General features: G+C 44.9%; 54 protein-coding genes, 1 other RNA gene and 1 pseudogene (1 of these 56 running past the window's edge). 46 read left to right on the top strand and 10 right to left on the bottom strand.

Annotation, left to right across the window (positions count from 1 at the left end):
• The first annotated feature begins 104 nt into the window (after positions 1-104).
• From DW096_RS13750 to DW096_RS13850, 20 genes are all read left to right on the top strand, one after another.
• Complete coding sequence (locus DW096_RS13750) at positions 105-1631, top strand: oligosaccharide flippase family protein (protein WP_009038229.1); 1527 nt, start codon at positions 105-107, stop codon at positions 1629-1631.
• A 4-nt stretch (positions 1632-1635) separates the two neighbouring features.
• Positions 1636-2601 (top strand): glycosyltransferase family 2 protein, encoded by a 966-nt coding sequence (locus DW096_RS13755; protein ID WP_009038230.1) that lies wholly within the window; start codon positions 1636-1638, stop codon positions 2599-2601.
• Between the two features lie 11 nt (positions 2602-2612).
• Positions 2613-3842, top strand: coding sequence for an EpsG family protein (locus DW096_RS13760; protein ID WP_233555721.1), 1230 nt, complete (start codon positions 2613-2615; stop codon positions 3840-3842).
• An 8-nt stretch (positions 3843-3850) separates the two neighbouring features.
• Complete coding sequence (locus DW096_RS13765) at positions 3851-4933, top strand: glycosyltransferase (protein ID WP_009038232.1); 1083 nt, start codon at positions 3851-3853, stop codon at positions 4931-4933.
• A gap of 12 nt (positions 4934-4945) precedes the next feature.
• Positions 4946-6121 carry a glycosyltransferase gene (locus DW096_RS13770; protein WP_117652570.1) on the top strand — a complete coding sequence of 392 codons (1176 nt, stop codon included), beginning with the start codon at positions 4946-4948 and terminating at the stop codon, positions 6119-6121.
• Between the two features lie 372 nt (positions 6122-6493).
• Positions 6494-6610 carry a hypothetical protein gene (locus DW096_RS19685; RefSeq protein WP_270309537.1) on the top strand — a complete coding sequence of 39 codons (117 nt, stop codon included), beginning with the start codon at positions 6494-6496 and terminating at the stop codon, positions 6608-6610.
• A 29-nt stretch (positions 6611-6639) separates the two neighbouring features.
• Entirely contained in the window at positions 6640-7797 is a 1158-nt protein-coding gene (locus DW096_RS13780) for a glycosyltransferase family 4 protein (RefSeq protein WP_120028786.1), read from the top strand.
• Between the two features lie 176 nt (positions 7798-7973).
• The gene (locus DW096_RS19585) at positions 7974-8123 is read left to right on the top strand and encodes a putative toxin-antitoxin system toxin component, PIN family (RefSeq protein ID WP_233555722.1); all 150 of its coding nucleotides are present in this window, start codon (positions 7974-7976) and stop codon (positions 8121-8123) included.
• Positions 8124-8256: 133 nt separating this feature from the next.
• Entirely contained in the window at positions 8257-8865 is a 609-nt protein-coding gene (locus tag DW096_RS13795) for a sugar transferase (RefSeq protein WP_120028785.1), read from the top strand.
• A 6-nt stretch (positions 8866-8871) separates the two neighbouring features.
• A complete protein-coding gene (locus DW096_RS13800; RefSeq protein WP_009038238.1) occupies positions 8872-9834 on the top strand; it encodes an acyltransferase in 963 nt (320 codons plus the stop codon).
• A 21-nt stretch (positions 9835-9855) separates the two neighbouring features.
• On the top strand, positions 9856-10500 hold the full coding sequence (locus DW096_RS13805) for a serine acetyltransferase (protein WP_120028784.1): 645 nt from the start codon (positions 9856-9858) through the stop codon (positions 10498-10500).
• Position 10501: 1 nt separating this feature from the next.
• The gene (locus tag DW096_RS13810; RefSeq protein WP_120028783.1) at positions 10502-11251 is read left to right on the top strand and encodes an SDR family NAD(P)-dependent oxidoreductase; all 750 of its coding nucleotides are present in this window, start codon (positions 10502-10504) and stop codon (positions 11249-11251) included.
• Positions 11248-12072, top strand: a complete 825-nt coding sequence (locus DW096_RS13815; RefSeq protein ID WP_009038241.1) for a 1-deoxy-D-xylulose-5-phosphate synthase N-terminal domain-containing protein — start codon at positions 11248-11250, stop codon at positions 12070-12072. Before DW096_RS13810 ends, DW096_RS13815 begins: the two co-directional genes overlap by 4 nt.
• Positions 12059-13024 carry a transketolase family protein gene (locus DW096_RS13820; RefSeq protein WP_233555723.1) on the top strand — a complete coding sequence of 322 codons (966 nt, stop codon included), beginning with the start codon at positions 12059-12061 and terminating at the stop codon, positions 13022-13024. Before DW096_RS13815 ends, DW096_RS13820 begins: the two co-directional genes overlap by 14 nt.
• A 3-nt stretch (positions 13025-13027) precedes the next feature.
• Entirely contained in the window at positions 13028-13258 is a 231-nt protein-coding gene (locus tag DW096_RS13825; RefSeq protein WP_005832318.1) for an acyl carrier protein, read from the top strand.
• A gap of 5 nt (positions 13259-13263) precedes the next feature.
• Positions 13264-14697 (top strand): class I adenylate-forming enzyme family protein, encoded by a 1434-nt coding sequence (locus DW096_RS13830; RefSeq protein WP_120028781.1) that lies wholly within the window; start codon positions 13264-13266, stop codon positions 14695-14697.
• A 2-nt stretch (positions 14698-14699) separates the two neighbouring features.
• Entirely contained in the window at positions 14700-17168 is a 2469-nt protein-coding gene (locus DW096_RS13835) for an acyl-CoA reductase (protein ID WP_229075316.1), read from the top strand.
• On the top strand, positions 17138-17800 hold the full coding sequence (locus DW096_RS13840; protein ID WP_117958908.1) for an MBL fold metallo-hydrolase: 663 nt from the start codon (positions 17138-17140) through the stop codon (positions 17798-17800). Before DW096_RS13835 ends, DW096_RS13840 begins: the two co-directional genes overlap by 31 nt.
• An 86-nt stretch (positions 17801-17886) precedes the next feature.
• Positions 17887-19128: a DegT/DnrJ/EryC1/StrS aminotransferase family protein gene (locus DW096_RS13845; protein ID WP_120028779.1), complete on the top strand. Its 1242-nt coding sequence runs from the start codon at positions 17887-17889 to the stop codon at positions 19126-19128.
• Positions 19129-19356: 228 nt separating this feature from the next.
• Complete coding sequence (locus tag DW096_RS13850; protein ID WP_005831322.1) at positions 19357-19950, top strand: master DNA invertase Mpi family serine-type recombinase; 594 nt, start codon at positions 19357-19359, stop codon at positions 19948-19950.
• Positions 19951-20013: 63 nt separating this feature from the next.
• On the opposite strand, the gene DW096_RS13855 is transcribed toward DW096_RS13850, so the two are convergent.
• Positions 20014-20619: an HdeD family acid-resistance protein gene (locus tag DW096_RS13855; protein WP_055288591.1), complete on the bottom strand. Its 606-nt coding sequence runs from the start codon at positions 20617-20619 to the stop codon at positions 20014-20016.
• 126 nt (positions 20620-20745) lie between these two features.
• Here DW096_RS13855 and tpx point away from each other — a divergent pair, with 126 nt between their 5' ends.
• Complete coding sequence (gene tpx, locus DW096_RS13860) at positions 20746-21246, top strand: thiol peroxidase (protein ID WP_005831317.1); 501 nt, start codon at positions 20746-20748, stop codon at positions 21244-21246.
• A gap of 90 nt (positions 21247-21336) precedes the next feature.
• On the opposite strand, the gene DW096_RS13865 is transcribed toward tpx, so the two are convergent.
• From DW096_RS13865 to DW096_RS13880, 4 genes are all read right to left on the bottom strand, one after another.
• Positions 21337-21975, bottom strand: coding sequence for a DedA family protein (locus tag DW096_RS13865; RefSeq protein WP_005831315.1), 639 nt, complete (start codon positions 21973-21975; stop codon positions 21337-21339).
• A 28-nt stretch (positions 21976-22003) separates the two neighbouring features.
• On the bottom strand, positions 22004-23416 hold the full coding sequence (locus tag DW096_RS13870; protein ID WP_055288592.1) for a tetratricopeptide repeat protein: 1413 nt from the start codon (positions 23414-23416) through the stop codon (positions 22004-22006).
• A gap of 4 nt (positions 23417-23420) precedes the next feature.
• Positions 23421-25160 (bottom strand): glutamine--tRNA ligase/YqeY domain fusion protein, encoded by a 1740-nt coding sequence (locus tag DW096_RS13875; RefSeq protein WP_005832304.1) that lies wholly within the window; start codon positions 25158-25160, stop codon positions 23421-23423.
• 74 nt (positions 25161-25234) lie between these two features.
• Positions 25235-26053 carry a PstS family phosphate ABC transporter substrate-binding protein gene (locus DW096_RS13880; RefSeq protein ID WP_055288614.1) on the bottom strand — a complete coding sequence of 273 codons (819 nt, stop codon included), beginning with the start codon at positions 26051-26053 and terminating at the stop codon, positions 25235-25237.
• Positions 26054-26310: 257 nt separating this feature from the next.
• Here DW096_RS13880 and pstC point away from each other — a divergent pair, with 257 nt between their 5' ends.
• The 6 genes and pseudogenes from pstC to DW096_RS13910 form a co-directional block, all read left to right on the top strand.
• On the top strand, positions 26311-27495 hold the full coding sequence (gene pstC / locus DW096_RS13885; RefSeq protein ID WP_035448808.1) for a phosphate ABC transporter permease subunit PstC: 1185 nt from the start codon (positions 26311-26313) through the stop codon (positions 27493-27495).
• Between the two features lie 12 nt (positions 27496-27507).
• Complete coding sequence (pstA, locus tag DW096_RS13890; RefSeq protein WP_005831306.1) at positions 27508-28368, top strand: phosphate ABC transporter permease PstA; 861 nt, start codon at positions 27508-27510, stop codon at positions 28366-28368.
• Between the two features lie 17 nt (positions 28369-28385).
• Positions 28386-29141 (top strand): phosphate ABC transporter ATP-binding protein PstB, encoded by a 756-nt coding sequence (gene pstB / locus DW096_RS13895; RefSeq protein ID WP_005831304.1) that lies wholly within the window; start codon positions 28386-28388, stop codon positions 29139-29141.
• Positions 29142-29201: 60 nt separating this feature from the next.
• Positions 29202-29897, top strand: a complete 696-nt coding sequence (gene phoU / locus DW096_RS13900; protein WP_005831301.1) for a phosphate signaling complex protein PhoU — start codon at positions 29202-29204, stop codon at positions 29895-29897.
• 353 nt (positions 29898-30250) lie between these two features.
• Positions 30251-30853, top strand: coding sequence for a riboflavin synthase (locus tag DW096_RS13905; RefSeq protein WP_005832292.1), 603 nt, complete (start codon positions 30251-30253; stop codon positions 30851-30853).
• A 12-nt stretch (positions 30854-30865) separates the two neighbouring features.
• Positions 30866-30946, top strand: a pseudogene (locus DW096_RS13910) (NAD(P)H nitroreductase); the annotation flags it as partial.
• 136 nt (positions 30947-31082) lie between these two features.
• On the opposite strand, the gene DW096_RS13915 reads toward DW096_RS13910, so the two are convergent.
• Together DW096_RS13915 and rnpB are read right to left on the bottom strand one after the other, a co-directional pair.
• On the bottom strand, positions 31083-32402 hold the full coding sequence (locus tag DW096_RS13915) for a YihY/virulence factor BrkB family protein (protein WP_118931207.1): 1320 nt from the start codon (positions 32400-32402) through the stop codon (positions 31083-31085).
• A 30-nt stretch (positions 32403-32432) separates the two neighbouring features.
• Positions 32433-32846, bottom strand: an RNA gene (rnpB, locus tag DW096_RS13920) — RNase P RNA component class A.
• 200 nt (positions 32847-33046) lie between these two features.
• Between rnpB and DW096_RS13925 the strand changes: the two genes are divergently transcribed.
• From DW096_RS13925 to DW096_RS13970, 10 genes are all read left to right on the top strand, one after another.
• The gene (locus tag DW096_RS13925) at positions 33047-34252 is read left to right on the top strand and encodes an NlpC/P60 family protein (RefSeq protein WP_009038252.1); all 1206 of its coding nucleotides are present in this window, start codon (positions 33047-33049) and stop codon (positions 34250-34252) included.
• A gap of 131 nt (positions 34253-34383) precedes the next feature.
• Positions 34384-35556 carry a dipeptide epimerase gene (locus DW096_RS13930; RefSeq protein WP_005831287.1) on the top strand — a complete coding sequence of 391 codons (1173 nt, stop codon included), beginning with the start codon at positions 34384-34386 and terminating at the stop codon, positions 35554-35556.
• Positions 35553-36887, top strand: coding sequence for a transglutaminase family protein (locus tag DW096_RS13935; RefSeq protein ID WP_016274366.1), 1335 nt, complete (start codon positions 35553-35555; stop codon positions 36885-36887). Before DW096_RS13930 ends, DW096_RS13935 begins: the two co-directional genes overlap by 4 nt.
• Before the next feature lie 347 nt (positions 36888-37234).
• Positions 37235-38764, top strand: coding sequence for a Do family serine endopeptidase (locus tag DW096_RS13940; protein ID WP_035458138.1), 1530 nt, complete (start codon positions 37235-37237; stop codon positions 38762-38764).
• 192 nt (positions 38765-38956) lie between these two features.
• Positions 38957-39817, top strand: a complete 861-nt coding sequence (locus DW096_RS13945) for an RNA polymerase sigma factor RpoD/SigA (RefSeq protein ID WP_002561589.1) — start codon at positions 38957-38959, stop codon at positions 39815-39817.
• A 121-nt stretch (positions 39818-39938) separates the two neighbouring features.
• Positions 39939-40337: a hypothetical protein gene (locus DW096_RS13950; RefSeq protein ID WP_009038255.1), complete on the top strand. Its 399-nt coding sequence runs from the start codon at positions 39939-39941 to the stop codon at positions 40335-40337.
• A gap of 10 nt (positions 40338-40347) precedes the next feature.
• Positions 40348-41562 (top strand): clostripain-related cysteine peptidase, encoded by a 1215-nt coding sequence (locus DW096_RS13955; RefSeq protein WP_016274368.1) that lies wholly within the window; start codon positions 40348-40350, stop codon positions 41560-41562.
• 178 nt (positions 41563-41740) lie between these two features.
• On the top strand, positions 41741-44212 hold the full coding sequence (locus tag DW096_RS13960; RefSeq protein ID WP_117866342.1) for an FAD-dependent oxidoreductase: 2472 nt from the start codon (positions 41741-41743) through the stop codon (positions 44210-44212).
• 11 nt (positions 44213-44223) lie between these two features.
• On the top strand, positions 44224-44580 hold the full coding sequence (locus tag DW096_RS13965) for a MarR family transcriptional regulator (protein ID WP_005831273.1): 357 nt from the start codon (positions 44224-44226) through the stop codon (positions 44578-44580).
• 282 nt (positions 44581-44862) lie between these two features.
• Positions 44863-47760 carry a bifunctional fucokinase/fucose-1-phosphate guanylyltransferase gene (locus DW096_RS13970; RefSeq protein ID WP_305000177.1) on the top strand — a complete coding sequence of 966 codons (2898 nt, stop codon included), beginning with the start codon at positions 44863-44865 and terminating at the stop codon, positions 47758-47760.
• 6 nt (positions 47761-47766) lie between these two features.
• On the opposite strand, the gene rlmH is transcribed toward DW096_RS13970, so the two are convergent.
• Positions 47767-48240, bottom strand: coding sequence for a 23S rRNA (pseudouridine(1915)-N(3))-methyltransferase RlmH (gene rlmH / locus DW096_RS13975; RefSeq protein WP_005831223.1), 474 nt, complete (start codon positions 48238-48240; stop codon positions 47767-47769).
• A 94-nt stretch (positions 48241-48334) separates the two neighbouring features.
• Between rlmH and DW096_RS13980 the strand changes: the two genes are divergently transcribed.
• The 9 genes from DW096_RS13980 (at position 48335) to DW096_RS14020 (ending at position 55270) form a co-directional block, all read left to right on the top strand.
• The gene (locus DW096_RS13980) at positions 48335-48727 is read left to right on the top strand and encodes a DUF4783 domain-containing protein (RefSeq protein ID WP_005832276.1); all 393 of its coding nucleotides are present in this window, start codon (positions 48335-48337) and stop codon (positions 48725-48727) included.
• Positions 48720-49568: a carboxylating nicotinate-nucleotide diphosphorylase gene (gene nadC / locus DW096_RS13985; protein WP_117866338.1), complete on the top strand. Its 849-nt coding sequence runs from the start codon at positions 48720-48722 to the stop codon at positions 49566-49568. The genes DW096_RS13980 and nadC overlap by 8 nt, the downstream gene beginning before the upstream one ends.
• A gap of 230 nt (positions 49569-49798) precedes the next feature.
• Positions 49799-50509: a hypothetical protein gene (locus DW096_RS13990; protein ID WP_005832272.1), complete on the top strand. Its 711-nt coding sequence runs from the start codon at positions 49799-49801 to the stop codon at positions 50507-50509.
• A gap of 6 nt (positions 50510-50515) precedes the next feature.
• Entirely contained in the window at positions 50516-51220 is a 705-nt protein-coding gene (locus tag DW096_RS13995; protein WP_016274373.1) for a hypothetical protein, read from the top strand.
• Positions 51221-51270: 50 nt separating this feature from the next.
• The gene (locus DW096_RS14000) at positions 51271-51879 is read left to right on the top strand and encodes an RNA polymerase sigma factor (RefSeq protein WP_005831214.1); all 609 of its coding nucleotides are present in this window, start codon (positions 51271-51273) and stop codon (positions 51877-51879) included.
• Complete coding sequence (locus DW096_RS14005) at positions 51866-52966, top strand: outer membrane beta-barrel protein (RefSeq protein ID WP_120028778.1); 1101 nt, start codon at positions 51866-51868, stop codon at positions 52964-52966. The genes DW096_RS14000 and DW096_RS14005 overlap by 14 nt, the downstream gene beginning before the upstream one ends.
• 19 nt (positions 52967-52985) lie before the next feature.
• Complete coding sequence (locus DW096_RS14010) at positions 52986-53543, top strand: DUF4943 family protein (RefSeq protein ID WP_009038260.1); 558 nt, start codon at positions 52986-52988, stop codon at positions 53541-53543.
• Between the two features lie 35 nt (positions 53544-53578).
• Positions 53579-54241: a DUF4858 domain-containing protein gene (locus DW096_RS14015; RefSeq protein WP_016274375.1), complete on the top strand. Its 663-nt coding sequence runs from the start codon at positions 53579-53581 to the stop codon at positions 54239-54241.
• Between the two features lie 78 nt (positions 54242-54319).
• Positions 54320-55270 carry a nitronate monooxygenase family protein gene (locus tag DW096_RS14020; RefSeq protein ID WP_005831206.1) on the top strand — a complete coding sequence of 317 codons (951 nt, stop codon included), beginning with the start codon at positions 54320-54322 and terminating at the stop codon, positions 55268-55270.
• 92 nt (positions 55271-55362) lie between these two features.
• Here DW096_RS14020 and gadC read toward each other — a convergent pair whose 3' ends face one another.
• Positions 55363-56949: a putative glutamine/gamma-aminobutyrate antiporter GadC gene (gadC, locus tag DW096_RS14025; RefSeq protein ID WP_005832260.1), complete on the bottom strand. Its 1587-nt coding sequence runs from the start codon at positions 56947-56949 to the stop codon at positions 55363-55365.
• 103 nt (positions 56950-57052) lie between these two features.
• On the bottom strand, positions 57053-57671 hold the 3' portion of the coding sequence (locus DW096_RS14030) for a potassium channel family protein (protein WP_005832258.1). Its footprint extends 125 nt past the window's final position; the window shows 619 of its 744 coding nt (coding positions 126-744); its start codon lies beyond the right edge, outside the window — the gene reads right to left on this strand; it ends in the stop codon at positions 57053-57055.

Raw genomic sequence — 57671 nt, forward strand, 5'->3', positions numbered from 1 at the left:
TTCAAATATTTCAAAGAACTCTTTTAGATTTTAATGGGACAGTAATGATATTCAGTATAGATTAATGTTCTATCTTTGGTAGGTGTCTGAATACAAAAAATTTTATGAAAGTAACCCAGTTGCATAAGAATTTTATATCCAACATTCTTGCACTGATTGCTAATGTGGTTGTAGGAATATTGTATACACCATATCTGATTCGTTCATTAGGTGTAGCAGCTTATGGAATACTGCCATTAACATTGGTTATTAATCAATATATCAGTGTATTAACTGGCTCATTGAGTGGTGCTCTGACACGATTTTATTCCATTGCATTGCAGCGGAATGACACTGAAAGAGCTTCTAAATGTTTAAGTACGATAATGGGGGTTTTTATTATATCCATTATCATATTGTTTCCCGTACTATTTGTATTTATAGATCATTTGGAGGACTTATTTAATCTTCCAATTGATCAGTTTAGGAGTGCGAAATTTTTGTTTTTGTTTACTATTTGCAGTCTTTTTACTTCTTTGTTTTCTTCATCGCTGAATGTAACGCTGTATGCGGAAAATAAACTAGATTTGATGAATTGGCTGAAGATAGGACGGACTTGTCTAAAGTTTGTTTTAGCTATTCTCTTTTTCAGTTTTTTAGATAAGAATGTGGTATATATAGGCGTGGCTAATTTAATAACTGAAATACTGGTTCTCTTGTTCAGTTATATCTTGTTCAGGCAATCAAGAAATAATCATATCACTATAAAAATTAGTTTATTTGATAAGACATTATTGGTATCCATTTGGGGAATGGCTTTGTGGACTATAATACATCAAATGGGAGATGTAGGGATATATCGGATTGATAATATTATAGTAAATAATAGTTTTGGTATAAGTGATTCTGGAACTTTGGGTGCTGTTTCTGAATTTGGAGTTTATGTAGGTTTAGTGGTCTCTGTGATAGGCTCATTGTATGGTCCTATTATTTTAAAAGCTTATGCTAAGGGAGAACATGATAAAGTGCAGAATATAGTACTCAATAATTCGCTTATTGTAGGGTCGCTGTCTGCAATTATGTGTGGCATCATGATGGGAATGGCGTCGAATGTGCTGACCTGTTGGCTTGGTTCTTCCTTTTCTGAATATGATAGGTGGCTTACATTGAAATTATTACCGTTACCTTTTTTTGCTGCTGCGGGTATTTATGCATTTTCAAATAGAGCGTGTAATATCGTTCGATATCCAGCTATTATAACCGTAATGATGGGAATATTGAATGTGGGGATTCTATGGTTTATTTCTCATTTTGTGTCAAAAAAAGAAATGAATACTATTGATATAATTTCATTAATGTTATGTTTCTCTTCATTTATTGTAATAATTCAAAGTTTTACACTTAATTCTATCTTTTTTTTAAAAACATATCCGGATAGTAAGCATCAAGTGGTAATCATATTTTTGAAAATTTGCTTAGTGCTGATTATGGCTTATACTTTTTCTAAATCTATAGCTTATTTTTGTATAACCTCTAATATGCTTGAATTAGTTGGATTATTTTTGATTTCGGGAATTTTATTATTGTCTTTAGTTTATCTTTTTTTCTTTAATAAAGTGCAAAAAAAAGCTCTTGCTGAATTGATTAAATAATATCATGAAAATATCTGTAATTATACCAGTCTATAATGTAGAGCGATATATTGCTCGTTGTCTTGACTCGATTTTAGCTCAAAGTTTTCAGGACTTTGAAGTTGTGATAGTGGATGATTGTGGTACTGATAACTCTATGATGATTGTTGAGCAATATGCATCAAAAGATGATCGTTTTGTTGTACGTCACAATAAGCAAAATATGGGATTAATGTGGACACGTCGGGAAGGTTATTTAAACGCGCGGGGAGAATATTTTGTTTTTTGTGACAGTGATGATTATCTGTTACCTGATTCTTTGGGATTGTTATATGAAGCGATCTGTTCTACTCAGGCAGATATTGTAGTATCATCATACGTTAGACATACCTTTAGAGGGAAAAATGTAGTTCAGTACAATAAGCTATCGTACGGTGAGGATCGCACTTCTGTTTATAAATCATTGTTATCCGGAGAAATGTCTCATTCTTTATGGGCAAAAATATTTTCGGCAAAACTATTCCGAGATTATTTATATGAGACGAAAGTTCATCAAACGAATAGTGAAGATGCGCTTCTTTTTTATCAAGTAGTGGAGCATGTAAAAAAAGTAGTTGTCATTCAGGAGCCTACTTATTGTTATGTATTCAACTCCACATCATCTATTATGAGAGATACTCGAAGTAAACTTCCACAAATTTTGTTTTTTCAACATTGGCAATTTAATTTTTTGAAGTCGAAAAATGATTTATCGGAATATCTTATTAAATCAACTATTTTGAAAAGAGTCGATTTAATGAAGTATAACGTAAGTAGTCATATACTCTTTCCGGAAGAAGATTTACGAAAGTATATTTCCTTACATAATTTATTGAATATATTCCCTCTTTTTCAGGCTTTCATTTTATATTTAAAAATTAATTGTTTCTTTTTTCCGTATTTGGCTAATTTGAAATATGAACTACGAATGTGGATTTTACGAAATTTCTGACTATGTAATTCATGGTAAATAAAGATGTGTTTGGAAAAAGAATGTTTTTGGCATTTCTTTTTTTGATAAATCCATTTCTTGCATTTTGTTTAGCTGTTTATCTGCTATCCAAACAAAAAGAAGCATTGTTTACAACCGTTGTCATTGTTCTGTTCTTTGGACTTTTGGGTTATACCTGCTTACCTTTTTCAACAATGGACATCACTCGTCATTATGTGATGTTTGATAAAATGAAACAAGCTGTTTCTTTTTCGGATTTTGTCTTTTATGAGTCCCTATCGGAGAAACCTGATTTTTTTTTAGATTTGTTATATTGGACATTAGGAAAATATGTTAATACGCATCAAATTGTAGGATTTCTGGGAGCATCTATTTATTATGGTTTTATGGTAGGGATTATACGAAATTGGTGTAGTGTTTTGTCCATACAATCATCGAAGATATTTCTGCTTTTACTGATTATGTTTTTGGCTTTAATTCCTATATATGAGTTTTCGGGTATGAGACAAGGGAATGCGATTATGATATTCTTATATATCATAACAAAATCTGAAATGTCTATGCTAAAACGTGGATTATTGTTGATAATACCTTGCTTGTTGCATTTTTCATTATATCCCATCGTTGCATTATACATTTGTGCTTGTATGGTGAAGAAGAAGATACTTTGGATTATAGCATTATGTATGATGTCTGCTTTCTTTTATTTTACTCCATTGATGGCTTGGTTGATGAATATCTGTTCTTCTATGGGAGGAATGGGTGCCGGGATTGCCGAAAAAATAGATGCTTATCTATTTCAGGGTGAAGTGGATTCAGCATTGTATTCTGGTTCTGTTCTTCGTTTTTTTATTATTTTAGGATTGCTTTTCTTCTATCCGATAATTGCTTATTCTGTGAATAGAAAGATTGAAAAAGGGAGTTTTTTTGAAAGATTTCATAATTTTTTCATCTTGTTTTTCTCTTATCTTTTTTTTTCATCATCTTCATATATTCTCTCTCGCAATTTGATGATGTTCAAACTATTAATCGTACTGTATGTTGTTTATGCGCTTTATACATTTGCCTTCAAGTGGTATTTAAAAAGGTTGTTGATTTGTTTGTGTCTTATAGTCTGCATATCAGGACCTTTCTCTTTCATTCTTGGGAGGGAGTATAGAACATTGAATTTTTCTTTGTTTACATCAAATATAATAGAATTGCTAAGTATAAAAACTAATCCTGAAGGATATTCCATTTAATAATTAAGATGAAAACTCTCTTTCTTATAACCTCTTTAGAGCAAGGTGGTATTGAAACATATCTACTTAGATATTTGGAATATTTTCAAGAACATGAAGCTATTGTGATTTGCAAATCGGGTGGTTTGGGAGAACTTTATCCCCAATATACTCAGATGGTAAGAGTTATCCCTATGTATTTTTCATATTTTGGTGGTGTTCGGTATTATAGATATTATAAATTGCTGAAAAGGGAGCAGGTCGATACGGTTTGCGATTTTACCGGGAATTTTGCAGGACTACCTCTTTTTGTAGCTTGGTTCGCGAGGGTAAAAAAGAGAATCGCATTTTATCGTGGTTCTACAAATCATTTTAGGGAGACACGTATTCGGTTACTCTATAATGCTTGTATGAGAAAACTGGTATCAGTCTTTGCTACCAAGATACTTTCAAATTCAGTAGCAGCACTTGATTTTTTCTTTCCTAAACGTGACAGGACGTCAGATAGATTTGATGTTATCTATAATGGAATGGACATGAAAAAGTTGTCAAAACTGGAAAAGAAACGGTTACGCCAAGAATTTGGTTTGCCTTCTGATGCTTTTGTTGTAGGGCATACAGGACGCTGTAATGAGGCAAAAAATCATGATACCATTTTGAAGGTTGCTTCTGAACTTTGCCATAAGTATAAAGATATTCATTTTGTATTGGTGGGTAAAGGAGTGAAAGAGAAATACGAAATGATGGTTCAGCAGATGGGGTTGAATAAACAAATTCATCTGCTTGGTTATAGGGATGATGTTCTTCGGATTCTTCCATTATTTGATTTATATTATTTCCCGTCGCTGACAGAAGGGCAGCCCAATGCTCTGATTGAAGCTATGGCTACAGGGTTGCCTTTTGTTGCTTCTGATATAGCTCCGATAAAAGAATCGGTTCCTCCTGCAATTCGTTCATTGCTTCTTCCTCCTTGTGACAGTGAAAGGGCTGTGAAAGTGATAGAACGAATCTATAAAGGGGAGAGTGACGGAGCGGAGTATATGTGTAAAGAGTGGGCGCAACAGCATTTTGATGCGGATGAATTGTTCGCTAAATTTAGAAGAGAGTTATAATCTTAATTATCTATGGACTTGGTTTTTTGTACAGAAGCACGTTTTGTGCGTAGGTCTTCAGGGGTAGTGTACAGTATTGATGGGGGGCTTACTAATAGTTTATGGGAACGTTATTTGCGTAAGTTCGGCCATGTGTACGTAATGGCGCGTGTGCTTCTTGATGATGATTATCCGATAAACGATAAGTATTTGGCATCGAATGAACGAGTTTCGTTTATAGATTTGCCGTATTATGTCGGACCTATACAATATTTGAAAGTACGTAGAAAGCTAAATAAGATAGTTGCAGCGAATTTAATGTCTGGATGTGTTTATATTTGTCGGGTTCCAGGGGAAATAGGGACACTTATGGCAAGGCATTTGAAAAAAAATGGGATGCCTTATGGGGTGGAAGTGGTAGGAGACCCATGGGACGTATTTGCTCCTGGGGCTGTTAGACATCCACTTCGTGTGTATTTTCGTTATAGGGGGACGCATGATTTGAAACAGACTGTTGCTCAAGCAAATGCTGCTCTTTATGTTACAGAATATCAGTTGCAAAAGCGTTATCCGATAAGTAATTCAGTCTTTAGCATTTCAGCATCAAATGTACAGATTTGCTCTTGTAATTTACCGTCTTCAGGAAAAAAATTGTATAAAAAGAAGGAGTACAATCTGTTGTCGGTAGGTTCTTTGGAACAAATGTATAAGGCGCCTGATGTGGTTTTGCAGGCGTTGGCATTGTTAAAGACCAGAGGGGTGAATTGTAAGTTGACATGGTTGGGGGAAGGTAAGCATAAAGAGGCAATGCGGAAATTGGCATCAACATTACATATTTCCAATGATGTGATTTTTAAGGGAAATGTAAGCCGGGATGAGGTGGATGAAACATTGAGGAATACTGATCTTTTTCTGTTAGTTTCACGTACTGAGGGATTGCCACGTGCCTTAATTGAAGCAATGGCTATGGGATTGCCTTGTATTGGTACCCAAGTGGGGGGGATTCCTGAATTGTTGGATGAACAAGTGTTGATTCCGGTTGATGATTCGCAGGCTTTAACCGATAAAATTGAGTTCTTGTTGAACCATATAGAGGCGATAGACAAGCAAGCAAGTAGAAACTATGAATTTGCCAAAAAATATTATGATTCTATTCTTCAACAAAAGAGAGAATCGTTTTATCAATACCTTATTTCTATCGTAAAATGAAGCCTTTTTCTTTTCAACATAAACTTGGACGTGTGCTTTTGTCATGGATTCAACACTATAATCACGAAAAATATTGGAAACGGCGAGATATCGTAATTAATCCCAATGATAAAACTTACCTTTTACTAAAACTATATTATTTATATTACATCAAACGTACAGATGCTTATCACAATTGTTCTTTTGGAACTAACTTAAATTCCGGAGCTTATTTTGCAACTCCTCCCCACCTTCCTCATGGACCAAAGGGGATTATAGTGGGACACGATGTTCGCATAGGAGCAAATAGTATTATATATCAACAAGTTACAATTGCACAGGGGGGGGGTAAAAATACTAAACAATGTATTGATAGGAGCTGGTGCGAAGATATTGCCCGGTGTTTCAATAGGTAATAATGTTAAAGTGGGTGCGAATGCGGTAGTGGTGGAAGATGTACCCGATAATGCAACTGTGGTATTGCCGAAACCGAGAATCATTTTGAAATAATGGAGCATTGGAATGGAAAGATAGTTCAGATGAAAAAGAATAATAGAAAGAAGTTTTATATAGTGACTACTGTACCTGCATCATTAAACTTCTTTAAAGGGCAATTGGCATATTTGAGCAATGATTTTGAGGTAGTTGCTATCTCGTCTGATAAAAAAAATCTTGAGCACTTTGGTGAGGGAGAGGGAATTGATACTTATCATATCCCAATGGAGAGGCCGATTTCACTTTTGAATGACTTTAAAAGTCTCATAAGGTTCTTGTTTTTCTTCAGCAAAAAGAAGCCTGATATTGTACATGGAAATACCCCTAAAGGAAGTTTTTTGTCGATGATAGCAGCTAAACTGACAAGTGTGCCTGTAAGAATTTATATGTGTCATGGACTCAGGTATCAGGGATATGGCGGTTTGATGAGAACTTTGTTGAAAACAATGGAGCGTGTCTCATGCTATTGTGCCACAGAGGTTCTTTGTGTGAGTAATGGGGTAAAAGCAACATTAATGGAAGACGGCATTTCTAAAGCATCAAAATTGAAAGTTATTTGGAATGGGAGTGCCAATGGTATTGATACTAATAGGTTTGACAGGAAGATGGTTTCTTTGGAGGCACTTTCTTCTATTGCAAATTCTGTTGATAGATTTGTTTTCTGTTTTGTTGGGCGCATTGTGAAAGATAAAGGGATAAACGAACTGGTATTAGCTTTTAATAGATTGTCTGCTATATACAATGATATAAATTTGATGTTGATTGGCCAGTTTGAGGATAATGATAACCCGGTAGATAAAACTACTAAGGAAGACATACATTCGAATTCTAAAATTCATTTTTGGGGAATTCAAAAGGATGTCAGACCATTTATGTGTGCTTCTGATGTGTTTGTTTTGCCATCGTATAGGGAAGGATTTGGAATGGTGCTCATGGAGGCCGGTGCATTAGGTGTTCCATGTATAACCACGGATATAAATGGTTGCAACGAAATAATCCAAGACGGTGTGAATGGAAGGATAATTCCGCCACGTGATGAAGAAGCCTTGTATGAGGCTATGAAATGGATGTATGAGCATCGGAATGCAGAAGTAAAAGAAATGGCAAAACGCGCCCGTCCGATGATTATAGAGCGTTATGAGCAGCATAAAGTTTGGGAAGCACTATTGGAAGAGTACTGCTCTTTGGACAATAATGTCTGATTTTGTTTTAATATTCCAATAACTAATATCTGATGAAGATAAATTGGAATTGAATCGTGCACTTGCTGCTGAGGTGAGAGGCAGCAAATTGAAGCGGTTGTTGGATGTCTTGAAAACAAATGAGATTTTGCAAGAAGATATTGATTCTGAAGTAGAAACGGTAAGACAAGAAAATTATGAAAAGCGACTGCAAAACGAGAATTATTATTGATACAAATCTTTGGATTAGTTTTTTGATTGGCAAAAAATTGGCTGGTCTTTTGGATTTTTTGTCTGATGAAAAGGTTGAACTTGTTGTTTCAAATAATAACCGTAATGGAATTTGATGTATTGGCTTCTTCATCGGGCTATTCCTTTTTTGTACATGAAGATTTTGAAGATTATTATCATCTTGTTGTCAGAGAATAATTCTTTAAAATATATAGATACGATTTCTTCTTAGTGTATAACCATTAAATCATGTATTCTCATTTTTTTAAGAGGGTGATTGACTTCATCCTTGTGTTTTGTGTGTTGGCTTTGATTTGGCCGATATTGTTTCTTGTTGCCCTTTGGTTGCATTTTGCCAATAAAGGTGCTGGAGTCTTTTTTACTCAGGAACGCCCAGGAAAACATGGCAAAATATTCCGTATTATAAAGTTTAAGACCATGACGGATGAGTGGGATGCGGAAGGGAATCTGTTACCGGACGTACAGCGTTTGACTAAAGTGGGTAGGTTCATTCGTTCTACAAGTATTGATGAGTTACCACAGTTGATTAATGTCTTGAAAGGGGATATGGCTTTGATAGGTCCTCGTCCCTTACTCCCCCAATATCTTCCTTTATATAGTAAGGAACAAGCCCGACGACATGAGGTACGTCCTGGTATTACGGGGTGGGCGCAGGTGAATGGGCGTAATGCCATCAGCTGGACACGGAAGTTTGAATTGGATGTGTGGTATGTGGAGCATTGTTCATTTTTACTTGATTTGAAGATAATGCTTCTGACAGTAAAAAAAGTGTTTGCAAAAGAAGGTATAAACCGGGGAATGGAAGTTACAATGCCCTCTTTTACCGGTGACAATTAAGTGTATATGAAGGAAAGAAATATTAGTATAGATATACTAAAATGCTTTGCTGCGATATTGATTACAAATTCTCATATGGGAATCTTGTATGGTAATTATAGTGTATTGGCTACGGGGGGAGCTATAGGTGATTCTTTATTCTTTTTCTGTAGTGGTTTTACTCTTTTCCTTGGAAGGATGGGCAGATTTGATAATTGGTATAAACGTAGAATCAATCGGATATATCCTACTATTTTTGCTTGGGCTATTTTGACCTCTTTTTTCTTTCATAATCATAATGACATGAAAGATGTGCTTTTAAGGGGGGGGGGATGGTTCATTAGTTGCATAATGATATATTATGTTTTCCTTTACTTTATTCAACGATATTTTCTTCATAAATTGATAGATGTCTTTTTGATATTTGTATTAGTTTGTGTGTGCTGGTTTTTCACATTTGACAGAGGTTTGGGATTTAATATGTATGGTGGTTCTGTTTTGAGATATGGTTTTTCGTTTTTGCCCATGTTGTTGGGGGCAATAATTGGCATTTCTAAAAAAGACTTTCATTTTTGTTTTAAATTTGATTTTATAAAACTGATGTTGAATGTGGCGCTGTATTATGGCATTATGTTTTTGACTACAAAAATGACTTTGGTGCGGGAATGGCAAATAATATCTCTGATTCCTTTATTGTTTATTACATATTATTTTTATAAAGTATGTAATAGTCTAATTTTAAAATCTTGTTTTGAACATAGAATTTGGGGATGGGGTATCAAGTTTATAGGTGGGCTCTGTTTAGAAATCTATTTAGTACAGTCTCCACTTTTTACGGATAAGATGAACGCTGTCTTTCCGTTGAATATTCTCATAATGTTCTTTATCGTATTTGGGGTAGCGTATATATTAAGATGCGCTTCTCGAGTGTTTGCACAAACTTTTAAAGAACAAGAGTACGATTGGAAAGAGGTGATTAAAATGATATAGTTTAATAGATAATGTAGAATAATGAAGGATATTGCTATTTATGGTGCGGGTGGTCTTGGAAGAGAGATTGCTTGTGTATTGAAAAAGATTAATATGGTTACGCCAACTTGGAACTTACTTGGTTTTTTTGATGATGGTTTAGAAGTTGGAACAAAGAATGAATACGGTGAAGTGCTAGGTGGAATGAATGTGCTGAATTCGTATATAGGTTCGTTAGCCCTAGTGATAGGGATTGCTAATCCTGTTGCTATCCAGAAGATTGTGAGTAATATCATGCTGGAACGGATAGAATATCCCAATATAATTTCCCCTGATGTAAAATATATGGATGAGAATAACTATTCTATTGGAAAAGGCAATTTTATTAATGTTGGGTGTCTGTTGAGTTGTCATGTGTGGATAGGGGATTTTAATAATTTTGGTGCTTTTTCTACAATAGGTCATGATACTCAAATAGGTAGTTATAATGTGATAATGCCTTCAACTCAAATTTGTGGCTGCGTTTCAGCTGGTGATATTAATTTCTTCGGTATAAGTTCTATTGTGTTACAAGGATTAAACGTAGGTCATAAAGTAACAATAGGTTGTCATAGTGTACTGATGACCGATGCTAAAAGTGAATATACTTATTTTGGGAATCCAGCAAAACCGATAATAAAAAAGTAGAATGGGAGAATTAAAAGGAAAGACTGCCCTCATTACGGGTTGTAATCGAGGAATAGGCAAGGCAATAATGCAAGAACTGGTTGCCGGTGGAGCCAATATTATAGCTTGCACTCGTAAACAGACAGCTGAGCAGGATGCTTTTTATAGGCAATGCCAATCAGAATATGGAATACAGATATATCCTATCTATTTTGACCTGTCTGATGAGGATGCCATACGGATTGCTTTAAAAGAAATATACTCTTTAAAAATTGTCATAGATATACTTGTGAATAATGCCGGTATATTGAATACGGATGGGTTACTCCGATTGAAGATGGAAGATGCTCATAGGGTGATGCAAGTGAATTATTTTGCTCCCCTGCAGATTACACAAGGAATTGTGAAATTGATGTTGCGCTCAAAATCGGCATCTATAATCAATGTGGCATCTATTGCAGCCTTGAAACCGACTGTGGGTAACACTGTATATGGAGCCAGTAAAGCAGCCCTTATAAGTATGACTACTTGTTGGGCAAAAGAACTTGCTTCAGCCAAGATTCGAGTGAATGCTGTAGCACCGGGGTATCTTGATACGGATATGAGCACCTCTGTTGATAGCAAGGTGATGGGGCGACTGGTTGATGATACATCATTGAAAAGATTGGGTACTGTGGAGGAAGTGGCTAAAGTCGTTTCATTTCTTGCCAGTGATGATTCGTCATATATTGACGGTGAAGTTATAGAAATTACGGGGGGATATAGAATATGATTGAAAATAAAATAATTAGCCTGGAAAAAGATTGTTATGATATGAAACTTAAGGCTCTTGAAATGGCTTTAAGTACGGGCAGTAACGGTTCTCATATAGGTGGAGCTTTCTCTGCTATGGAGATATTTGCAACGCTCTATTCGGTAGCCCATGTAGATGATACATTTGACGAGAAAAGGGACCGGATAATCGTCAGTAAGGCACATTGCGTTTTAGCCTACTATACGGCTTTGTGGAAGAAAGGCCTGCTGTGTGAGAAAGATTTATCCACATTTGATAAGAATGGTACCTCTTTTCATGGACACCCACATCGGAATTTAACTTATGGAATAGAATTTTCGGGAGGTAGTCTTGGCTTGGGGCTATCTTATGCTGTAGGAGTAGCTTTGGCTATGCAGAAAAAGCACCAGAGTAATAAAGTCTATGTGCTATTGGGTGATGGAGAGTGTGACGAGGGAATCGTATGGGAGTCATTGATGTCTATTGCAAATTTCAAACTGAATAATCTTATAATCATTGTAGATAGAAATGGCTATCAACTAGATGGTCCTACCAAAGAAATCATGAACCAATACTCTTTGGAGGAAAAGTTCAAGTCGTTTGGTTTGGAAGTGGAGGTCGTAAATGGGCATTCTATAGAGGAGTTGCTATGCGTTTTGAATAAGCCATCTGATGTATCAAGGGTGATTATCGCAGATACAGTAAAAGCGAATGGCATTTCATTTCTGATGAATAATAAGATGGCGCATCATTGCGTGTTGTCATTGAAGAAATATGAAAAAGCTGTAGAAGATATAAAAGCAATGTATGATGGGAAATAGTAAGATTAATCCTAAGATTTATTCAGCTTTAGGACAAGGTGGAAGTATGTTTGGTATTACATTGCCCGATGTGGCTCGGAAAAAGGATAATGTGATTGTTCTCTCGGCTGATATGTCAACACCTGCCGGACTTGATAAATTCAAATCCTTGTATCCAGACAAGTTTTTCAACTTAGGAATTGCTGAGCAAAACATGATTGGAGTGGCAGCTGGATTGACGGATGAAGGATATAAAACAATATCCGTAGCCCAGGCTTGTTTTGTTTCAATGCGTTGCTTTGAACAAGTCCGCCAATTCTTGGGGTATATGCATTCGGCACAAGTTCTTGTGGGGATTGGTTCCGGATTTTCGTTGACACTAATGGGAAATACCCACTATGCGTTGGAGGATATTTCATTGATGAAAACAATTCCCGGTATGACGGTGATAGCTCCTTGTGATGCATTGGAGGCAATGAAGGCTCTTGAAGCTGCAGTACAGTTGGAAAGCCCCGTATATATTCGCTTGTATGGGGGAACTGCAACTCCTATTGTCTATCACGAGGATTTTGATTTCAAAGTGGGCAAGTCTGTCACTCTGCGAAAGGGGAAGGATTTGCAGATCATAGCTACCGGAAGTATGGTGTATATGGCTATGCAGGCAGCTGAAATTTTAGCAGGGAAAGGAGTTTCTGCTTCTGTTGTCGATATGCATACTGTCAAACCTCTGGATATTGAAGTTATAGATTTTAATGCGCCTTTCATTGTTTCTCTTGAAGAACACCGTATGGTTGGAGGTATGGGCGACTCCTTGGCAGATTACTTATCACAATATAACTCACATCCTAAATTGCTGAAAATAGGAGCTTGGGATAGTTTTTCCATAGTGGGTGACTATCCTTATATGATGGAACAGAACGGATTATCAACTGATAAAGTCGTAGAACGGATTATGTCATTTATAAATAGATAGATTATGAACGTAAAAGAAAAAGTATTTGAGATTGTAGCTTCTGTCTGTGAAACGGAAGTATCCAATGTTAATGAGAATAGTACAATCGGTGATTTTCCCCAATGGGATTCTATGGGACATTTGACAATCCTTTCTAATGTAGAAGAGGCCTTTGATATCAATTTTGAGCCGGAAGAGATGATGGATCTGGAAGATGTCCATGATATCATAGCAGCTGTGGAGGAAAAGTTGTAATAATTATGGTGATAGAGGAAATCATATATCGGCATTCAATTACTTCTCCCGAAAAGACGGCCGTCATTTCGGGGGAAGTGACTGTCTCTTATCGTGTCTTGTGGAACAATATCAAGCATACGGCTGCCTATTTCATTTCTAAGGGAGTGGGAAAGGGCGACCGGATCATTGTCTCTGCAAGTAAAAATATAGATTTCATTTATGCCTATTTTGGAGCGCATCTGGCAGGGTGTATTTGTGTCCCGATTGATCCGGAGACCAATGTAACCCGTCTGGAAAGGATCATTGATTGTGCAGCACCTTCCATGATTATCGGCGAGCTACGCAATAAAGGGGGACATGAGGTGCTTCCGTTCACAGAGATAGGATTCGATAAGGATTTTGATGTGGTTTTTCCTCAAGAGAGGGATATTGCCGACCTTCTGTTTACTACCGGTACCACCGGTATGCCCAAAGGGGTGGTTTTGTCCTACTCCAACCAATTGTCCGCTGCAAATAATATAAATACTTTCATAGGGAATACTTCCGAGGATATTGAATTGCTGGCTTTGCCTATCAGTCATTCTTTCGGCTTGGGCCGGCTGAGATGTGTACTGGCTAAAGGCGCCACTCTAATCCTCTTGGGCAGCTTTGCCAGCATGAAGAGATTCTTCGGTGAGATAGAAAGATGCAGGGTCACTGGTTTTGGTATGGTGCCTGCCAGCTGGGCCTATATTGCCAAGATGAGTGCGGATAGGATTGCCCGATATGCCTCCCAATTGAGGTATATAGAGATAGGCAGTGCATTTATGCCGAAAACTGAGAAAGAGAGATTGATGCGTCTGTTGCCTGATACCAAGATATGTATGCACTATGGGTTGACCGAAGCTTCGAGAAGCGCTTTTATCGATTTCCATACCGATATGGAACATTTGGATTCAGTGGGCAAGTCTTCTCCCGGTACGGAAATTGTCGTTTGTGATGAACAAGGAAATTTACTTGCGGCAGGGCAGGAGGGCGAGTTGTGCGTAAAGGGCGGACATGTGTGTGCTGGCTATTGGGGAGTATCAGAAGATATCTTCAGGAATGATTTTTATAACGGCTATTTCAAAACCGGAGATTGGGGCTACATTGATCACTCCGGCTATATATACCTGAAAAGCCGTAAAAAGGAGATTATCAATGTCGGCGGGAAAAAAGTCAGTCCGATTGAGGTCGAAGAGGCCTTGAACTCCATTCCGGGTATTGAGGAGTCTGCATGCATCGGTGTGCATGATGATGTGATGGGAGAAGTCGTGAAGGCTTTCATCGTTGGCTGCCTGACGGAAGAGGATGATGAAAGGGTCCGGAAAGAGATGGCGGCTCTGGTGGAGAATTATAAGATACCGGTCTATCTGGAACATATTGATAGTATTCCCCGAACAACATCGGGCAAGATACAACGGTTATTATTGAAATGATTATGAATGAACGAAGCATGGTTGAAGAACTGTTGAACAGACCTCCTTATGATGGGAGTGAAGAATGTGATAATTTGTTTATGGAAGCTCTGCGTGATGAGCTTGTTTTCCACTATGAGCACAATGAGATGTATCGGCATTTTTGTGAGAGGAAGAACTTTAATCCTCATGAGCCGATTCATTCGGTGGATGAACTTCCGCCAGTGGCCGTCAGTGTGTTCAAGGAATTGGGATTCAACCTGAATTCAGTTCCCCGGGAAGAACTGACTTTGGCATTACAGTCCTCTGCCACTTCTGGAATACCGAGTACCGTAGTCATTGATAAGATAACAGCAAAAAGACAAGGTAAAGCAATGGTAAAGGTGGTCAGTGAATTCATTGGCAAAGAGAGGAAACCTTTTCTGATTATGGATATTGATCCCCGTTCTGCCTCCAGAAAATTGCTTGGAGCAAGATTTGCCGCGGTGACCGGGTATCTTAAGTTTGCGAGTAAAGTCGGTTATTTTCTGAAAGCGGATGAGAATGGTCTCTCATATTTTGATGTGGAAGGCATTCAGGCATTTATAAAAGAATTGCCATCCGGACAGCCTGTTGTGGTTTTTGGATTCACTTATATATTGTATCAACATGTATTGAAGTCAATACTGGAATCAGATGTGAGACTGCATTTGCCTAAAGGTTCCAAGATAATCCATATTGGCGGTTGGAAAAAATTGGAAAGTGAGAAAATAAGCAAAGAACTTTTTAATGAGCAATTAGCGCGGTGCTTTGGCATTTGTCCGGAAGATGTCATCGACATTTATGGATTTACAGAGCAGATGGGGTTGAATTATCCGGATTGTGCCTGTGGCTGTAAGCATGCCTCTTCTTATGTGAAAGTCCTGGCCCGCGATACCGTTACAAGAAGTGTCCTTCCGGCGGGAAAGGAAGGGATGCTTGAATTTATAACTCCTATTCCTCATTCTTATCCGGGCAATGTAGTATTGACAGATGATATCGGCATTCTGGAAGATTCGCCTTGTCCTTATGGACGTCCGGGACAGAGGTTCCGTATTGTCGGACGGTTGAAGAAAGCGGAGGTCAGAGGATGTGGGGATATTCTTTCCTCCAAGTTGGTGTTTCAACAGAAAGAAGGGACGGAAATAAAGTCGGACTCTCATCTGGACATTCAATATTTTAGGGGAACTTTGAAAGGAAATACGGGAGAGGAGCAGCTGCAGGGTATTATTTCTTGTCTGAATGATAAACTGGACTGGCTTCGGCAGCAACCGGTCGAGGCACTGATTGGCATCATTGGTGAAGTCGCAAAGAAATGGCTGTCCGATGAACGTTTTTCCTTTTTGAAGGACAAAGGCTTGCTGTTCTTGTCGAATTGGTGTGAAGCGTCTCATTTAAGGCAGATAGCCGAAGAGGGTCTGAGGGGGAATATAAGGTATTGCGATACCTTCTTGCATTTTCCAAATTCTTCAAAACATTTCTTGAAGGCAAATTCGCGAGGACTGGCTTGTCATTGGATGGCAGGCAATGTACAAATATTAGGTGTGTTTGCCTTGGTCCAATGTATCATAACTAAAAATGTGAACTTATTAAAGGTCTCTGCCAAGGATGACGGTGTGTTCCGTGCGCTTTTGAATGCGTTTGAAGGAGTTACTTATACAACTGAGGATGGCTATACACTTGAAGGTTCGGCTCTGATGGATACTGTGGCTGTTGTATATTTCTCGAGAGATGCCAAAAAATTGGGAGAGTTGATGTCTGGGTCTGCCCAGGTCAGAATTGCATGGGGAGGGAAAGAGGCGGTTGAGACGGTGGCAAAGTATCCTTCGATGATTGACTGTGAGACAGTTGTTTTCGGCCCCAAATTGTCTTATGCGGTAATTGCTAGGGAGGAACTGTCATCGGAGCATGCTGCGAAGAAATTGGCAAGACGGGTGTCGGTAGATGTATCTGTTTTTGACCAGTCCGGTTGTGCATCACCTCATAATCTTTATATTGAGAAAGGAGGAATAGTTACTCCTGAACGTTTCTGTGAAATTTTAGCGGAGGCATTTCCCAAAACGGAAGCCCAAATTCCTAAACCATTCATATCTCCGGAACAGATATCTGCTGTTCACTCGTCCAGGGGAGTGTATGATTTTAAAGGTAGAGTTTGGGGAAGTGATACGATGTCATGGACAGTACTCTATTCAGAGGACAATGAACTTTGTAAGCCAGTGTATTCACGTGTGCTTATGGTACATCCGGTGGATCACATAAATGATGCATTGGTACATGTTCAAGATTATATCCAGACGATTGGCATTGCCGCTCCTGAAGATAAGGCCATTGATTTTGCAAATAAGGCTACAATGGCAGGTGTTGCCCGATGCCCTTTGATAGGCAGGATGTTGAACTTTGAAATGCCGTGGGATGGACTGTTTCTGATTGACAGATTGGTCAGATGGAATACCTTGGGCGGCCCTCTTTGTTGACGGGCAAAGTGGAAATGATTGAGATTGTTCGGATTGTCAATTCTGTATTTGAATCAAATACCTATTTGGCAATAAGCAGGAATTGTGACCTGTGTTTTTTGATTGATTGTGGAGATCCTGCCCCTATAATTGAGAACATAAACAATCGGGGATTACATTTGAAAGGTATTTTCATTACCCATTCCCATTTTGATCATATATATGGCTTGGATTCCATCATTGATGAATATCCGGAAACTCCCATCTATATCTCTGCTTTGGGAAAGGAAGGCTTGTACTCCGATAAATTGAATTTATCGCGCTATAGTTTGTGCCCTTATGTATTTCAACATTATAGTGTCATGAAAGAACTGAAAGAAGGGGATACTGTATATTTATATGGAAGTGCTGGAGTGGAAGTTTATGAGACTCCCGGTCATGATAGAAGTTGCCTGACTTACAAGTTTGGCAATTGTTTGTTTACAGGTGATGCGTTTATACCAGGGCTAAAGGTGCCCGCTTCATTTCCTAACAGCAATAAAGTATCCGCAGAACTATCCCGACAACGTATTCTTTCTTTATCGAAGGGGTGTCGTTTATATCCCGGTCATGGTGAGAATTATGAGAACTTTCAGCCGGAAGTATATTTATAGGCTGTTTTATTGGCTATTTATCCCCTATTATGTGAGGCGGAAGAGTTCTTCTTCTGTCGAATGAACCTGATTTATTTTACAAAGAAATGGATAAGAGAATATATCTTTGCCTCGCCCACATGAGCGGCAAGGAGATGGGCTTCATACAAGAAGCCTTTGATACCAACTGGGTTGTTCCTCTCGGACCGAACGTGAATGCCTTCGAGCAGGATTTGGAACGCTTCATTGGGCGGAATAAAAAGGTGGTGGCTTTAAGTGCCGGTACTGCTGCTGTGCATCTGGCCCTGCTTGCTTGCGGAGTTGCTCAGGGTGACGAAGTGATAGTACAGAGCTTCACTTTTTGTGCCTCTTCCCATCCGGTGACCTACCTTGGTGCCACTCCGGTATTCGTGGATTCTGAGGCTGATACATGGAACATGGACCCGGTTCTTCTGGAGCAGGCTATCAGGGACCGTATCGACAAGACCGGCCGAAAGCCCAAAGCGATTGTTCCGGTGGCTTTGTATGGGATGCCCTACAAGATAGACCAAATCATGTCGGTGGCAGATAAATATGATATTCCGGTCATAGAGGATGCCGCCGAAGGCTTTGGAAGCAAGTTTGACGGGCAAGTTCTTGGAACTTTTGGCAAATATGGTGTGCTTTCTTTCAATGGCAACAAGATGATAACCACCAGTGGTGGCGGTGCTTTGATTTGCCCTGATGAAGAGTCCAAACGTGAGATAATGTTCTATGCTACCCAGGCCCGTGAGTCCTATCCCTACTACCAGCATGAGCGTATAGGCTATAATTATAGGATGAGTAACATTTGTGCGGGAATCGGCCGCGGTCAGATGACGGTGGTGGATGAGCATATAGCGCACCATAAGCATCTGTGCGGTCTGTATCGTAAGTTGTTGGCCGATGTGGAGGGAATCACGCTTCATGAGAATCCTTCCGGACATTATGACAGCAATTATTGGCTGAACACGGTACTGCTTGACGGGAATCTGCATGTGAGAGGTGAGGAGGATGCCTACCGTGAGACAGTAAAAGGCGCCGTAGGTGGTGCCGCCGGTGTTACGCATGAGTCAGTGAATGCCCATACTTCTTGTGAGCCTAACCGTAATGTAGAGGCTATGCGTGTTTGTTTGGATAAAGCCGGTATCGAGAGCCGTCCCTTATGGAAGCCCATGCATCTCCAGCCGGTTTATGCAGCTAATCCTGTCTATGTGAATGGTGTCAGTGAGGGCTTGTTCAAACGTGGTCTTTGCTTGCCGAGTGGTCCTTACGTGACGGATGAGGATGTGAGATACATAGTGAATGAAATGAAGAAGAGTATACTATGAAACTACATAGTATCAATTTTTTATGAACTAATTTCAGAAAACAGCTTCAGTGGGGCTGTTTTCTTTGTTTATAGGCATATTTGAGATGGTTACCGAGAGTCTTCCTTGACTTCGGGGGATATCCATAATGTGATCCTCTTTGATAGAGAGTCATAGTTGTGTGTTGCCACTCTTACTTGAATAACCGTTCTTTGGTGGTGAATAATAACCAATAAACGTTTATCAATTATGGCAGTAGTAGCTTATTTAAGAGTAAGTACAGAAAAACAGTTTTTAGAGAATCAGCGCGAGGAAATTATACGCTTCGCGGAGAAGAATGGGTTGAGTATCGACAGATGGTACATGGAGACGGTCAGCGGAAAAGTGAGTAGCAAAGAGCGTAAACTGGCGGGCTTGTTGGATCGGATGAAACCGGGAGACTCCTTGATTATAACGGAGATTTCGCGGCTTAGCCGGACACTGCTGGAGATAATGACCATTCTTAACTCCTGCATCAAAAGGGGAGTGGTGCTGTACAGTACCAAAGAGGGGTATGTGTTCCAGAATGACATCAATAGCAAAGTGCTGGGATTTGCTTTTGGACTGATGGCCGAGATAGAGCGTAATCTGATTTCCATGCGCACCAAAGAAGCCTTGGAACGACGGAGGAAAGAAGGAAAACATCTGGGCAGGAAGAAAGGGGACACACCCAAAATGAAGATACTCTATGCGAACAAGAGGAAACTTGTGAGGGAGCACCAAAGAGGAGAGTCGTGTGCCGAGCTTGCCCGGCAGATGGGAGTGTCACGGACTACGATGTTCCGTTTTCTGAGACGTTATTGAGCAATTCGGCTAAACGAAGGTGTCAAAGGTGGGATTCCTTTTGACACGCTTCGTGTGGGCTACTTATTCGGCCGATACTTCTTTCTCTTTCTTTTCCTTCCACTCTTTCCCGCGCTTGTGCAGGTTTTTCAGCTCGAATGACAGCATGATACGGAAGAAACCTATAATCAGGAATGCAAACGAAATCATGTACACGGCGTAAAGGGCGCCTACTGCCGGTTGCCACAAGATGATGAGCGAGCAGATGACGGCAAGAATACCGAAAGCAACGTACCATCCCCAGTCTCTTGTCCCATATCTTTTGAGGTCCATGGCATAGCCTACGGATGAGAAGCCGCGGAACATCAGCCAGAAGGCGATGAGGAACGGAATGACTTCCATGCTGAGCATCGGGTAGGCTATCAGGTAGAATCCCAGAATCATGTCGATGATGCCTCCAGCCAGATACCATCCCCAACTGGATACCCTTCTACGGTTACTTACTGCAAAGGATATTTCCAGCAGACCGCTGAACAACATGGAGACGCTGAACAGAATGCTCAATACCGCATACCCGCTGAGAGGGGAGAACATCAGGCTTATAGCCACTATTACATAAAGAATACCAAGAATGAGTGAAATCCACCAATTCTTTACTTCCTGCTGAAGTTCGTCAAAAATAGTTTTCATGTGAATTTAATTTTTTAAGTGATTATCATTAATTCGTCTGTAGAATAACAGTTTATCCGGAAAAAAGTTTCGGGTGAACTTTTTCTGTATGTAATTTGTTATGTATACATATAATTTGATAAAACTATGGCTACAACAAAATTTAAAGGACAACCGGTAAAGGTTATCGGTGAATTTATAAAGGTGGGCTCTGTTGCCCCCGATTTCGAATTGGTAAAAACAGATTTGTCTTCATTCTCTTTGAAGGAACTGAACGGGAAGAATGTTATTTTGAATATTTTCCCCAGCCTTGACACTGGTGTGTGCGCTACTTCTGTACGTAAGTTCAACAAACTGGCTGCCGGCCTGCCCGATACGGTAGTGTTGGCAATCTCCAAGGATTTGCCTTTTGCACATGCACGTTTCTGTACAACGGAGGGTATTGAGAATGTGATTCCTTTGTCTGATTTCCGTTTTTCCGATTTTGATGAAAACTACGGGGTACGCATGGCCGACGGACCGCTTGCAGGTCTACTGGCGCGTTCGGTAGTGGTTATCGGTAAGGATGGTAAGATTGCCTATACGGAATTGGTACCTGAAATTACGCAAGAACCAGATTATGATAAAGCTATTGCAGCTGTAAAGTAGAAAGTTTGGATTTGGGATAAACAATAAAAAGCGGTGGACAGAATTTATCATGCTGTCCACCGCTTTTTTATTATCATGCCGTTTTCTTTTTTATTTCTTCTTCATTCCTTTATAGATGAAGAATGCCACGATGAGTACACCGATGCCGATAAATACATAACCTATCTCATGGCTGTATTCCGTTACTTTGGCAAGCAGCTGTTCCTCGTTCTCGATGCCGGGTACTGTGGACAAGTAATATCCGATGAAAGCCAGGATGGAATTCCAAAGGCCCGCACCCAGGGTAGTGTACAGCAAGAAAGTTCCCAGTTTCATGCGTGCCAGACCGGCAGGGATGGATATCAACTGGCGTACGGCAGGTATCAGGCGGCCGACAAAGGTTGATACGGCTCCATGCTTGTCAAAATATTCTTCCGCATGCTGCACTTTGGCTTCGTCGATGAGGCACATGTGCCCGAAACGGCTGTTGGCAAACTTGTAAATGATGGGGCGTCCCAGCCATTTTGCCAGATAGTAGTTTATCAAGGCTCCGATATTTGCCCCTATGGTTGCAAACAATACCACCAGATATATATTCATGTTGTCATTGTTGGCGGCTTTCCAAGCGGCAGGAGGGACTACAACTTCCGAAGGGAAGGGGATAAACGAACTTTCAATGGCCATCAATAAAGTGATGGTCCAGTAATTGAGGTGGTCGAGACACCATTGGATAAAGGCTACTGATTCCATTTGCTAGATTAGTGGTATATAATTACTGTTATTGTAATGCATTGAAAATATTCTTCATCACTAGGGCCAGCTCTTCCTGGTTATCTTCTTGTAGTATCTGTTGCAATTTGTCCAACTCTTCCAGCCTGAACGGATGTTCGCACAGCTGGTTGTACTTCATGAAGTTCTCCTTGTCTTTGAGCAGCATATACAGAGAGGTCAGCCTTTCGTTGATACCTTCAAAGTCCGGCTCCATCTCTTTGACATGTTCAAAGGCCAGCTTGGCATAGCTCAGTTGTCCTATTTCCATGCTACACATGCCTATTTCGTGCCAGGTATCCGCATAGGGGGCATACTCTAAGGCTTTGGCCCATCTCTTCACACCTTTCTCATACTCACCTTCTTCCATGTAGATGCGTCCCTCAATCAGGTACGGGTCTATCTCTTCGGGTGCCAGGTCGTATGCTTTTTTACAATACTGGTGTGCTTTGCGTTTCTTTCCCATCTTGTGCAGGCATAGGGCTGCATTGGCATAAAGAGAAGGCAAGGCGAAGTCATGGCTGTCTTCGGCTGTTATGGCTTTTTCCAGATAGTCGTATCCTTCTTTCCACTCTCCTTTGGAGGCTTTGTTCAGGCCGATGAAGGTGTTGATGAAACCGTGGGAGACAAGATGGAATTTTTCGGCCTGCAGGTAGTTCTCCATGGCACTTTCCTCATTTCCCAATTGGAAGAAGGAATGTCCTTTCATCAGGTAGGCATCGGCAAACTCGTCATCGGCCACCGTGGCATAGTCGCATGCTTCGATTGCTTTGTCGAACATCTGCTGGTCAAAGTAGCAACGGGCCAGTCCAAACCAGTAAGGAGCTGAATACGGATTCTTGTCAATCAGCTTATTGAAGAAGAAGGTGGCTTTTTCAAACAGTCCCTGGGCGTAGTAACAATCGCCGGTGACGGCAAGGTAGGCTTCTTCTTCGGCATATTTTTCGAGTCCGCGCGTCAGCCATGTCAATGCTTTTTCCGGGAATCCCATGTCTATGTACATATAGGATACATCGACGATGTTGGCTAGGTCGTCCTTATCGTCTATACTATCGAGTATCGCTTCCGCTTCTTCTTCTTTGCCTTCGCCCAACAGTAGGTTGGCTTTCAGCACTTTCACTTCGGAAGATTCTTCGGCAATCCGTTCCAATATATCCTTGGCTTGCTCTTTATGCTGGGTGTCGAGGAACAAGTATGCCTGTTCCACCAGCAGGGCTGTATTATTCGGATGTATTCCCAAGCCATACTCTACGACCTCGGTAGCCATGGCATATTTATGATGCACGGCATACCAGTCTGCGAGGTCGGCTAAGTCGTCTGCGTCCAGATAGATGGTTCTGTTCTCTGCTTTGGCAGCTTCATATTGTTCTGCCATTTCTTGCAGTTCTTTGTCTCTTCCGGACAGCAGGTTTTTTTTACTCATATTCTTATTTATTGATTTTACCCCAAACGTCTTTCAGACCTACAGTACGGTTGAATACCATTTTTTCTGGCGTAGAATCTTTGTCAACATTAAAATAACCGATACGTTGGAACTGCAGGTAGGAGAGGGGCTGCATGCCGGCAGCGTACTTCTCGATGTAGCAGCAGGGCAGCACATTCAGGGAGTCGGGGTTGATCATTTCTTTCATGGCTGTCAGTGCGTCGCAGTTCTTCGCTTCGCGGATGGCGGCAAGCTCGTCGCGCGGGTTCTCCACTTTCCACAGACGGTCGTAGAGGCGCACTTCTGCTTCGAGGCAGTGGGCACAACTTACCCAATGGATGGTGCCTTTCACCTTACGGTTGGCTCCGGGCAGACCGCTCTTGGTATCAGGGTCATATTCGCAATATACTTCGGTGATTTCACCGGCGTCGTTCTTCTTGCAGCCGGTACACTTCACGATGTACGCGTTCTTCAGACGTACCTCTTGTCCCGGTGTCATGCGGAAGTATTTCTTTGGGGCATCTTCCATGAAATCGTCGCGCTCCATCCAGAGTTCGCGGCTGAATTCGATGACGTGGTTGCCTTCTTCGGGATGCTCGGGGTTGTTGACGGCTTCCATCTCTTCCACTTGCCCTTCGGGATAGTTGGTGATGATAAGCTTCACCGGATTCAGTACGGCAGATACGCGGGTGGCGCGGTCGTTCAAGTCCTCGCGCACGGCGCTTTCCAGCAGGGCGAATTCATTGAGCGCATCGTAGGTTGTATATCCTATTTTGTCGATGAACTTATGAATGGACTCCGGAGAGTATCCCCTACGGCGGAAACCGCAGATAGTCGGCATACGGGGGTCGTCCCAACCGTTTACCAAGCCTTCCTTGACTAGAGTCAGCAGGTTGCGCTTGCTCATCAGCGTATAGCTGAGGTTCAGTTTGTTGAACTCATACTGATGGGGGCGGTTATCGTCGAGGTCTTTGCCTTCCTTCACCCAGTCCACGAAGAGATCGTAGAGTGGACGGTGGGGCACAAACTCCAGTGTGCAGAGCGAGTGTGTCACGCCTTCGAAGAAGTCGCTTTGCCCGTGGGCAAAGTCGTACATCGGATAAGCCTTCCAAGTGGTGCCCGTGCGATGGTGCGGATGCTTCACTACACGGTAGATGATAGGGTCGCGGAAGTGCATGTTGGGGCTTGCCATGTCTATCTTGGCGCGGAGCACCATGGCACCTTCCTCAATCTCGCCGCTGTTCATCTTCTGGAACAAATCCAGTGTTTCTTCGATAGGACGGTTGCGGTAGGGACTTTCCACACCGGGCTGGGTGGGAGTTCCTTTCTGGGCGGCAATCTGCTCGGAAGTCTGTTCGTCGATGTATGCCTTGCCCTCCTTGATGAGGCGGATAGCGAAGTCCCACAATTGCTGGAAATAGTCGGAAGCGTAATATTCGTTACCCCATTTGTAGCCCAGCCACTGGATGTCTTCCTTGATGGCTTCTACATATTCCACATCTTCCTTGGTGGGGTTGGTGTCATCGAAACGCAGGTTGCAGACACCGCCGTGTGCGGCGGCAATACCGAAATCAAGGCAGATGGCCTTGGCGTGTCCGATGTGGAGGTAACCGTTCGGTTCGGGCGGGAAGCGTGTTTGTACTTTTCCCCCGTTTTTACCTTCTTTCAAATCGTTTTCTACTATTTGCTCAATGAAGTTCAAGCTCTTTTTTTCGCTTGTTTCTTCGCTCTTTATTTCTGCCATAATGTTACTATTTTCGTATCGTGGGGACAAAGATAGGGTAAAAAAATGAAGAATGAAGAATGAAGAATGAAGATTTATTCGTTATGTACCGGGATATATCCGCTCTCTTTGATGATTTTCTGTCCTGCGGCAGACAAAATGAAATCGAGCAGAGGGGCTATGACCGAAGCGTTTTTCCGGTTATAATAATAGTATAGCGGGCGTACTATCGGATAAGTCTTATTGATGGCATTCTCCAGCGTGGGAGCGGCATAATGCTGCCCGTCGTATGAAACGGCGAGTGTCTTGATACGCGGTGATACATAGGCTAGACCCACATATCCGATGGCTCCGCGAGTTTGGCTGACGGATTGGATAATGGCTCCCGTGGCAGGCATGGAGAGACTGCTGCTCATGTAGTTCTTGTTTTTCAGTACGCTTTCCTTGAAGAACTCGTAGGTACCGGAGGAAGTCTCGCGGGAGTAGACTACGATTTTGCGGTCGTCTCCGCCCACTTGCTGCCAGTTGGTGACTTTGCCCCGGAAGATATCTTCCAGTTGTTGGCGGGTCAGTTGTTTCACTGGGTTGGAGGGGTGGACCACTACGGCAAGGGCATCGTAGGCGATGGGAACTTCTGCCAAGTCTTCTCCGGCGGCTTTGGCCTTCATCTTTTCGCTGAACTTGATGGCGCGGGAAGCCATGGCGATGTCCGTGGTCTGGTCCAGCAGGGCTGAAATACCGACACCGGTTCCGCCGCCGGTCACGGTGACACGGGCAGAGGGGTTTAGGGTCATAAAGCGTTCGGCGGTCTGCTGCGCTATGGGGAGCACGGTGTCGCTGCCTTTGATGCGTTGCGCCTGCATGCCAGTGGTGGCTGTCAGTGCGAGGAGTAGAAGTAATTCTCTTGTCTTCATAAAACACATGATGCAAATAGGGTAAACAGATAATGCAATTGGGGCAAACACATGATGTAAACCGATGGTATGCATCATGTAATCTGGCTCAACGCATGATGCAAATTAAGGCAATGGATATTACAAATGTGTTACATGGGGTGTACTTTAAGTCGTTGTAACAGTTTTGTAACACCTTTGAAACATTTCTTTCAAACGTTAGTCACACTGCCTTAACATCCGGCCCGTTCCTTTGCATACAGAAATCAATAGGCAACATGAAAAAGATTTTTGAGAAGATTGTAGAAGGTATACTGGCTTGTAGCGGCTTTGTGACGAGTCTTACCATCGTACTTATCGTCGTGTTCCTCTTTTCCGAAGCGCTGGGCTTGTTCAGCAGCAAGGTGATAGAAGAAGGGTATGTATTGGCCTTGAATAAGGAGAACCGGGTGAGCGAACTGACTCCGGCACAGATAAAGGATGTCTTTGATGAAGAGCTGACAAACTGGAACGAAGTGGGGGGGGAGGACCTTCCTATCCGCCTTTTCCGTTTGGAGGACATCACACAGTATTATACGGAAGAGCAGTTGGGCGCTTCCTATGAAAATGCAGGTGCTTGCATTACGGAGCTGGTGGAGCGTACGCCTGGCATTATAGCCTTCGTACCGCAGCAGTTCGTCGTTCGTCCGGACTCGGTGCATCTGCTGAAAGACAACACCATCTCGGTGAAGGACGTCTTTGCCGGTGCTGAATGGTTTCCCACGGCAACACCTGCTGCGCAGTTCGGCTTTTTGCCGCTCATTACGGGGACGTTGTGGGTCAGTCTGTTTGCCATCCTTTTTGCACTGCCGTTTGGTCTGTCGGTGGCAATCTATATGTCGGAGGTAGCCAATTCCCGGGTAAGGAATCTGCTGAAACCTATCATTGAGTTGCTGAGTGGCATACCGTCGGTGGTTTACGGCTTTTTCGGTTTGATTGTCATTGTACCTTTTTTGCAGCAGGTCTTCGACTTGCCGGTCGGTGAGAGCGGGCTGGCGGGCAGTATTGTGCTTGCCATTATGGCGCTGCCCACCATCATTACGGTGACGGAAGATGCGATGAGAAACTGCCCTCGTGCTATGCGTGAAGCCAGTCTGGCACTGGGAGCGTCGCAATGGCAGACTATATATAAGGTAGTGATTCCTTACTCCATTTCGGGCATCACCTCCGGAGTGGTGTTGGGCATCGGCCGTGCGGTGGGCGAGACGATGGCTGTGCTGATGGTGACGGGCAACGCCGCCGTCATTCCCCATACCATCCTGGAACCGCTGCGCACCATTCCGGCAACGATTGCCGCGGAGCTGGGCGAGGCACCTGCCGGCGGACCTCACTACGAAGCATTGTTCCTACTGGGTGTCGTGCTGTTCTTCATCAGTTTATTGATAAATTTCACGGTGGAAGCAGTTTCGCCAAGACGAAAATAAAAGAAGGTAGATATGGTCAATAGAAAGCATCTTTCGCAAAACATGGCATTCGGCTTGTTCCGTCTGTTGAGCCTGAGTGTGGTGGGGATTCTTTTTGCTATCCTCGGTTTCATTATATATAAAGGTATAGGAGTTATCAATTGGGAGTTCCTCACTACGGCTCCTACCAACGGTATGACTGCCGGTGGAATCCTTCCTGCCATTGTAGGTACGTTCTGCTTGATGGCGGGCAGTGCTTTATTTGCCTTTCCGGTGGGAGTGATGAGCGGTATTTATATGAATGAGTATGTGCCGAAAGGCTGGGTGGTACGCTTCATACGGATGATGACGAATAATCTGAGCGGCATCCCTTCTATCGTGTTCGGTCTGTTTGGCATGGCGCTGTTTGTCAACTATATGGATTTTGGAGACAGCATCCTGGCAGGTTCGTTGACGCTGGGTCTGCTAAGTCTGCCTTTGGTTATCCGCACCACGGAAGAAGCGCTGAAAGCCATCCCCGACAGCATGCGTGAGGGAAGCCGCGCGTTGGGAGCTACCAAGCTTCAGACCATCTGGCATGTCATCCTGCCGATGGGGATACCCAATATCATCACCGGACTGATTCTGGCGCTGGGGCGTGTTTCGGGCGAGACGGCACCCATCCTTTTCACCTGTGCCGCCTACTTCCTGCCACAGCTGCCTACAAGTATCTTCGACCAGTGCATGGCGCTTCCTTATCACCTCTACGTCATCTCTACCAGCGGCACCGATATGGAAGCGCAGCTTCCCATTGCCTACGGCACGGCACTGGTGCTGATACTCATTATCCTCCTGGTGAACCTGCTGGCGAACGCCCTGCGGAAATACTTTGAGAAGAAGATTAAGACGAATTGAAAACATATACAATAGGTATGAAGAACAAGATAGAAACCCTTGACGTGAACTTCTGGTATGGCGATTTCCATGCCCTGAAAGGCATCAGCATGGACATTGAGGAGAAGTCTGTGATAGCCTTCATCGGTCCCTCGGGCTGTGGAAAGTCTACCTTCCTGCGCCTGCTGAACCGCATGAACGATTTGATTCCCGACACCCGTCTGACTGGCGAGATACGCATTGACGGACAAGACATCTATGGAAAAGGAGTGCAAGTGGATGAACTCCGCAAGAACGTGGGCATGGTGTTCCAGCGCCCCAATCCTTTCCCAAAAAGCATCTTCGAGAACGTTGCCTACGGACTCCGTGTGAATGGCATCACCGATAACGCCTTCATCCGTCAGCGGGTGGAAGAAACCCTGAAAGGCGCCGCTCTTTGGGACGAGGTGAAGGACAAGCTGAAAGTCTCTGCCTACGCCCTCTCCGGCGGTCAGCAGCAACGTCTCTGCATAGCCCGTGCCATGGCGGTGTCTCCTTCAGTCCTGCTGATGGATGAGCCGGCATCCGCCCTCGACCCCATCTCCACTGCCAAGGTGGAAGAGCTTATCCACGAGTTGAAGAAGCAGTACACTATCGTCATCGTCACCCACAACATGCAACAGGCAGCGCGTGTCAGTGATAATACGGCTTTCTTCTATATGGGGCAGATGGTGGAGTTTGGAGATACCCGGAAGATATTTACGAATCCCGATAAGGTGGAGACGCAGAACTACATCACGGGACGCTTCGGGTAGCGGATTGTTCCATACAAGCAAAAATAAGTTGTACAAAAGTAATCTTAAAATAGAAACATTATGGTGAAGTTTATCGAATCTGAACTCGTCTTGCTGAAAAAGGAAATAGACGAAATGTGGACCCTGGTATATAATCAGCTCGACCGTGCAGGTGATGCCGTGCTTACGCTGGACCGGGAACTGGCCCAGCAGGTATTGGTGCGCGAACGTCGCGTCAATGCTTTCGAACTGAAAATAGACAGCGACGTGGAAGACATCATTGCCCTTTACAACCCCGTTGCCATCGACCTGCGCTTTGTGCTTGCCATGCTCAAAATCAATACGAACCTGGAGCGTCTGGGCGACTTTGCAGAAGGCATCGCCCGCTTTGCCCTCAACTGCCATGAACCGGCATTGGATACTGAGCTGGTCAAGCAACTCCGTCTCGAAGAGATGATAGCCCAGGTGCTCTCCATGCTCGAGCTTGCCAAGCAGGCACTTCAGGAGGAGAGCCAAGAATTGGCTACCGCTGTGTTTGCAAAGGACAATATGCTGGACGAAATCAATGCGGAGGCCACTGCCATTCTTGCCGACTACATCAGCCGGCATCCGGAGAGTGCACTCTCTTGTCTGAATCTGGTGAGCGTGTTCCGCAAATTGGAGCGCTCCGGCGACCACATCACGAATATTGCCGAAGAAATAGTGTTCTTTATCGACGCAAAAGTGTTAAAACATAGCGGGCAGACAGACGAACACTACTTAAATGATAAGAAATAAACAAAATTTTAGGATAATTTCAGTGTTTCATGGAAAATAGCCTTATATTTGTCCATTGAAAACGATTGCAGGTGTAGAAAAATGCTTTGAAATGATAATAAACTTAAATGATTTTTCAAAAAGATGTTATAAGACATGTTTTTTAATTTGGTTAGTATCACGAAAAGCGCCTATATTTGCATCGTTATCCTGAAAACAATCTTTTTACCTTAAAAAAAAAACTAATACCTATTGAAAACTGAAAAAGGAGGCTTTGTGAAAAGCTTCCTTTTTTTTGTACCTATACGAAGGGCTTTTTGTATCTTTGCGCATATTAATAATAAATCGCGTATAACCTAAAAGTATATAGAACCATGTTTTCCGGAATAGTAGAAGAATGTGCCACATTGGTGGCGATGGTCAAAGACCAGGAGAATGTACATTTTACTTTCAAGTGTTCATTCGTCAGTGAATTAAAAATAGACCAGAGTGTGTCTCACAACGGTGTTTGCCTGACGGTAGTCAGTCTGACAGATGATACCTATACCGTGACGGCCATGAAGGAAACGCTGGACCGTTCCAATCTTGGCTTGTTGCAGGTGGGAGATGAAGTGAATGTGGAGCGTAGTATGATGATGAACGGCCGGCTGGATGGCCATATCGTTCAAGGACATGTGGACCAGACTGCCACTTGCATCGATATAAAGGATGCGGAAGGAAGCTATTACTTTACTTTCCGGTATGCTTTTGACAAGGAGATGGCAAAGCGCGGCTACATCACGGTAGACAAAGGCTCGGTAACGGTCAATGGTGTCAGCCTGACCGTGTGCAATCCCACCGACGATACTTTCCAGGTGGCCATTATTCCTTACACCTTTGAGCATACCAATTTCCATGCTTTCAAAGTGGGCAGTGTGGTGAATCTGGAGTTCGATATCATTGGTAAGTACATCAGCCGCATGATACAATATAAATAAGGTAACGGCACTATGGACGATTTCCTGCAATTAGTGGCATCCCGTCAGAGTGACCGTGCCTATGATATGACTCGTGCCGTGGAGCCTGAGAAATATCGGTGATTTACTTTTTAGACACAGATGACGCAGATGACGCGGATTTTTTTAATATTCCAATCCGCGTCATCCGCGTCTAAAAAATAATCAAAAAGAAAGCAGATACGGAGTTTCCGGAAAGACTTCCGCGTGCTTACAAATCCTTCAGCAGCACCTTGCTTGCATTCTTGTAGTATTCCTCCCGTGCCTTCAGCAATGCTCCCCATTGGTTGTTGAATTCATTTTCTTTATCAATTTTGAAATCTTCTGAGCCGTGCGTGTCCAGTTTGTCCAGTAGGAGGGCCACATTCATTTTGTTGATATCCATGGAAGGCTGGTAAGCGATGTCTTCACTCTTTTCATCGGTCACCACTTCATGTAGGAGGTTGATTTCCTGCAATTCATAAAGGGTTTCGTGTGTCAGCCGGATGGGAATCTGGCACTCTTCGGATATCTCTTCGGCTGTATAGGGCTGGGCGTCTTGTTCAAAGCGCTTGGCTATGAGAGACATTATCAGGATGGAGATAAAATCGTGGTAGCGCCGGCTGATATTGCGCGCATCCTTGTCGAAGCTGAAGTTCCGGATATTCTGTCCGGCGTAGGTCAGTTCGGCACCGAATAGGCAGATGGTCCAGGATACCTGCAACCATAGCAGAAACATCGGAAGGGCGGCAAAACTACCATAGATGGCATTGTAACGGGAAACCCACAACTGGCTGCTGATGTAAAGGAATTGGAATGCCTGGTGTGCCGTACCTGCCAGAATACCGGATATGAGTGCGTGTTTCAGCTTGACCTTTGTATTCGGCATAAAGACGTACAGTGCTGTAAACATGAACCAGGTCAGCACGAAGGGGATGAGGCGCACCATAAACTTGCCGACGGGAGCCAGCAGGGTAAAGTCTTCGAGGTTCTTCACCATCGTACTCATGAAGATGGAAAGACCACCGGACACCACCAGCAGAATGGGCATCAGCAGAAGCATAGAGAAGTAATCCGTTATTTTGCGGTACATGCTGCGCGCCTTTTTCACCTGCCAGATGCGGTTGAAGGTGATTTCCATATTGTTGATTAGATTCAGGACTGTCCACAGCAACATAATCAGACCCACTCCGATGAATATTCCACTCTTGGTTTGAGACAAATACGAATTCACGAATTGCAGGATGACTTCCGTGGTTTCCGTAGGACCGCCGAAACCGTTGACAATCTGGCTTTCCATCAGATTATCGAATCCGAAACCGCGGGCTATGGCAAACAAAATGGCAAGAATAGGCACGATGGCAAGCAGCGTACTGTAAGTCAGCGCCGAGGCTTTGTTTACTATCCGGTCTTTGGTGAAGCGGTTGATGCAAAGATAAATCGTCTTGATGATATTGTATACGGAAAAGGTCGTTCGCGTGACTTCATCTTCCGTAATACGCCAGATGTCGTAGGTGAGGAATTTCCAAAGGGCAGCAATACGCTTGTTCATGCTATTATCTCGATTATCCATTGTCAATAAAAAAGCAGTCAGTCTGTAAGCCGGGTTCTGTTCTTCTGTTTCTGAAAAAGCCTAATTAGGAATTATCCATTCTTCATTATCCATTCTCCATTAAAGAAGTGTCTGTCATTTATCTGAGCCGCATGTCACCATACAAGCTTTAGCGGTCTACCCTCCGACATGGAGCGAGCAACTCTCATAACGTCGGTTTACATGACCTTACAACTCCCAAGACGCACAGCCCTTGTGTCGCCACAAGACTGGTAGGCTCTTACCCCACCTTCTCACCCTTACCGTAGCCCAAGGGCGACGGCGGTTATTTTCTTCTACGTTACTCTACCCTCACGGACAGCTTTCTGTTAGGAAGTGGGACGCTCTGTGTTGCCCGGACTTTCCTCATACGCACGAGGCGCAAGCGACAGACCGACCAACTGCTTTATAGGGTACAAAGATACGGAATATTAATGAAGAATGAAGAATGAAGGATGAAGAATTTGTTGTGCAGTGTGCGGATGCAGTACGGATGAATCCTTCATTCTTCATTCTTTACCCTTAATTATCTTAAAAACATGTATCTATTTCGGAATAAATTCGTAGCTTTGCTATTAGTAATAACCCCCAAATCCTTTTGGCCAATGAAAAAGTTATCCTCTCTTTTTTCTTTATTTCTGTTAATCCCGCTTTTTGCTGTCGCTTCGGAAGTGGGTGACCGTACAATACCTGCAGAAGTGGCGCAACTCGCTGACAGTTTGAAACAAAAGTTTGCACCGGACAAGCGCGTGGCTTTGTTCGATGTGGATTACTCTTTCTCCGGAAAGAATGTGATGTTGCGTGGTGTCACCACTTCGGCAGAGGCAAAGACGGCTTTGCTGGATGGTTTGGCAAAGAAAGGATATGCGGTGATGGATTGTCTGCAAGTGCTTCCGGATGAGGCCGGACTTGAAGGCAAGACGTATGGCATTGTCAATGTGTCTGTGTGCAATCTTCGGGTAGCCCCGGATTTCTCTTCAGAAATGATGACGCAAGGCTTGATGGGTATGCCGGTGCGGGTGTTGCAGCGCGACGGCTGGTACCGTATCCAGACACCGGACAACTACATTGCATGGGTACACCGAGTAGGCATACATCCCGTCACGCGGGAAGAGCTGACCGCTTGGAACAATGCAGAGAAAATAGTGGTGACTTCGCATTATGGCTTTGTCTACTCACAGCCCAGCCAGGCATCGCAGACCGTCTCTGATGTTGCTGCAGGAAACCGCCTGAAGTGGGAGGGGACAAAAGGTGCCTTTTATAAGGTGGCTTATCCCGACGGTCGTCAGGGATATATCTCCAAATCCATCTCCATGCCTGAGAAGAAATGGCGTGCCACCTTGAAGCAGGATGCCGCCAGCATTATAGCCACGGCGCATAGCATGATGGGCATCCCTTATCTTTGGGCTGGCACTTCCTCCAAAGGGGTGGATTGTAGCGGCTTCATGCGCACCGTTCTTTTCATGCACGACATCATCATTCCGCGGGATGCTTCCCAGCAGGCATACGTGGGTGAGCATATCGATATCGCTCCTGATTTCAGTAACCTCCAGCCGGGCGATTTGATTTTCTTCGGGCGCAAGGCGACGCCGGAACGCAAGGAACGTGTGGTACATGTCGGCATGTATATCGGTAACAAGCGTTTCATCCATTCGCAAGGCGATGTGCGCGTCAATAGCTTCAGCCCCGACGACGAGCTGTTCGATGAATACAACCTCGGTAGACTGTTGTTCGCTACGCGCGTGTTACCTTATATAAATAAGGAGGCGTCGCTCAATACAACGGAAACGAATCCATTTTATTCAATGTAATAATGTGCTAATGTGCCAATATGCCAATGACCTGCGGCGTGACGGTACAAACATAACGTAGCATATACATAGCGCAGCCCATTGGCACATTAGCCCATTAGCATATTGGCACATTTAATACACACACAATTATGTCAAACAGAAGAGATTTCCTGAAAACCGCCGCTTTTGCCGCACTCGGCTCAGGCATGGCAATCAATCATGTATTTGCCGGAGGAAATGACGCTCCTTCCTTGTTCAACGTGAACAGTAGGGCAGGTGTAACCCCCAAAATGAAACTGCGTTTCTTCCCCTATGAACTGAAATTGCGCCATGTCTTTACAGTGGCCACCTACTCGCGTACTACCACTCCCGACGTTCAAGTCGAGATAGAATATGATGGCATTATCGGTTATGGTGAAGCCTCCATGCCCCCGTACCTGCAACACGAATTAGGCACGATGGACAGTGTACTGGCTTTTCTGAAGAAGGTGCAGGATGTTATCGGCCAATTCTCAGACCCCTTTCAGCTGGAAGATATACTGGCTTATATAGACAGCCTCTCGGCAGGGGATTCCGCTGCTAAAACTGCTGTGGACATCGCCTTGCACGACCTTGTGGGCAAACTGTTGCAAGCCCCTTGGTATAAGATATGGGGGTTGGACAAGGAAAAGACTCCCTCTACAACTTTCACCATCGGTATTGATACGGCCGACGTGGTGCGTGAAAAGACGAAAGAGTGTGCCGACCGGTTCAATATCCTTAAAGTGAAGCTGGGGCGGGAGAACGACAAAGAAATGATAGAGACCATCCGTTCGGTGACAGACCTTCCGATTGCCATTGATGCCAACCAGGGCTGGAAAGACAAACATCATGCGCTCGATATGATACATTGGCTGCACGAAAAAGGAATTGTCATGATAGAGCAACCGATGCCCAAGGAACAACTGGACGATATTGCATGGGTCACCCAGCAAAGCCCGTTGCCCATATTTGCCGATGAGTCCATTCAGCGTCTGAAGGATGTGGCAGGCTTGAAGGGTGCCTTTACGGGCATCAACATCAAGCTGATGAAGTGTACCGGCATGCGCGAAGCCTGGAAGATGGTGACTTTGGCACGTGCATTGGACATGAAAGTGATGGTAGGCTGTATGACCGAGACCTCTTGTGCCATTACCGCTGCCTCTCAATTCTCTCCGGCAGTGGACTTTGCCGACTTGGACGGTAGTCTGCTGATTGCGAACGACCGTTTCAAGGGTATGGAGGTTGTGAAAGGTAAGATAACGTTGCCCGATTTGCCGGGTATTGGAGTGGTGAAGTTATGAGAAAGCTATTGTATACCGTCGCTCTGTTTGTGATAGCTTCTGCATGCAGCACGAAGTCCGAGAGCAAGCCCTATAATTGGGAGGACGACCTGCACCAACGTCTGCTTACGGATTTCTGTATGACGGAATCCCAGGTGAAGGACTATATCCGCAAGTATATTCCCGACGTGACCGATGAGCAGATGCGCCAGTGGGAAGCTTCCAAAGCTTTGGAGTGCATGATGCTGGATGGAGAGAAACGCTATTTCCGTAATGCCGGACCTAATCTGTTTCGTGTGGACTCCACTTGCTATGACATCAAGATAGCCAAGGAAGGTTCTTCGCCGAGTGGCAGCGAGAAAGTGAATATGGAGAACCTGCCCGAAATCATTTCTGCTGTGAAGAAAGAGGGCAAGGCCATTGTTGCGCCGAAGCGCATGCGCGTCACCTACACGTTGACCGTAGATACCAATGCCGTGCCTGCCGGGAAAATCATCCGTTGCTGGTTACCCTATCCCCGTCAGGACCAGGCCCGGCAGCAGGATGTCAAGTTCATTTCGGCCAGCGAACCGCAATACACCTTTTCGTCGCCCGAGTGCCGTCACAGTACATTGTACATGGAGAAACGTGCTGTCGAAGGCGAACCGACCGTATTCTCCGAAACCTTTGAGTTTACCGCCAACGGCGAATGGCATAATCTGAAGCCGGAAGACGTGCAGCCCTATGATACGACAACCGCCCTTTATAAGGAATATACTGCCGAGCGTGAGAAGCATATCGTCTTTTCCCCGCGCTTGCGCGAACTTGCTGCCAAATTGACAGCCGGTGAAACCAACCCCTACCTGAAAGCCAAACGTATCTTCCGTTGGGTGAATGACAACTTCCCGTGGGCTTCTGCACGCGAATATTCCACCATTGAGAATATCCCGGAATATGTGTTGGACAACCGTCACGGAGACTGTGGCCAAGTCAGCCTGCTGTTCATTACGCTTTGCCGCATCAGTGGTATTCCCGCACATTTCCAGAGCGGCTTCATGATGCATCCCCGTGCATGGAATCTGCACGATTGGGCAGAAGTCTACTTCGAGGGTGTGGGTTGGGTGCCTGTCGACCAGTCATTCGGCATTCCTGCCTTTGCCCGCAATGCCGACGAAGAATATTTCTTCCTGGGTGGTATAGACTCTTGGCGCATGATTGTGAACACTGATTACGGCATGCCGCTACAGCCCGAAAAGCAGTATCCCCGCAGCGAGACCGTCGACTTCCAGCGTGGCGAGGTGGAGTGGGAGGGAGGTAACCTCTACTTCCCGCAGTGGGACTACCACATGGACATTGATTACTTGAATTATTAAGGTGCTATCTGCCCTCTAAAAACAGATGATGCGTTCAGCCCGAACACATCATCTGTTTGGTATAAACGCATCATCTGTTTACCCCAAATGCATCATCCGTTTCGGCCGCAACGGGTGATGCGTCTTTTTATGCCCTATCTGTCAGTTCTTTAACAGTCAGCAATCGTACATAAATGCTAATTTGTCAGTCTTTGCCGTTAACCGCTGTTAAGCCCTAAATATCCTCTGTTAAAAGAGAACAAAAAAGAGTGACAAGCGGAATAACTGAACGTTTTTTGTCGTTATTTTAACGTCGTAATGTTAAACGAAACTTGAATATTAACAATTTAAAGAATAGGAAGAATAGTATGAAACAGACAACAAAAAACATCCTTGGAGTTGCGGCTATCGTGCTCCTGAGCTCTGGAGTGGCTGGATTGACCACTTATAAGATGCTGAATAAGGAAAAGCCTGCCGCATTCAGCGAGTTGTTCCAACAGAACCCCAATAATCTGCTACCGGCGGCTTTCCATGCAACGGATGCCCAGCCTGTGGATTTGACACAAGCAGCGGAGAGTTCGCTCCATGCTGTAGTGCATATACGTGCCACTCAGTTGAGTAAGACCCAGACGGTGCAAGAACAGCCGGATATTTTTGACTTCTTCTTTGGAGACGGTCGTGGACGCCAGCGCCAGATACAGACCCAGCCGCGTGTAGGTTTCGGTTCGGGTGTCATCATCTCCAAAGACGGATATATTGTGACGAACAATCACGTGGTGGAAGGTGCTGATGAAATCACTGTGAAACTGAATGACGACCGTGAGCTGAAAGGACGCATCATCGGTACTGACCCCAGCACGGACTTGGCATTGATTAAGATTGAAGGGGATGACTTCCCGACAATTCCGGTTGGTGACTCCGACCAGTTGAAGGTGGGAGAATGGGTATTGGCGGTAGGTAATCCGTTCAACCTGAACTCTACCGTAACAGCTGGTATCGTCAGTGCAAAAGCCCGTTCCATTGGCTCTTCTGCCTCCAACGGACAAGCTGCAAACATCCAGTCTTTCATTCAGACGGATGCTGCCATCAACCAAGGTAATAGTGGTGGTGCGTTGGTGAATGCCAAAGGCGAGCTGGTTGGTATCAATGCCATGCTTTACTCACCCACGGGTGCTTATTCCGGCTATGGTTTTGCCATCCCTACCAGCATTATGACAAAGGTGGTAGCCGACTTGAAACAGTTTGGTACCGTGCAACGCGCGCTTCTTGGTATCAAGGGTAGTGATTTGAGCACAGACCTGCAGATGGACGAACGCTGGACCGAAGAACTGAAGAAGAAGGCCGACGAACTTGGCGTGAAAGAGGGTATCTATGTGGCCGAAGTTGTTGAAGGTGGTTCCGCTGCCGGCGTCTTGAAGGAAAACGATGTAATCATAGCATTGAACGGCAAGAAGATTCACAAGTTCTCGGATTTGCAGGAAATGCTGGCAAAACACCGTCCGGGCGATAAAGTGAAGGTAACGGTGGTTCGTGACAAGAAGGAAAAGGAATTCGAAATCACGCTGAAGAATGAGCAAGGCACTACGAAGGTAGTGAAGGATGCCGGAATGGAAATCTTGGGTGCAGCCTTCAAGCCCGTATCTTCCGAGCTGAAGAAGCAGTTGAACCTGGGTTACGGTCTGGAAGTTACCGGGGTAACCAATGGCAAGATGGCCGATGCAGGTATCCGCAAGGGCTTCATCATTCTGAAAGCCAACGGAGTGCCGATGAAGACGGTGGACGATTTGGAAAAGGCGATGAAAGAGGCAAGAAAGTCTCCTGAGCAAGGTTTGTTCATCACCGGTATGTTCCCGTCAGGAAAACGTGCAATGTATGCCGTTGATTTGACTCAAGAATAAAAAATAGGGATAGTTAGGTAAGAAGATTGTAATATTAGCTAACAATAGCGAAAAAGGGGGTGTCGGTACAATACATACCGGCATCCTTTTTGTTATATAGGATAAGATATAAATAAGGTGAAAAAGTTGGGATGAAATTATTGTAACAAAATAATTTGTCGTACCTTTGCAACCCAAATCTGTATTATAAGAATGAGACAACTTAAAATTACAAAAAGTATCACTAACAGAGAGAGCGCTTCTCTTGACAAGTATTTGCAGGAAATCGGTCGCGAAGACCTCATTACTGTTGAAGAGGAAGTGGAGCTCGCTCAGCGCATCCGCAAGGGTGACCGTGTTGCACTGGAGAAATTGACACGTGCCAATCTGCGTTTCGTTGTATCTGTGGCCAAGCAGTACCAAAACCAAGGTTTGAGTTTGCCCGACTTGATTAACGAGGGTAATTTAGGACTGATCAAGGCTGCCGAAAAGTTCGATGAAACACGTGGTTTCAAGTTCATCAGTTATGCAGTATGGTGGATACGTCAGTCCATTCTGCAGGCTTTGGCAGAGCAGTCGCGTATTGTACGTCTTCCGTTGAACCAGGTGGGTTCGCTGAATAAAATCAGCAAGGCCTTTTCCAAGTTCGAGCAGGAAAACGAACGTCGTCCGTCTCCCGAAGAGCTTGCCGATGAACTGGAAATCCCTGTTGACAAAATCTCTGATACGCTGAAGGTGTCAGGCCGTCATATCTCGGTAGACGCACCTTTCGTAGAGGGAGAGGACAACAGCTTGCTCGATGTGTTGGTCAACGATGACTCCCCTATGGCTGACCGCTCTTTGGTGAACGAGTCTCTTGCGAGGGAAATTGATAGAGCTCTTTCTACGTTAACCGATAGGGAAAAAGAAATCATACAGATGTTTTTCGGTATCGGACAGCAGGAAATGACATTAGAGGAAATCGGCGACAAATTCGGCTTGACCCGTGAGCGTGTGCGTCAGATTAAGGAAAAAGCAATCAGAAGATTAAGACAAAGTAATCGTAGTAAATTGCTCAAATCTTATTTGGGATAAATAAGAAATATTAGTTTCCGACAAATAGAAGGAATTAAAAAACCGTACGTCTTTAGTAGGCGTGCGGTTTTTTTTATATCTTTGCCCCATTGATAATTCATAACTTATAACTCATAACTCAATGAAATACGTTCGTATACTTTGTGCCGTAGCTTTGGTTTTTGCGTTGTGCTCGGCTTTTACAATGAAAGATAAGGAAAAGGCTGTATATGCTTTTGGTGTGGCGGCTTCTTTCAATGACTCCATCGTATATTATACAGACATCCAGGTATTGGACAGCGTAGAGCTGGATAAGAATGGATTCTTGCCCAAGCGTGATTTATACACTTACCAGCTCAAGAACTATCTGGAGTACAATCTGAAGAAGCCGGACTATACTTGTATGATTTATTTCTCTGAAAACAGGAAAAAGTTGGAAAAAGAGGCTGTAAAGGTAAAAGGTAAGTATAAGAAGAGTAAGAATATGGTTTTGCAGGTGGTGAAGCCTGAGGCTTTCACATTTGCAAAACCGCAGGAATAAGATTTCAAGTATGAAAACAAAACTATATCTTCTTTTTTTCTTCGTTTTCCCCTTGTTCATGTCGGCGTGTCGTGGTGATGACCCGATGCCTGATCCTCCGGTTGATGGGAAACGTACTGTGCTGGTATATATGGCAGCGGATAATAGTATAAATCCATTGGCTAGCTTTACGGATGGGGATTTGGAGGAATTGAAAGCTGGGATGGCTTCAATTGATAATACATCTGATATGCATTTATTGGTGTATATAGATACGGGATTTCCTCGTTTGATTGAAATTGAAAATAAAGGTGGTACTGTTGTTGAAACAATAGTCAAAGAATACGAAGATAGAAATTCATGTGGAGTAGCTGAGACACAAGAGGTATTCAATGATGTGTTTGGGAATTCTTTATATAAAGCGGAAAGTTATGGTTTGATTTATTGGTCGCATGGGGAAGGATGGATACCTACTCCATTGCCTTCTACTCGCTGGATAGGAAATGATAAGACTGGAGGAGGGCATTATATGAATATTGAGGACTTGAAATCGGTATTACAGAATGCCCCTCATTTTGACTTTATTATGTTTGATGCTTGCTTTATGCAGTCGGTGGAAGTCGCGTATGAGTTGCGTGATTGTTGCGATTACTATATTGGTTTCCCTGCTGAGAATCCAGGTCCAGGTGCTGCCTATGATAGAATGTTTCCATTTATATTTCAGAAAGGTGCAGCGGTAGAAATGGCTATTGGGACTTTTGCTGCTTATGATGAAATTTATACTGGAAAAATAGGGAGTAATAGCAATTGGACAATGGGTACTGCTATAGATGTGCTGAAATCTTCTGAGCTTGAGAACTTAGCTGCTGCTACAGCAAATGCTTTGTCGGGAGTGACAGCAGATAGGGAAGTTCTTCGATCATCGGTCTTTGATTATGATCAGCGTAAAGTAGGATCGTCTTATTATGTAGGCTATTATGATTTCGTAGAAATGATGGAAAAACTTGTTGTGGATGAAGTTGTCTTGGATGAATGGAAGCAAGCATATGATGCAGCTTCTGTCTGTTGGAAAAAAACGCCAATGATTTATTCGATGTCTGTTGGTATGTTCTCCATGAAGCGGGCAAATGGGGTTAGCCATTATATACCTTCCACTGCCACTTCTGCTGCTGCTCAAGCTGCTAATGCCGCTTATCGTTCTACTTCATGGTATAGTGCTGTCGGTCTTGCTCGGCTTGGTTGGTAAGCTTATAAAAACTTGCATACTGAACGGATTATTATAGGTGTAAAAACTTGTAATAATCCGTTTTTTTATGCCTATTCTTATTAAAAATGAGTCTTTTAATAATATTTTCCTTTGGAAATTATGTTTTATTGAAAATAACTCTTTTCTTTGCATCATCAAACTTAAAAAACGAAGAATTATGAAATATGTAATCATTGGCGGTGTAGCAGGTGGAGCCACGGCAGCCGCCCGACTGAGAAGAGTGGACGAAATGGCTGAAATCCTTTTATTGGAGAAAGGCCCTTACATCTCGTATGCTAATTGTGGTTTACCTTATTATATAGGTGGAGTGATAGCAGAGCGCGAGAAGCTGTTGGTACAGACACCCGAATCTTTCGGCAAGCGCTTCCGCATTGATGTGCGTGTGCAGAATGAAGTAATCGCCATCCATCCCAAAAACAAGACCGTTACCATACGCAATGCGGAAGGCAAGGAGTACGATGAAAGCTATGACAAACTTTTGCTTTCTCCCGGTGCTAACCCCGTGAAGCCCCCCTTGGAAGGCATTAATTCCGAAGGCATCTTCACGTTGCGCAATGTAGAAGATACCGACCATATCAAGGCTTATATCTCGGACAAGCAGGTGAAACGCGCCGTGGTGGTAGGTGCCGGTTTCATCGGATTGGAAATGGCGGAGAACCTGCATCATGCCGGTGTTCATGTGTCTGTAGTCGAAATGGGTAATCAGGTGATGGCGCCTATCGACTTCTCTATGGCGGCACCTATTCATCAGCATCTGTTGCAGAAAGGTGTCTCCCTCTATCTGGAAGAAGGCGTAACCCACTTCAAGCGTACGGACAACGGAATCACCGTATTCCTGAAAAGCGGAAAGGCCATTCCTGCCGATATGGTGTTACTCTCCATCGGTGTGCGTCCTGCCACTGCATTGGCGCAACAAGCCGGCTTGAAACTGGGCGAGATGGGCGGTATCTGGGTAGACGAACACTTGGAGACTTCCGAAAAAGACATCTATGCTGTGGGCGATGCCATCGAATATCCTCATCCGCTGACCGGAAAGCCCTGGCTCAATTATCTGGCAAATCCTGCCAACCGCCAGGGACGTATCGTTGCTGATAATATGGTGTTTGGCAATACTGTTTCCTACGAAGGAGCTATCGGCACCTCCATTGCCAAAGTATTCGACATGACGGTAGCCTCTACGGGCCTTGCAGCCAAACGCTTGAAGCAGTGGGGCATGGAATATCAAAGCTCGGTGACTCACTCGGCATCTCATGCCGGTTACTATCCGGATGCCCTGCCTTTGACCTTGAAACTGACTTTCCATCCCAAAACCGGTAAACTCTATGGTGCGCAATGTATCGGTTACGAGGGAGTGGACAAGCGAATCGACCAGATAGCCGGACTCATCAAGCGGGGTGGCACAGTCTACGATTTGATGGAGACGGAGCACACGTATGCGCCTCCTTTCTCCTCGGCCAAAGACCCCATCGCTATTGGCGGCTATGTAGCATCGAACATTATCAGCGGTGCTATGCCTGTCATCTCTTGGCGCGAGCTGGTAGAAGAGAAGGATAAAGTGATGCTGATAGATACCCGTACGCCCGAGGAATTCTCTTTCGGCACCATTCCGGGAGCCGTCAATATTCCGTTGGACGAAATGCGCGAACATTTGGCAGAGATACCTACAGACAAGCCGGTAGTGCTTTTCTGTGCTGTGGGTCTGCGCGGTTATCTGTCCCTGCGCATCCTGATGGGGCGCGGCTATCGCAATGTGCGCAATCTGATAGGTGGTTATAAGACCTACTCCACGGCAACAGCACCTCTGCCGTTTCCATCTGCTCCGGCAGGCGGCGGCTCTTCTTCTTCGGTAGAGGCTGCTACTGATGATGTTCCTGCGGATGCATCAGTGTCCAAGAAGGAAACGTTGAAGATAAATGCTTGCGGTTTGCAATGTCCGGGACCTATCATGCAGGTGAAGAAGGCGATGGATAGCATTGCTGAGGGTGAGCGTGTGGAGATTGTGGCTACCGATGCCGGTTTTGCCCGCGACGCTTCTGCCTGGTGCGATACAACGGGAAATAAATTGATAGAGAAGCATGACGAGAAAGGACGCTATACGGTAGTCATCGAGAAAGGTGCTCCGGCTTGTACATCTGCTTCCAATGTTTCCGCAGCCAGGGGTAGGGGAAAGACGCTGATTCTGTTCAGTGACGACCTGGACAAAGCGCTGGCAACCTTCGTACTAGCAAACGGAGCAGCGGCAACGGGACAGAAAGTAACCATTTTCTTCACCTTCTGGGGACTGAACGTCTTGAAGAAAGTGCAGAAACCCAGTGTGCAGAAGGACTTCTTCGGCAAGATGTTCGGCATGATGCTGCCGTCCAGCTCTTTGAAACTGAAGTTGTCGCAGATGAATATGTTTGGCATGGGCAGCCGCATGATGCGCTTCTTGATGAAGCGCAAGGGAGTGGATTCTTTGGAGTCGTTGCGCTCGCAGGCATTGGCGCAGGGAGTGGAATTCATTGCTTGCCAGATGTCTATGGATATGATGGGCATTCGGCACGAAGAACTTCTGGATGAAGTAACCATCGGCGGCGTGGCTACCTATATGGAACGTGCGGACAAGGCAAATGTGAATTTATTTATATAGGAGGACGAGATATGGAGACTTTATGTAAAATCCGTGATGTTTATCGGGCTATTGCCGAGTTCGAGGTGCAGTTTACGCAGATGTATGATTTATCGCTGAATGAAGGAATGCTGTTGTGCACGCTGCTCAATACTCCTAAGCTTACCTCCAGTGAGATAGCCGAGGCACTGGGTTTGTCTGCCTCCAACACTTCAAAGGTCATTCGCTCTGTCGAGGGAAAGAAGCTCATTACCCGTCTGATAGGTAAGGAAGATAAGCGTCAGATGCGTTTTTCTCTTACGACAGAAGGCAAGAACCGGATTTCGGATATTAAGAATGCTACTTTCGAATTGTCGGGGTTGTTGCAGCAGGTAGTTAGCCTCGTATAGTTTTGTGTAAAAGCGAATTAATATCGTGTTTGCAGGAAGTTAATATCCTGCGGACACGATATTTGTTTTTTGTATGACACGTTGTTAACTTCTTGTGCGACATGTTGTTGGTATCGTGTATTGCACGCTATTAATTGTTTGTATCCTTTATAAATCGCCTATATACTCAGTCGTATTTCCGTAAAGGAACACAAGCTTGATACCAAAGAAATAAATTGAAACTTTCTATGTCAATTGCCCAATATTGTTTTACTTTGCTCTTAAATAGTAAGCAATACAGCGATTGATATGCAGAAATTATTGTCTTTGCCGCCTAATCTGGTGTCGGCATTCTATGAACTGGAAAATGTAGACCGTACGGAATGGTTTTGTACTTCCGACCCGGTGGGAATGAAACTTGGCTCGGGAGGGGGAACTACCTGGCTCTTGAGAGAATGGCAGAAGGAACGGGAGCGGGCGCATCTGGCAGAGGAGCCTATTCCAACAGAGAAAAGCCTTCCAGCAGAGAAGCGTATTCTACTGCATGCCGGAGGACAAAGCCGTCGTTTGCCGGGATATGCACCGTCGGGCAAGATACTGACCCCGATTCCGGTGTTCCGCTGGGCGCGTGGACAAAAACTGGGGCAGAATTTATTATCCCTCCAACTCCCACTTTACGAAAAGATTATAGAGCGGGCTCCCGAAAGACTACGTACGCTGATTGCCAGTGGTGACGTATATATCCGTGCGGAAAAGCCGCTTCAAGAGATTCCCGATGCAGATGTGGTGTGCTATGGACTGTGGGTAGACCCGTTGCTCGCCACACATCATGGTGTGTTTATCTCGGACCGGAATCAACCGGAATCCTTGGATTTCATGCTTCAGAAACCCTCTCTGGAAGAATTGGAAAACCTCTCCAAGACACATCTCTTTTTAATGGATATCGGCATCTGGCTATTGAGCGACCGGGCCGTTGACTTGCTGATGAAACGTTCGCAGAAGGCAGATGGGGCTTTGGACGTGGATACGCCATATTCCGACTTGAAATACTATGACTTGTATGCTGACTTTGGCTTGTCCTTAGGAAATCATCCCCGTATTGAGGATGAAGAGCTGAATAGCCTCTCCGTCGCCATATTGCCTTTGCCCGGAGGCGAATTCTACCATTATGGAACAAGCCGCGAACTGTTGTCTTCAACCGTCACCTTACAGAATAAGGTCTACGACCAGCGCCAGATTATGCACCGGAAGTTGAAGCCCAATCCGGCCATCTTTGTGCAGAATGCAGAAGTGCATCTCCCCCTTACTCCGAAGAACGACAGTCTTTGGATTGAAAACAGCTTTGTTGGAGCTTCTTGGCGGCTGGGGGCACGGCAGATTATCACGGGTGTTCCCAAGAATGACTGGAGGCTGACCATTCCAGACGGTATCTGCATTGATATAGTTCCGCTTGCCGACCAGCGCTGGGCAGTACGCCCCTATGGTTTTGACGATACTTTTAAGGGGGATATTCGGGATGAAAAGACACTGTTCCTTGGGATGTCGTTTTCGGAATGGCTGGTCGAACGGGAATTGTCGGTGGAAGACATCACCGGCAGAAAAGAGGACCTGCAGGCTGCTGCCATCTTCCCGGTTGTGGAAGATAAAGAGCAGATGGGGACAGTGCTTCGATGGATGGTTTCCGAACCGGGCTTGACGGAAGGAAAGGCTGTCTGGCTGGAAAGTCGTCGGTTGTCCGCCGACGAAATTTCAGCACAAGCCGACTTGCGTCTGCTGTATGCACAGCGGGAGAGCTTCTGCAAAGGAAACTGGGAAGTGCTGGCACGCAACCATGCAAAGAGTGTATTCTATCAACTCGACTTGATGGATGTGGCCGGTAAATTCCATAAATTCGGCATTGACAAGCCGGAAGTGTTGCCGACAGATGCCTCGCTGATGCAGCGTATCCATAACCGGATGCTGCGTGCACAGATTGAGAAGCTGGACGGAAGGGACTTCAAGGCAGACGAGCAGGCCGCATTCAGCTTGTTGCGCGAAGGATTGCTGACCGATTTGTATGAACGCAAGAGCAGTCCTCGCCTGAATGTGTATAGTGACCAGATTGTATGGGGGCGTAGCCCCGTACGCATAGATATGGCGGGAGGATGGACGGACACTCCGCCTTACTCCTTGTTTGCCGGTGGGAGTGTGGTGAATATTGCCATTGAACTGAACGGGCAGCCGCCTTTACAAGTGTACATCAAACCTTGCGCGGAGCATCGCATCGTGTTGCGCTCCATTGATATGGGAGCCATGGAGGTGGTGAATACTTTTGAGGAATTGCAATCCTATTGCATGATAGGTTCCCCCTTTTCCATTCCCAAAGCAGCATTGGCGCTGGCCGGGTTTGTTCCGGCTTTTTCAGAAACGGCTTATCCTTCGCTGGAAAAACAACTGGAAGCCTTCGGCACAGGTATAGAGATTACATTGCTTTCTGCCATACCTGCAGGTTCCGGTCTGGGCACAAGCTCCATTTTGGCTTCTACTGTCTTGGGTTCATTGAGTGACTTTTGCGGACTGATGTGGGATAAGAACGAAATATGCCGCCGTACGCTTGCCCTGGAACAGTTGCTGACGACCGGTGGCGGTTGGCAAGACCAATACGGTGGGGTATTGCAAGGCATCAAACTGTTGCAGACGGAGGCTGGATTTGCCCAGCAGCCATTGGTACGCTGGTTGCCCGAGCATTTGTTTACCCATCCGGAATACCGCGATTGCCATCTGCTGTATTATACGGGCATTACGCGTACAGCCAAGGGCATCCTTGCAGAAATAGTACGCTCCATGTTCCTCAACTCTTCCCTGCACCTGGGGTTATTAGAAGAGATGAAAGCACATGCCTTGGATATGGCCGAAGCCATTCAACGGAATGACTTCAAGAGTTTCGGAACACTGGTAGGCAAGACATGGATGCAGAAGAAGGCACTGGACAGTGGAACAAATCCTCCTGCTGTAGAGGACATCATCTGTCAGATAAAAGACTATACCTTAGGATATAAACTGCCGGGAGCCGGTGGGGGAGGTTATCTGTATATGGTGGCTAAGGATCCGCAGGCAGCCCTGCGCATCCGTGAGACCTTGACGCTGAATGTACCGAATCCGAGAGCCAGGTTCGTAGAAATGTCACTCTCGGATAAGGGATTCCAGGTGTCGCGGAGCTGAAATTCATCATTCATGATGATACGGCCCCCCGTTCAGTATGGTCATCGCCCGGTAGAGTTGCTCCACAAAGATGAGGCGCACCATCTGATGGGAAAAGGTCATGCGTGAGAGGGACATCTTCTCGTGTGCCGCTTCGTACACTTTGGGGGAGAATCCGTAAGGGCCTCCGATAATAAATACCAGCCGTTTGTTCACGGTATTCATCTTGCGCTTCATATAGTCTGCAAACTCTATGGAGCGCATTTCTTTTCCACCTTCGTCCAGCAGTACGACCACATCTCCCGGCTGGAGAGCTTTCAATATCAGTTCCCCTTCCTTTTCCTTCTGCACTTCCATGGAGAGGCTCTTGGTGTTTTTCAGTTCGGGGATGACTTCCATCTCGAATGAGAGATAACGCTTGGTACGTTGCACATAGTCGTTGATGGCTGTTATAAAGTGTTGTTCTACAGTTCGTCCTACAACGAGCAGAGTAGTTTTCATACTGGTTCTGTTTTGATTAGCGCACAAATTTAGCATTTTTTTATTGTATTTTGAGACAAATGCTTACCTTTGCCTATCATAAATACTTGTGAAAATGAAAAAACGGGTAATCTTTTTGTTGACCGGTCTCTTCATTTGGACGTCTGTGCTGCTGGCCCAGAATGTTCCCGAGGGAGTGATTGGAGCCTTCAAGGAAGGAAACTCTCAGGAGCTCAACAAGTATCTGGGTGACAAGGTCGATTTAATCATTCAGAATAAGTCGACCCACGCCGATAAGCGGACGGCAGAGGGCACAATGGCTGCTTTCTTCTCCAACCACAAGGTCGGCAGTTTTAATGTGAACCATCAGGGGAAGCGCGATGAGTCCGGTTTCGTCATCGGTACCTTGATGACCGCAAATGGAAACTTTCGGGTGAATTGTTTCTTCAGAAAAGTACAGAACAAATATGTCATACATCAAATAAGGATAGATAAAACAGATGAATAAGGAAGAAGAATTGATTGACAGGCTGATAGACCTGGCTTTCGCCGAAGATATAGGCGATGGAGACCATACAACCCTTTCGTGCATTCCTGCTACGGCAATGGGCAAATCCAAACTGTTGATAAAAGAACCGGGCATCCTGGCCGGTATCGAGATAGCAAAGGAGGTGTTCCGCCGTTTCGATCCTACCATGAAGGTGGAAGTGTTCATTAATGACGGTACAGCCGTAAAGCCGGGTGATGTGGCCATGATTGTGGAAGGCAAGATACAGTCTTTGTTGCAAACGGAGCGTCTGATGCTGAACATCATGCAGCGCATGAGTGGCATTGCCACCATGACACATAAGTATGCCGAGCAGCTGAAAGGTACGAATACCCGTGTACTCGATACTCGCAAGACTACTCCGGGCATGCGTATCCTCGAGAAAATGGCAGTGAAGATCGGTGGCGGTGTAAACCACCGTATCGGCTTGTTCGACATGATTTTGCTGAAAGACAACCATGTGGACTTTGCCGGAGGCATCGACAAGGCCATCAACCGTGCCAAGGAGTATTGCAAGGAAAAAGGCAAGGACCTCAAGATAGAAATAGAAGTGCGCAACTTCGACGAATTGCAGCAAGTGCTCGACCTGGGCGGCGTAGACCGTATCATGTTCGACAACTTCACCCCGGCAATGACAAAGAAGGCTGTGGAGATGGTAGGCGGCCGCTATGAAACGGAATCTTCCGGCGGCATCACGTTTGATACGCTCCGCGACTATGCCGAATGCGGTGTGGACTTTATTTCCGTAGGAGCTTTGACGCACTCTGTGAAAGGATTGGACATGAGCTTTAAAGCATGTTGACAAAGGCGGAAAGTATTATTGCAGAATAATAAGGAAAGCCTCTCATAAAGAATGCTGCATTACGGCAGATTTATGAGAGGCTTTCTATTGGTAACCAGCAAAGTAGTGGTTCTTGGAAAAACAGATGGTGTATCGGGGTGAAGCAGATGGTCTGTTGGGGACGGATAGATGATGCGTTTGGCTATAACGGATGATGTGTTTCAGAGTAATGGATAATAGCGTAGGAAGATATGAAAAACATAACATGGAATAAAGTAAAAACAACTGTCAAAGATTGGCAAGTGGGAGACTACATCCGGCAGACTTCCATTGTGGTGATTGGCGTACTGATTACTTTTGTCGGTAGTGAGTTGGTTACTCAAAACTCCGAGAAAAAGGATATTCAAGCCACCATGTCGCTGATTAGGGATGAACTGAAAAGTAACCGGGAAAATTATAAGAGTATCGTTTCAGAGTTTAGAGAGGATGAACGTCTTTCCAGCTTATTGGTGGAGCATGACTTAAAGCATCGGACGATACCGGAAGATTCATTGATACAGTTCCGCTTTCTTATGGGGCATATCCGCAGTTTTTATTATAGTCAGAATGCATTGGATATACTTAAAAACTCCATGTTGATGCAGAAGATTTCAGATAAAGAGCTACTGTTGCAGTTGACCGGAATCTATGAGGTATTGGATGGATTTAGGGCGACTATGAATGGCTATTACGATATGAAGGACGAAATTATGGTTCCTTTCCATTTGGCATTGACTGACGAACAGACGGACCAGATAAATCGTGGAGGATATGAGGCGTGGGATATTTACTTGTCGGACAGGTCGGTACGGAACTTTGTCAGGGTAGCGCGGAACTATTTTACGCCGGACTATGTAGAACGTGTGGGAAAACGTATAGACGAGGCAATACAAGCGCTTGAGAAAAAGTATCATTTAGAATGAAAAGATATGGGAAAGACAAGCTTTAACAGGTTGAACCATAAGATAAAAAGCTGGCGCATAGGTGATTATTTCCGTCAGTTCAGTATTGTGGCTGCGGGCATCATTGTCACTTTCTGGGGAAACGACCGGATTACCGAGAACGCCCGCCAAAAGGAAGTGCGTGCTACGATGCAGCTGATAACGGAAGAGTTGGAATATAATAAGCAGGAGCTCCGTAATATAAAGCACTTGTTGGATATTGACATACACATGAGTCTGCTGTTGAAGGAACATGATATGGATGTATCCAAGATACCGACAGATACTCTGTGGAAGTATGGCAAGCTTTTCAATAATATGGATGAATTCTCTTATAGGACAGATGCGCTGGATGTGCTGAAAGGTTCTTCATTGATGCAGTATATACCGGACAAACGTATGTTGCAGGATGTATTGCAGACTTATTTTGAGTTGGGCAGGAAACAGAGGGATGTCGGTGATTACTATGCAACGAAAACAGATGCTCTTATGAGTGCTGCCATGTCCAGGGAGTTGGCGCATGTTTTTGATGGTGACGACAGTCTTCGGGACCAGGCCTTGTTTCTTGTGCAGTATAAGAAATTTATCAATTACGTCAACATGGTTCCCGGTTTTCTGTATTGGCATGAATTTGATGAATTGGATGAAAGGCTGGCCAAGCAGATTCAAGTATTGAAAGCCAAATATAAGTAATCTCCGTTCTTTAACATCTTTTTATATTTAATTCAGCAGCATTTTCAAAAATGCTGCGTCTAACTAACAAACGACGCGAAGAGGCGTCCGTAAAACGAGCACTGACATTGGAAAATGAGATAGAACTGATTGAGGGCTGCCGGGCAGGAAAGGATTCCGCCCGAAAGGAATTATACACCCTCTACTCCAAGCAGATGCTGGCGGTATGTTACCGCTATACGGGCGATGTCGATGCGGCCCATGACGTATTGCACGATGGCTTCATCAAAATTTTCACCCACTTCACCTTCCGTGGCGAATGTGCATTGAGTACCTGGGTGACAAGGGTAATGGTGACGCAGGCGATAGACTACCTGCGGAAACAGCAACGTTTCAGCCAACTGGTGGTGAATGAGGAACAATTGCCCGACATTCCGGATGAAGCAGGCATTGCCGAAACCGGAGGCCGTATTTCCGAAGAAATGCTGATGGCGTTCGTGGCGGAACTTCCCGATGGATGCCGTACTGTATTCAACTTATACGTCTTTGAGGAGAAATCGCACAAGGAAATAGCCGAAATCCTCCACATCAAAGAGCATTCGTCTACCTCGCAGTTGCATCGTGCTAAGTGTTTGTTGATAAAAAGAATTAAAGAATATACTGAATATGAGAGAAAATGATGAAATAACCGGTTTGTTCCGCAGTCGTCTTGCCGGTGCAGAGATGACAGTGCGGGAGGACTTCTGGGAAGGGTTGCAACGTGACTTGCCGTCACCGGTTGCCGCAAAAGGCAGGAGGCCGCTTTTTCTTTCTCCGAGGTTTCACCGCGTAGCCGCAGCCGCCTCTGTTGTATTTGTACTGGGAGCTGCTTCTGCCGCTTTCTGGTATTTCTCTCCGAAAGAGGAAATCAAGGAGGCCTTTACACAAGTGGCGGCCATGACGCCGGAAGGCAACTTGAACGGGGATGTGGTGCAGGAAAGTTTTCCCTCTATCCATCAGGCCAACCCCGTGGCACAAAAGCCCGGTACACAGCATCCCGCCAACGGCATTCCGGCAGGATTGACGGCGCAGGCCGATGAGGATGAATCCGTGTCTGTCCATGTTTCCATCCGGATTACTCAACGGGTGTACGGAAACCAGCAGCAGCCGGGAAACGGTTATTACAGTAACGGAACTCCGGCCGGAAACGGGAACTACCATTCAAATCCTGGCCATAAGGATGCTGATATAGATAGAATGCTGCCATCTTCTGAGGAAGAACCGGCAAAGTCTGTGGCTGTATCGCCGTCCAAGCCCCGTAATTGGGCGTTGAAAGCAGGCATCGGCACTTCCCTGCCGAAAGGGAATTTCCATATGCCGTTCACGGCCGGGGTAAGCGTGGAACGCCGTTTGAACAAGTATTTCTCCTTGGAAGCCGGTCTTCAGTATAATTGCTTGGATGGTGACCATACGTTGCATACGCTGGGAATTCCGGTAAGGCTGAACATGATGCTGGCCAGTACGCCGAAAGTGGATTTCTATGCTATGGTAGGTGGAGTAGCCGAGAAATGCATTGCAGGTGCTCCGGACAATGGTTTCGGTGCAGAGCCGGTACAGTTGTCGGTTGCTGCCGGAGTAGGGGTACGCTATAAAATGAACAACCGTTTTGCCTTGTTTGCAGAGCCGTCTGTATCCCATCATTTCGATACGGACTCGCAGACAAGAACCTTGCGTACGGAACGGCCCACCAATCTGAATCTGTTGTGCGGCGTGCGCATGACTTATTAATCTTAAATACCATACAAATATGAAGACTCTATACAATAAATTACATATATTCGGGCAGACTATGCTGCTCGTATTCTTTACTCTTTCTGTTCTCTCTTTGGGCTCTTGCAGCAAAGAAACGTTGGACTACAACCATCCGGATGTAGACTTGTTTGTCAAGCAGTTGAAGGCTGGCAAATATTCTACCCAAAGTCCGGATGGATTGAGTAACATGCCCAAGTTCACTTCCGAAGATATAGAGGAATTGCTGAAGTATGCCGAGGACTTGACGGTCATTCCCTCTTTCCCCCTGGCTCCGGTATCCTATTCGGCAGGTGGCAAGCTGCGTTTGGGCGAATGCATCCTGTGGACGGTAGAGACTATCCGCCTCGGGAACAATGCTTCGATGGGATGCAAGATGGTACATACGGATGCGGAGAATTATGAAGGTATCTATTTCCTTTCGGACGAAGAGGTGCTGGATGCCGCTTCGCGCTACCGCCGCTGGTGGGAAACCCGTAAGTATCCACGGACTATGTGGACGATTGATCCCTGCTATGACGAACCGCTTTGTGGCAGCGGATATATGTGGTGGTGAAATGTTTTTAGGGATTAAGTAATCAAAACTGTCAGGTGAAGATATCTATACTTGTTTGGGGGCTGCTCTGTGCAGTAGCCTTCCCTTGCTATGCCCAAAACTGGACCCCTCAGGACTCGTTGAGGCTGAACCGGTTGCTGAAGGGCGAGGGGGAGGTAAAACTGAATCCGGAGGTATTGCAGGAATTGGAAATGAACAATTCTCTGGGTACTCCGAAAGCGGTGATGGACAAGTCGTGGATGGATTTTGATAATTCATTGCCCGTCATGCCGAAAGCGCCCGAGAAAAAAGTGGTGCTTACCTTACGTCCTTATACAGCCAATACCAAATATAATTGGGACCCCATTTATCAGAAAAAAATCAAGGTAGACAAGGATACTTGGCGAGGAGATGAATTCTATGCACTTAAGATTCTGATGATTCCTACGAACTGGGCTAAACATCCGTTTGATGCCGGTCCGCGTGAGACGGTGGAGCAGATTGAAGCAACCGGTTTGCGTTACCGGGTGACGGAGCGGGCCAATAATATGGCTGTGGGCGGTTGGCAGGGTGCCAGTGGCGGTGGAATTTCCGGTTTAGACCTGATGACACCTTTTACCCGTGAGTTTTGGAATTTCAAAGGCCGCAAGCGCCGTGCCCGTACGCTGGAAGTATTGAAGGCGTATGGAGATTCGATAACTGTTTTGGAACAACAGTAATTTATCACTTTTTGTCAAATTTTGAACTTTCTTTCTCCTCTTCTTGTTTTCATTAGTAAACCTTTAAAAAAAGTAATAATGAACAGAGTGACTTCTCTATTTGGAATAAGATATCCGATAATTCAAGGTGGCATGGTGTGGTGTAGCGGCTGGAGACTTGCTGCTGCTGTAAGCAATGCGGGAGGGCTGGGCTTGCTCGGCGCAGGTTCGATGCATCCCGAAACGTTGCGGGAGCATATCAGGAAATGCCGTGAGGCTACGCATCATGCTTTTGGTGTGAATATTCCCTTGATGTATCCCCAGATAGAAGAGATAATGCAGATTGTGGCCGACGAGGGAGTGAAGATTGTATTTACATCTGCCGGCAGCCCGAAGAAATGGACTGGTTGGTTGCACGAGCGTGGCATCACGGTGGTGCATGTTGTTTCGTCCTCGCGTTTTGCCGTGAAGGCAGAAGAGGCGGGTGTTGATGCAATAGTTGCCGAAGGCTTCGAAGCCGGTGGGCACAATGGGAGGGAGGAGACTACCACCCTGTGCCTGATACCAGCTGTACGTGCAGTTACTACACTTCCGCTGATTGCCGCCGGTGGCATTGCAACGGGTGAGGCCATGCTGGCTGCCCGGGTGCTGGGTGCGGAAGGTGTGCAGATTGGTACACGCTTTGCCTTGACGGCAGAGAGTTCTGCAAACGAGGTATTTAAGGATTACTGCTTGCATTTGGAAGAAGGGGATACCCGTCTGCTTTTGAAGAAATTGGCTCCGGTGCGTCTGGTGCGCAATAACTTTCGCAGCGCCGTAGAGGCTGCTGAGGCTGTGGGAGCTTCAGAGGAAGAACTTCGTATCCTTTTAGGGCGTGGCCGTGCCAAACGTGGTATTTTTGAAGGTGACTTGGAAGAAGGGGAACTGGAAATAGGGCAGGTATCTGCCTTGCTGCATGGAAAGGGAGTGCAGTCTGTGGCGTCGGTCATGCAAGAGTTGGTGGAGGAGAGCAGAAGGGCGTGGGAGAGAATGCAGGAATTGGATTTCTGAATATTCCCTCTTCTGGTATCATATAACAATAAAAAAGGAATATTCCCGGTGATTTCGGGGATATTCCTTTTTTAGTTTCAACTTATAACCTTTTATCCTTTGGGGATATTGGTTGTGTCTTTTGCCGTATTTCCACTTGTGGCGGAATTACTTGTGCCATTGCTGCTGGCAGTGGCGCTACCGGTAGCCATATTTGTTGCACTTTTACCGGCTGTCTGCACAGCAGGTTGCTCTTCCCAATGGAACGGTTCAAAGCTACTGTTCGGGTCAACCCAGGACGGTTTCTTGGAAGCATAAATAATGAATGGGGCAATGACTACAATCAGCGCACCGATGATGAGCACGGAGAACCATACAGTGTTGCTGCCTGTTGAAATCTGGCTGGGTGGGATAAAGCTCAATACGAATGCCAGCAATGACCCGCAGAAACCAAGACCACCGATGAGCCACATCAATCCGTTGCCATTCTTGCCGATACGGAACGGACGGTTCAGCTTCTTCATCTTATAACGCAGCACGATGGCTCCGGAGAACATCAGCATATACATGATAAGATAGAGGACTACGGTCAACTGTGACAGAATCTGGTAGAAACTCTGTACGGAAGGCATGACTACGAACAGAAGGCTCAGTACGGTTACTGCACCGCCTTGTACATAAAGGATGTTCTTCTGTACACCCAGTTTGTTTGTCTTCTGGAAGAACGGAGGCATGTAGCCTGCTTTTCCTACGGCAAAGATACCTTTGGACGGACCGGCAACCCATGTCAATACACCTGCCAGCACCCCGAATGCCAGAGCAATGGCGATGATGGGTGACAGCCAGGAGGCGCGGATGTAATGGAAATAGTTATCGAAGCCTACAAGCAGACTCTGTGTCAGACTGATGTCTTTGGCCGGGATGATGATGCCCAGTGAGAAAGTACCGAGCACGAAGATGATAACCGTAATGGCCGCACCGATGAACACTGCCTTCGGATAATTCTTGGAGGGATTGTTCACGTCTTTTACGTGGATACCGCCCATTTCCATACCGGCATAGAAGAGGAAGATACTGGCAGCAAGCACCACGTTGTCGAAGTTCGTCAAGTCGGGGAAGAAGCTGCTGTGGAAATCCAGGTTGGAGTGTCCGCCGGTGGCAAGGTAGATAATACCCAGGATAATCAGCAGTGCGGCAGGGATAATAGTCCCGACCAGGCCGCCGACCTTTGCCACTTTACCTACCCAGCTCATGCCCTTCATGGAGATGAACGTAGCCAGCCAGTAGATGATGAGGACAACAACGAGCGAGTAATACTTGTTATTGGCCAGTGACATGTCGTGTACGTCGTTCATGCCGATGAAAGCAATGGATACGGCACCGAATGTCAATACGGTAGGATACCAGATTGTACTTTCAATCCATTGTACCCAGATGGCAAGGAAGCCCAGTTTTTTTCCGTAGGCTTCGCCCACCCAGCGGAACACACCGCCTTGCTTGTCTTGAAACATGGCAGCCAGTTCCGCGGCGACAAGTGACGTCGGAATCAGAAAAACAATGGCTGCAAATAAGTAGTAGAAGGCCGAACTCATTCCGTACACGGCCTCGGCAGGAAGTCCACGTAGGGATACTACTGCCGTCACATTCATGATTGCCAGGGTAAATACACCCAGCTTCACTGTTTGTTTAATATTTGCCATAAGTTAAGGTTTTAGATGAAAAATATATTCAAAATCAGCGTCTATAACAACACTTGGGGAGAGTTGTTCCCAACGGATAAGTGAAAGTTCCGGTTTTAACTATTCAGGAAGCGTCGGCTTTGGGCGCGGGCTTCTGTGCAACTTTCTTGTAGAACTCTTCTTTTTCCTTATTGCGCCGTTCGACCAGGCTCGTTACATACACTGTAAAGATAGGGAACATCATCATGCCCAGCGCAGCCAGCAGTACGGACAGTACCCGTCCGGTGGGAGTGACTGCTATGATATTGGAACCCACCGTCGTCACATCCATAAATGCCCACCATAAGGCGTCTCCATATCCTTTAACTAAAGGATTGGGACCATGCTCCATGACATAAAAGGCTAGACTGGAAAAATAGACAGTGGCCAGCAACATGGTAAGGTAGGAAACGAACAGTCCCGATGCGCGGTTGTACGTCAGCCAACCCACCACGATAGCCATGGCGTAACCACCCCGCACCAATGGGATGAAACGCAGCATATAGGTTATCTCGGGTGAGAAAGTCCATCCCATATAGGCAATGATGTTTTGATAGGGTATAGCTACCAGCAGGAAAATGAAATGCGTGGCCACGTAGTGACCCTTCTTCTCTGCCAGGAACCATTCCAATACAAAATCTGCCAGGAACAGGGCGCATATCCACAACTGTACTTTCATGTAGACCGACTGTTCGTAAAAGGGG

This window comes from Bacteroides sp. AM07-18 (genome assembly GCF_003602695.1).
GTDB lineage: Bacteria > Bacteroidota > Bacteroidia > Bacteroidales > Bacteroidaceae > Bacteroides > Bacteroides uniformis.

Bases quoted from the DNA above. Each gene is read 5' to 3' on its own strand.
- DW096_RS13750 (WP_009038229.1), top strand. From the start codon at position 105: ATGAAAGTAACCCAGTTGCATAAGAATTTTATATCCAACATTCTTGCA.
- DW096_RS13755 (WP_009038230.1), top strand. From the start codon at position 1,636: ATGAAAATATCTGTAATTATACCAGTCTATAATGTAGAGCGATATATT.
- DW096_RS13760 (WP_233555721.1), top strand. From the start codon at position 2,613: ATGGTAAATAAAGATGTGTTTGGAAAAAGAATGTTTTTGGCATTTCTT.
- DW096_RS13765 (WP_009038232.1), top strand. From the start codon at position 3,851: ATGAAAACTCTCTTTCTTATAACCTCTTTAGAGCAAGGTGGTATTGAA.
- DW096_RS13770 (WP_117652570.1), top strand. From the start codon at position 4,946: ATGGACTTGGTTTTTTGTACAGAAGCACGTTTTGTGCGTAGGTCTTCA.
- DW096_RS13780 (WP_120028786.1), top strand. From the start codon at position 6,640: ATGAAAAAGAATAATAGAAAGAAGTTTTATATAGTGACTACTGTACCT.
- DW096_RS19585 (WP_233555722.1), top strand. From the start codon at position 7,974: ATGAAAAGCGACTGCAAAACGAGAATTATTATTGATACAAATCTTTGG.
- DW096_RS13795 (WP_120028785.1), top strand. From the start codon at position 8,257: ATGTATTCTCATTTTTTTAAGAGGGTGATTGACTTCATCCTTGTGTTT.
- DW096_RS13800 (WP_009038238.1), top strand. From the start codon at position 8,872: ATGAAGGAAAGAAATATTAGTATAGATATACTAAAATGCTTTGCTGCG.
- DW096_RS13805 (WP_120028784.1), top strand. From the start codon at position 9,856: ATGAAGGATATTGCTATTTATGGTGCGGGTGGTCTTGGAAGAGAGATT.
- DW096_RS13810 (WP_120028783.1), top strand. From the start codon at position 10,502: ATGGGAGAATTAAAAGGAAAGACTGCCCTCATTACGGGTTGTAATCGA.
- DW096_RS13815 (WP_009038241.1), top strand. From the start codon at position 11,248: ATGATTGAAAATAAAATAATTAGCCTGGAAAAAGATTGTTATGATATG.
- DW096_RS13820 (WP_233555723.1), top strand. From the start codon at position 12,059: ATGATGGGAAATAGTAAGATTAATCCTAAGATTTATTCAGCTTTAGGA.
- DW096_RS13825 (WP_005832318.1), top strand. From the start codon at position 13,028: ATGAACGTAAAAGAAAAAGTATTTGAGATTGTAGCTTCTGTCTGTGAA.
- DW096_RS13830 (WP_120028781.1), top strand. From the start codon at position 13,264: ATGGTGATAGAGGAAATCATATATCGGCATTCAATTACTTCTCCCGAA.
- DW096_RS13835 (WP_229075316.1), top strand. From the start codon at position 14,700: ATGAATGAACGAAGCATGGTTGAAGAACTGTTGAACAGACCTCCTTAT.
- DW096_RS13840 (WP_117958908.1), top strand. From the start codon at position 17,138: ATGGAATACCTTGGGCGGCCCTCTTTGTTGACGGGCAAAGTGGAAATG.
- DW096_RS13845 (WP_120028779.1), top strand. From the start codon at position 17,887: ATGGATAAGAGAATATATCTTTGCCTCGCCCACATGAGCGGCAAGGAG.
- DW096_RS13850 (WP_005831322.1), top strand. From the start codon at position 19,357: ATGGCAGTAGTAGCTTATTTAAGAGTAAGTACAGAAAAACAGTTTTTA.
- DW096_RS13855 (WP_055288591.1), bottom strand. From the start codon at position 20,619: ATGAAAACTATTTTTGACGAACTTCAGCAGGAAGTAAAGAATTGGTGG.
- tpx (WP_005831317.1), top strand. From the start codon at position 20,746: ATGGCTACAACAAAATTTAAAGGACAACCGGTAAAGGTTATCGGTGAA.
- DW096_RS13865 (WP_005831315.1), bottom strand. From the start codon at position 21,975: ATGGAATCAGTAGCCTTTATCCAATGGTGTCTCGACCACCTCAATTAC.
- DW096_RS13870 (WP_055288592.1), bottom strand. From the start codon at position 23,416: ATGAGTAAAAAAAACCTGCTGTCCGGAAGAGACAAAGAACTGCAAGAA.
- DW096_RS13875 (WP_005832304.1), bottom strand. From the start codon at position 25,160: ATGGCAGAAATAAAGAGCGAAGAAACAAGCGAAAAAAAGAGCTTGAAC.
- DW096_RS13880 (WP_055288614.1), bottom strand. From the start codon at position 26,053: ATGAAGACAAGAGAATTACTTCTACTCCTCGCACTGACAGCCACCACT.
- pstC (WP_035448808.1), top strand. From the start codon at position 26,311: ATGAAAAAGATTTTTGAGAAGATTGTAGAAGGTATACTGGCTTGTAGC.
- pstA (WP_005831306.1), top strand. From the start codon at position 27,508: ATGGTCAATAGAAAGCATCTTTCGCAAAACATGGCATTCGGCTTGTTC.
- pstB (WP_005831304.1), top strand. From the start codon at position 28,386: ATGAAGAACAAGATAGAAACCCTTGACGTGAACTTCTGGTATGGCGAT.
- phoU (WP_005831301.1), top strand. From the start codon at position 29,202: ATGGTGAAGTTTATCGAATCTGAACTCGTCTTGCTGAAAAAGGAAATA.
- DW096_RS13905 (WP_005832292.1), top strand. From the start codon at position 30,251: ATGTTTTCCGGAATAGTAGAAGAATGTGCCACATTGGTGGCGATGGTC.
- DW096_RS13915 (WP_118931207.1), bottom strand. From the start codon at position 32,402: ATGAACAAGCGTATTGCTGCCCTTTGGAAATTCCTCACCTACGACATC.
- DW096_RS13925 (WP_009038252.1), top strand. From the start codon at position 33,047: ATGAAAAAGTTATCCTCTCTTTTTTCTTTATTTCTGTTAATCCCGCTT.
- DW096_RS13930 (WP_005831287.1), top strand. From the start codon at position 34,384: ATGTCAAACAGAAGAGATTTCCTGAAAACCGCCGCTTTTGCCGCACTC.
- DW096_RS13935 (WP_016274366.1), top strand. From the start codon at position 35,553: ATGAGAAAGCTATTGTATACCGTCGCTCTGTTTGTGATAGCTTCTGCA.
- DW096_RS13940 (WP_035458138.1), top strand. From the start codon at position 37,235: ATGAAACAGACAACAAAAAACATCCTTGGAGTTGCGGCTATCGTGCTC.
- DW096_RS13945 (WP_002561589.1), top strand. From the start codon at position 38,957: ATGAGACAACTTAAAATTACAAAAAGTATCACTAACAGAGAGAGCGCT.
- DW096_RS13950 (WP_009038255.1), top strand. From the start codon at position 39,939: ATGAAATACGTTCGTATACTTTGTGCCGTAGCTTTGGTTTTTGCGTTG.
- DW096_RS13955 (WP_016274368.1), top strand. From the start codon at position 40,348: ATGAAAACAAAACTATATCTTCTTTTTTTCTTCGTTTTCCCCTTGTTC.
- DW096_RS13960 (WP_117866342.1), top strand. From the start codon at position 41,741: ATGAAATATGTAATCATTGGCGGTGTAGCAGGTGGAGCCACGGCAGCC.
- DW096_RS13965 (WP_005831273.1), top strand. From the start codon at position 44,224: ATGGAGACTTTATGTAAAATCCGTGATGTTTATCGGGCTATTGCCGAG.
- rlmH (WP_005831223.1), bottom strand. From the start codon at position 48,240: ATGAAAACTACTCTGCTCGTTGTAGGACGAACTGTAGAACAACACTTT.
- DW096_RS13980 (WP_005832276.1), top strand. From the start codon at position 48,335: ATGAAAAAACGGGTAATCTTTTTGTTGACCGGTCTCTTCATTTGGACG.
- nadC (WP_117866338.1), top strand. From the start codon at position 48,720: ATGAATAAGGAAGAAGAATTGATTGACAGGCTGATAGACCTGGCTTTC.
- DW096_RS13990 (WP_005832272.1), top strand. From the start codon at position 49,799: ATGAAAAACATAACATGGAATAAAGTAAAAACAACTGTCAAAGATTGG.
- DW096_RS13995 (WP_016274373.1), top strand. From the start codon at position 50,516: ATGGGAAAGACAAGCTTTAACAGGTTGAACCATAAGATAAAAAGCTGG.
- DW096_RS14000 (WP_005831214.1), top strand. From the start codon at position 51,271: ATGCTGCGTCTAACTAACAAACGACGCGAAGAGGCGTCCGTAAAACGA.
- DW096_RS14005 (WP_120028778.1), top strand. From the start codon at position 51,866: ATGAGAGAAAATGATGAAATAACCGGTTTGTTCCGCAGTCGTCTTGCC.
- DW096_RS14010 (WP_009038260.1), top strand. From the start codon at position 52,986: ATGAAGACTCTATACAATAAATTACATATATTCGGGCAGACTATGCTG.
- DW096_RS14020 (WP_005831206.1), top strand. From the start codon at position 54,320: ATGAACAGAGTGACTTCTCTATTTGGAATAAGATATCCGATAATTCAA.
- gadC (WP_005832260.1), bottom strand. From the start codon at position 56,949: ATGGCAAATATTAAACAAACAGTGAAGCTGGGTGTATTTACCCTGGCA.